This window comes from Paenibacillus sp. EB106-04-04-XG159, from assembly GCF_058791835.1.
On the sequence record NZ_JBYTDY010000022.1, the window covers coordinates 1 to 57,671 of the forward strand.

Consider the following 57,671-nt stretch of genomic DNA (forward strand, 5'->3'; position numbering starts at 1 on the left):
GAGCTTAACGGAAAGATATAATCTCTTGCGGAATATACCATGAACCGCCGTATACCGAACGGTACGTACGGTGGTGTAAGAGGACGGGGGCTAGTCGCCCCCTCCTACTCGATTGCGGTACTAGGATGATGTCTGCGTCTTAGACCTTGTGCGCAGCTTCTTGAAGAAATCCTTTAACAGCGCGGCGCACTCCTCCTGCAGGACACCTTCCACAATCTCGGTGCGATGATTGAAGCGGTCTTCTTGCAGCAGGTTCATGAGTGTGCCAGCGCAGCCTGCCTTAGGGTCGCCTGTACCGAACACAACCTGCGGCACGCGGGATTGCACGATAGCTCCTGCGCACATAGGGCAGGGTTCCAATGTGACGTATAGCGTGCAATCTAACAGCCTCCACGCTTGCAGGTGCTGGCTCGCTTCACGGATAGCGATCATCTCCGCGTGAGCGGTTGAATCTAATGTGGTTTCTCGCAGATTATAGCCTCGGCCGATAATTTCACCTTTGTGGACAACTACAGCGCCGATCGGAACCTCGCCTATGGCCTCGGCTTTCTTCGCTTCTTCGATGGCTTGTCGCATCCAATGAGCATGTATGAGCAATGGATTGAGCTCATTGCGGCCCGAAAGTTCTTCGTTCATGCGGCACTCCTTCCAGATTATTTCCTGTATTTATTCCCCGAACAAATATTCGTTGTTAACATACTGTGAACAACAATGTGGATAAGTAAGGGGTTATACACAGACTTATACACATATTATCCATATCTGCACACATGTTGTGCATAAGTTGTTGATAACTATATATTGTAGGTTTAATATGCAGTAAAATCAACTGTTTTATGACATGCCCCGTCCCTTTATTCTAGTAAGATGGGTTACAGTTGAATAGGGAATGGACAATTCTATGGGAAGTAGCTATGATCAAAACAAGGCTCCATCATAAACCAACATCAAGATGTAGAAGAGGAGTATAATGGATGCGTTTATCGATCAAAAGTAAAGTCTCTTTATCCATTTCATGCACAGTACTACTCGTCTTTTTTGCTTATATCGTACTTAATTATTATATGACCAAGAGCAAGCTTGTATATGAAATGGAAGAACGGATGAAGGTTATTACCCAGCAGATCTCCATCACCATGCAGCAATCTCATCATGTGGATGAAGCCATTGAGAATATGCTTACGGAATGGCTGTATAATGCCTCTATGGAAGCTGCGAAGAGACTGCCGCTCGAGTATGAACAGATTACGGATCAAGATCTTGTCGATCTAACCCATGAGCTTGGCATAACCCATATCGCTCTACTTCAATATACTGCGAATAAAGAGGATATTATCGTTGGTCGTTCAACAGATAAGAGCATAGAAGGATTATCGACTAAAGAGTGGGGCATATGGCACAAGGCTCTTAGACAGCTAATGGACTCCGGTGAAGTGACTATGCCGCAGGGAGTGAAGAAGGATAACTTCTGGTTAGGACCATTCGATAGGTCAGCGTCCAACCCTGGTTATATGGACAAATGGGGATACTATTATGATGACCAACGAGATTACATCATTAGCATTTGCCTTCAGGACAGAATGGTCCTGGATATGTTTTTTACGACGACGCCTGACCAGATGGTCGAAGAAACACTGCAGCTGCAGCCAACGGTTCTGGAAATTACAGCTTTCAACCCTCTTATAGTGGACTATTTTGATGTGCTTCCGACCAGCCCAACTATAAATAAGGTTGAATTCCAAACCAACCAGCCTATTCTGTTTGGCTCCTATCAATATCAAGTGGATCAGGATAAGGATCATATCAGGCAAGCCTACGAAACAGGACTTCCGGTATTTACGGAATGCCAGTCCCAAGATAAGGATCTGTTGAAGAGCTTTATACCGATCCGAGATGAAAAGAGTACTTATGTGTTAAGTGTGGTCGTGGATGCGGAGCCGTTGAAGGCGACGCTTAAAGACCAGCTGCTATCGAATATAGTTATTGGGTTAGTGACGCTTGATATTGTATTTATGATCAGCTATATGCTGGCTGGATGGTTTTTCAGACCAATTCAGAATATATTGCAGAAGGTTAATATGTTGGCGGTTGGTCAATTCAATACACCTTTGATCGTAACGCGTAATGATGAATTGGGGAGGCTTGCAGAACGGATTAATCTGATGGGTGACAGCTTGAACGAATCCACCACACAGCTTCGCAACTTATATGAAGAGAACCGCTCGATGAAGGATCAGCTGGAATCATTTATTAACCAATCCACGGATGCTATTCATGTAACGGACTTGCAGGGAAGAGTAGAGCGGGTCAATCAAGCGTTCAGCGGTATGTTCGGATGGACGGAAGATGAGATTAAGGGGAAGCAGCTGCCGATTATTCCTTCTGACTTAAGTAAAGATATTCAGGAGATCGAGGATTTGCTGCAAAGCGGCAAGGCAGGAGGCGCGCTGGAAACGATACGGCTAACGAAGGATAACCGGCTGCTTGATGTCAGCGTGAGCACCTCGCCCATCATGGACGATTCGGGCAAGCCTTCTGCTTGGGCCAGCATCACGCGTGATATCACGAACCGCAAGCAAATGGAAGAATTGCTGCGCCGTTCCGAGAAGTTGACGACAGTAGGGCAATTAGCGGCGGGGGTTGCTCATGAGATTCGCAATCCGTTGACCACCTTGAAGGGATTCATTCAGCTTCAGCAGCGGACTGGCACCCATAATCCTATGCATACCTCCCTCATGCTGTCTGAGTTGGATCGCATTAATTTAATCGTCGGTGAGTTTTTGGTGTTGTCCAAGCCTCATGCGGCTCGCTTTCAAGAGAAGGATATTCGTCAAGTGCTGCAAGAGGTACTCACACTAATGGATAGCTTGGCACAGCCGGATGGGATCTTCTGTGTGACTCATTTTGCGGATGAAGTGCCGTCTGTGATGTGCGAAGAGAATCAGTTGAAGCAAGTGTTCATTAATATTATCAAAAATGCGATCGAAGCGCTGCCGCAAGGTGGTACTATCGAACTGACTGTAGATACATTGGATGAGGGCAGGGTGAGAGTTCAAGTCCAGGATAATGGGGTGGGTATATCACCTAACGACCTTTCCAAGATCGGAGATCCCTTCTATACGAATAAGGAGAAAGGAACGGGCCTTGGACTTATGGTATCCCAGCGTATCATATACAACCATAAGGGGACCATGGATATCCAGAGCCAGCTGAGCGAGGGCACTCTGATTACGATTACTTTGCCTGCTATGGAGAAGGCGGCTTCCGATCAGAATGATATCGATACGAGAATAGTCGTACGATAATAGAATAATAGATAAAAGGGCTGTCGAACGTGAATAGGTATTCTGCGAAGAGTACCATTCATCGTATCGACAGCCCTTGTCGTTTAAGGCGCGATGGTTGTTTCAGGTGTGTTAACCGCGTACTTGCGCAGTATAGATACTTCTACACGACGGTTCTGCGCTCTGCCTTCTGGTGTATCATTCGTTGCGACAGGGTGGTATTCTCCCATTCCAACTGCTTGGAAATTCTTTGGATCCAGTCCCGATTGTTCCAGTACGACCTTCATAAATGTCAGTGCCCGTGCTGAGCTAAGATCCCAGTTGGACTCGAACTTAGAATTCTTGATCGGCATGTTATCGGTGTGACCACTGATGACAATCTGGTAGCCCTGATAGTTCTTGATCATATCTCCAATGGTTAGGGCAAGCTTCTCAGCTTCTGGTTTAAGTGAAGCTACCCCAGAGCCAAACAAGGCGCTGTCTTTAATCGTTATCTTCAACTCAGAGTGGTTCAGCTTCGTACTTAACTGGTCCGACAGTCCATTCTGCTTAATGTACTGTTGTACGTTCTCCTGCAATTCCTCCAGCTTCTGCTGTTCTTGCTGAGCTTGCATGGTATAAGGATCCTGAGTTTCCTTATCGGCAGTCTTCTCCTTGCTCTCAAACGCTTCGCTTAACGTATCAGGCTGGCTTCCGCCCTTAGGCATGAGGGAATTCTGATCCAGAATACTATCACCTGCACCGCCGTTGCTGCTAAAAGCAATGCTGAAGGCATCGCGCATCTGTTCGAATTTCTGCGAGTCAATCGCAGACATTGCGTACATAACGATGAACAACGCCAGTAGGAGCGTAAGCAGGTCAGAGTATGGAAGCAGCCAAGATTCGTCGGCATGTTCCTCGTGATGCTCTGAACGCTTCTTCTTATTCACCGCTCGCATCCTCCTTCTCATTCAAACGAGTGCGTTCCGCAGGCGTTAAGAAGACAGAAAGCTTCTGGTTAATCGCGATTGTGGATACACCGGATTGAATGGATAAGAGTCCTTCCACCATCATTAATCGAATCTGCATCTCACTGCTAGACAAGCGTTTCAGCTTGGTTGAGATCGGGTGCCACAAGACATAACCTGTAAATATACCAAGGAGCGTAGCGATAAATGCAGCCGCGATCGCATGAGTCAAGGCTCCCATATCGGACATATCCGCGAGAGCGGCAATCAGACCGATAACCGCGCCCAATACCCCTAGCGTTGGCGCATACATACCAGCCTGCGAGAAGATCAAGGCGCCAGCGCGGTGCCGTTCTTCCGTAGCGTGGATATCTTCCAATAGGACATCACGCACGAACTCTTGCTCGTTGCCGTCAATAATCATGCGCATTCCGCCGCGCAGGAAATCATCTTCGATCTCATCAATGCGGGACTCAAGCGCGAGTAACCCTTCACGACGAGTAATCGACGCCCACTCCATAAATAGTTTAATTAATTGAACTCGATCCACTAATTGCTGTTTCACGAACAGCATCTTGAACAGCTGCGGCAGCTTCTTCAGCTCTTTGAGCGGGAAGGCAACAAACAGGGAAGCAGCTGTACCTCCAAAAATAATAATATAGGCTGCAGGGTTATTTACTAAGTTGATCAACGGCGCTCCCTTAAAATACATCCCTAGCAAAAGGGACGCTAACCCCAGCACTATGCCGATTAATGTTGATTTTTCCATGTCGAACATCCACCTCATCCATGAGTATAATGTTGCTTCCGTGCGTCATCCAATGACTAGTGGCCGCTATCGGCAAATAGCGACGCTTCATCCTATTTATCGGTATGAAATATGCTAAATGTTAGATGTAAATGAAATACGGGTTGTCCCAATTGCGATCATAGCGCATTGGTGAAGCGATAGGGTTGTGCTACAATACGAGTAACTTGAATATTTACTGTAAGCATTAGAGGGAGTGGATCGTTGAGATGGCTGTAAGATTTACGAGACCTTATAAAGAGATATTGTTGGATATGGCTAGTGCGCTGGGCCGAATTGAGGATAGCTACACTTTCTTAGACATTGAAGCGGGTGATTGGGAACAGATGACGCCGGAAGATCGTCACGAAGTGCTGGAAGCGCTTGCGGATGACCTGTTCTACGGTCTGGGACAAGAGAATATCTTGTTTGTGGGAAGCGGAAGCATCCGATATGATCGCGAGTTTCATAACTTTGAAGTGTCGAACGAGCATGAGGCTGTAGGCGTTATCGCATTGCTGGATGCTTAGAGCAGTATGGAGATGCATAGGGCAGCATAGGGATGCTTATAATTGCAGCGTAATCTCTATTGATGCTTCTTGTGGTGTGGGCAGTGAGATCCGAGATGCTATTGGCTGCTAGACATAAGTCACTTGGAAGCATAGGCGAGAAAAGGGAGAGATACAGGATGGTTAACCGTAACACGTTCACTGTAGTCATGACACCGGACGAGCTTGCAGCGCGATTGAAACATGCAGCGGAAGGCGATGGGAGCGTAGTAGCGGCAGACTGTCGTTATTGGCTTACTGAGCCGCAGCGCGGAAGAGAAGCATACCTAGAAGGTCATATTCCTGGAGCCGTGTACTTCGATATGAATCAGGATCTATCATCAGCTGTTAAAGAGCATGGCGGACGGCATCCGCTGCCTGACCCTGCGCGACTGGCAGACAAGCTGACGGAAGCGGGCATTACTCGCACGAGCACAATCGTCGCCTATGATGAGCAGGGAGGCTCTGGTGCCAGCCGCTTGTGGTGGCTGCTGCAGTGGATGGGCCATGAAGGCGATGTGCTGCTGCTCGATGGCGGTTGGGTGGCTTGGCAGGCGGCAGGCTTGCCTGTGGAGAAGGGAGTGGCAGCGGCGGCTGGCGTGGATGGAATGCGTTATGAGCCTAACGTGCAAGTGCAGTTGGTACTCGGTATGGAAGATGTGAAGGCTAGGCTGGGCCGTAGCGATGTCGTGCTCATTGACTCGCGCGACGGGCAGCGCTATCGCGGCGAGGTGGAGCCGATGGACCGCGTGGCGGGACATATCCCAGGCGCGGTGAATCAGCCATGGCAGCGGAACTTGGACGCTGCAGGCGCGTGGCTTGCGACGGACGACCAGCGGGAGCGTTGGTCGGAAGTGGTGGGCGATGCCGCAGAGATCATCGTGTACTGCGGCTCCGGTGTTACCGCGTGCCCGAACATTCGCGGCTTGTGGCAGGCGGGCTACCGCCAGGCGAAGCTGTATGCGGGCAGTTGGAGCGACTGGAGCTCGTACGAGGAGAATCCAGTTGCGGTGGGGGACGAGGAGAAGGCTTGATCGATATAATAGTATGCGACTTGAAGTACATCGCTCATGTAGCGATGTACTTCTTTGGTTTGTGCCCAGGATCGCTGAGGTCAACACGGAGTCAACAAAATGGTGATCTAAGATGATTACAGCGGAAGTCAATTGTTCGCGTGTTGCTGTTGCCGTTCGCATACGAATCACTACTCTAAAGAATGATTTCAAAAAGGCCGTCAAAACTATGGCGGCGATGATCGGGCGGCAACGCGATTGTCCTTGAAAAAGCTACGCTACATCAAAAATTTGACCACCCGAATACCGGCCTCAAAATCTTGCGAATCCAATAAGCCATTACCGTCGTTGCGGTCCATGAGCTGCGCTTCTGTTGGATGTATTGATCGTTGATAATATAAGTCCGTGTGGAAGTAGGGCTCTTCAGGCCGAACTTTTCCCACTTCGCCGGATCATTCGAACCTCCGAGCCTTATAAGCATATTTGAAGACTCACTATTTATTTTAGCCGGAATTTGCTCGTATGCTTGGGTGATTTGCGCATGAAATTCGTCGATCGGATTGCGGCTAGCAAGGCTCTCCAAGTGGATGCCTTCGCGAATGTAAGAAACGTATGCCAGATGGTCAGCCCAGAACTGGTCGATATAAAAAAGCCGTACTCGCTGCTCCGAAGGACTCATCGGCTTCTCGCCTCTCAAAATTCCGAGCCGCTCCTCGTATAGAATTCGCCTCTGATCCTCTACCATATCCGAATAACTGTTAAGTTCCTGGCGGATATGGAAGTTTTGGCCCATAATAACGCGCTGAATATGCGTGATTTTGCTACGGAGCACCGACTCTTCGAGAGCCTCATCCTGCCTAGGAGCGCGAATCGCTTGATTGATGCCGAACCGAAGTATTAACTCGTCCTCCAAGCTTACGAAAAATACGGAAGCTCCCGGGTCGCCTTGGCGGCCAGAACGTCCGCGCAGTTGGTCGTCGATCCGCACGCTTTCGTTCACATGTGTACCAATCACGTACAACCCGCCCAGCTTGGCGACAACTTCAGCTTGCATGGGGTTGCCGCCGCCGAGCCGAATGTCGACGCCGCGTCCGGCCATATTCGTAGACACTGTCACGGCCCCGATTTCTCCCGCTTTGGCGATGACCTCGGCTTCTTTTGCGTCGTTCTTCGCATTCAGAACATGGCAAGGTATGTCGGCAACCGCTAGCGCCTCCGCTAGCATGTCAGACTCCTCGACGCTTGACGTACCAATGAGAATTGGACGTCCCGTCGCATGGACTGACGAGATTTTTTGTACAAGCGCCTTAAGTTTGGCTTCTTTATGGCTATAAATCCGATGCGGATGGTCGATCCGTATGTTTGGTCGGTTCGGTGGGATTTGCACGACCTGCAGCTCATAAATATCTTCGAATTCTATTGCGGAAGCGTGCGCGGTAGCCGTCATTCCGCAAATCCTCGGATACAGGTCAATGAAGTGTTGAAGAGTGATCGTCCCGAGAATTTTCCCGCCGGCTGTCGACTGCAGCCCTTCTTTGGCCGCAAGCGCGGCTTGCAGCCCGTCCGGCAGAAACCTGTTCTCCGCCACGCGGCCGGTATATTCTTCGATCAGCTCGATTGTACCGTCCCGGACAATGTAATCGACGTCTTTTTTTAATAACGATTCCACATGCAGCGCGCAATTTAATGACGTTAACAAATGACTATTATGGCTATCGTACAAATTGCCGCATCCCAGCAGCGACTCCGCTTTCGCAGAGCCTGCTTCATTCAAGTAAACGTTCCGCTGAAACTCGTCGAAGTCGTAATGCTCTACTTGCTTGAGCTGCCGAGCCACTTCTGCGAAACGAATGCCGTCGTTGCTGGAAGAGTCCGACTCACCGGTGATGACTAGCGGTACCCGTGCTTCGTCGAGAAGCAGTGAATCCGCTTCGTCGACGATGACGTAGTGGAAAGGACGATGCACGGTATCGGCTTCGTCTAGTGCGATCGTGTCGCGCAAATAATCGAATCCCGCCTCTTTAGCCGTAACATAGGTTATATCCTTGGCGTACGCTTCCCGTTTCTCGAACAGGCTCATGCCCGCTTGAACCGAGTTTACCGTTAACCCGAGGAAACGATAGATCGGGCCCATCCACTCCGCATCTCGATTTGCCAAATAATCGTTAAAAGTCAGCACATGAACGCCTTCGCTGGTCAGCGCATTTAGATAAGCAGGCATAACAGCAGAGAGCGTTTTTCCTTCACCGGTATGCTGCTCGATCAAAAATCCCTCGTGCAGAGCGATGGCAGCCATGATCTGGACATCGTAAGGCTGTAATCCGAGCTTTCTCTTCGCTGCCTCGCAGACTAATGCATAAGCATCGACAAGCAGCTCATCCAAAGGCGTACCCGATTTTGCGTCTTTTTGCAGCCGGAGGGATTCCGCTTGAAGCTGTTGATCGTCCCATGCTTCCAAATTCCGTTTCCTGATGAGCTCGACTTTGTCCTGATAGACTTTCAGCTTATTCTGGGTATCGCAATCTTTGAATTTTTGCATCAACTTGACGGCTATATTCATAGGAATTTGATCTCCCCTCGGTAGAAATACGCTTAGTTTTGAACAAGAATCAGACGCGGCTATACTTCCACATTGTAAGACTATAGACGAGAAATTGGCCCAATCCCAACAATCCGAAAGTGATTAAAGTATAGACAGCATTATCTTTAATAGGTAAAACAAACCCTGTTAACAAGCATAAAAGGGATCCTTTCTAGTTGTTGATTGGGGTTTATTGTAATTTATGGAATGTAAAATGTAAATAATATATTGCATTTTGGAAGCTATCCTAGTCATTGATAAGCAAAAAAAGACGGCAACAGGTTCATCACAGTCTCTCCCCATCGGTGAATTATTCTCGTTTCTTCAAAATATTGATCGTGAATGGACTGGATCGACCGGTTGCGGGTGCTGGTGTGGCAAAGGAAATGTAGACAGAGAAAAGGTCGCCGATGCTCGCTATCTTCTTGCCGTGCACAATCGTGGAGATGGTTTACGATCCAATTACAGAGGATATGGGAAGCATATGGGGGAAGAGTTCGCATTAAAAGATTAGTGCGAAAATGTAATCGTCTTTGGCGGCAGTAACTAGCTGGAACGATTGGATTTCGTACGAGGAGAATCCGGTGGCGACGGGGGAGAGTAGTTGTTGTGATAACTGTCGCAATACATTTTCCCTGGTTGTTGATCTAATGGAGTGATATATTAAGTATAAAATATCCAAAATATTGATCTGAGACTTAAAGGTTCAAAAATATAACGTTATAGGAATTCAGAGTAGATCATTAGTACTTTAATATCGATAAGAGTTACATTTCTAATATGGGGGGGGAGATTTATGAGTGCCAAGCAACCCAACATGAGTCTATTTACACTAATAGTATCTATCATAATTTTGATATACCTTTTCTTCGTAGTTATTCCATATGGTGAACAGTATAATTTTTTTAGTGAAGGAAGTGGACCACAAGAGGATAAGGTTCTATCATTCTTTTTCATGACAACCCCAATATATATTGGATATCTTATCTATATATTCAAATCTTCTGAGAAAGTAACTTATCTATATTGTTTGAATTTCCCTCTAACATTTTTTAATATATATGTGTTCTTATTCATATGTTTTACAGCTGTAACAGGAGGTGCAATATTATGGTTAATGGTTATTACAGCGATATTTCCTATAATATTGATTCCTGTTAGTTTCGCAGTAGGGTTAAAGAAAGATATAAATTATCTGATGAAAAAGAAGTAACGTTTTCACGAGGGCATTAACAAGAAGTCGAAGAAACCGCCAAAGGATAGTCGAAACGGGTATGCTCATATATAATATTTGTAAATTATTACAGATAGGGCGAGGGTAGTTATGATCTTGTGGTTTCGGCATTTGCCGCATAAAAGTTTGGATATGTCAGAATGGACCCCTTTCATACAAAATGATTGGTTTCGAGAGCATTATATAAAATTTGTTTATTTATTGATGGCTATTTTTATATTATCACCCATGTGTTTCGAAGGTAGGTTCACTTTTCTCGCCAATATCGCCCTTATCCCCATTGTTGTTCTTGTTTTTATTTTACATGAAATCAATCACATTCTTGTTGTATACACGAAAGGCGATATTAGCCTAACATTCAAAGGAATATTTTTTTGGCTTAATACAAATGCAACTCTATCCAAAATGAGATTTTGGGTCTTTATGAGTTTGCCATTTATCGTATTATCGGTAGTACCGGGGATTGCTGCGTTTTTTGTCTCAGAAGGTACGATCAAATCGCTACTGTTGTTTATTTGTTGGATAAATTTAATCTTCTCTTCCTCCGATGTTATAAATTCTTTTTTGATTCTAATCAAACCCAATCAATCTGTGTTTTGCAAAGGTTATTACCGAGTAAAATAGTAAGGCTAGGAAGCCGCGTCGGACGCGGGTTGGAGGGCTGTGACAGGTTCGGAGCAGAGCACTCTAGTGGGAAAGTTGGAAGTGTGCATGGGTGAAATAAAAGTAGGGGAGCTATTTTGCTCCCCTTTGTGGTGTTGCCGTATGCTAATGCTGTGTTATGACTAGAGTCTCCACATGGTAGCACAACTGGTAATTCCCGCACCTGTCGACCATATAAAGAACAAGTCACCTTGTACTAATGTACCAGCTTCAATTGCATGATGAAGTGCGAGAAACGGACTGCTTGTGCCTGTGTAGCCGTAAAGATCGCCTGTGTATGGGAATTTATCTACATCTTCCCCTAATGCATCGGCAGTATCTTTAAGTAAACTCTGACGTATTTGACTAATATAATAGTGTTTAACATCACTTTTCTCATATCCATGTCTCTGCAGCAGCATCTCTATATTGGTTACTGCAGTTGGGAAAGCCAATTTGAAGTTATACTCCGGCTTTAGATCGATCATCTTCTCTTCAAGCGTCATATGATCGCCGTACATTTGCGTCATGCCCTTGGCAGGGAATAGCATATCCTTCGCAGTCTGCGTATTCGTGTAGTAAGCAGAATCGATAAGACCATGCTCACCATCCTCCACTCGCTCCAGTAACACCGCACATGCCGCATCTCCGCTAATTCCCTTTGTGGATAAATTCTTATCTTTGTAGAAACGGGAAAGCTGTTCTGACCCAACAAGAAGAGCATATTTCACTTGGGGATTTGTGATCATCGAACGGGCTGCTTGGTCAGCAGCAACAACCATCCCTACGCAGTTCGCATTACTATCATAAATGATACACGTATCTTTGCCCTCTAGAGCTTGATGCACCAAGGCTGCATCAGTAGGTACGCTGTATTCATGTGTGCCGGAGGAGAATACGATCATATCCAGATCGCTTCCTCGGAGGTTATTTTTGGCCAGCAGTGCTTTGGAGGCTTCAATAGCCATATAGACACTGTTCTCTTCATAGGTAGAAGCATAATAACGTTCCTTGCGGCCAAAGTGTGCCCAAAGACCAAGCAGTCTCTCTGCCGATTCTCCGGCATGCTGAGCTAACTCTTCATTGGTTACTTTTAATGATGGGTGGTACACTTCAGTACTTACTATCCTTACGTTAGCCAATATGATCCCTCCTCTGCTAGTGGATTACCATTCATACGGGAGTTCTAAGAGATTCCACGTACAGGTGTATAACTTTGACGTCGTTATTATGTATGCAGGGCAATGTCTGCTCACTTAGTGATTAGACTTGTCCTGATTCATCCTAGGATTTAGCAATTACCCAAGCTTCTTCCACGGTGTCAACAAAGTGTCCTGTGAACCCAGCAGTAGAGGCTACTCTCTGTAATTGGGATCTGGCAACCATTTTCGTAGGGTTAACGAGAACCGCATGCTTAAACCCGTTGTACAACCCATAGCAACGTTCCAGCATAGGCAGGATATCCTGCTTAAATGGCGCCATATCATTGCAGTCAATGATCAAGGACATTTCACGGATAGGTAAAGTTCCAAACATGACCTCGAGTCTATCTACTTGTGCAGCTGTTTCTTCTACGTCTGCAAAGCCATGCAGGCTGACGAACAGTGTGTTGAATTCTGGATGCATCTTAGATTCAGCTATCATTTGTCAAAAACCCCTATTCTGCTTGTTATTTTTGAGCTTACAAGGGTATGTAAATGAATATATATTTAATTATTCATATATATACCGTCTCTATCACTATCGACAATATTCTCCCTAGTTTTGATATTTTAGAGCAAAGTTTTTTATATTTCACTTACTATTAGAGATTCCTAGTCAGATGACCTGTCGTTTCTATACGTTAACCCGATAGCCAATGAAGGAGAACAAACGCAAAAAGCCCGTGTGGGACACGGGCTCCTTTCATTTATGGGACCTGTACAGACTTAGCGCTGCTGATACTGGTTGTTGCTATTATTGCACTGCATTTTGCTGTGTTCAGCGATATTTCCAAAGCTCATCGTAACGAATGGTGTGAATGCCGTTTTGGGCGAAATAACGTTTGAGCCGTTCATCCTGAAACAGTCTACGGTCTGCATCCCTCTCCTTGGCTATTTGCTCGCCTGATATATGGGCGTTCCCGAACGCGCGGATCTCATCGTCCTCAAATGTGGGATGCGTGATTAAGCGATAGATCCCGGGATCGACGGATTCCAGCGCTTGTATGACGCCCAATACGGGTTCATCCTCCATGCCCGGCCCGGTGTAGCGGATATCAGTGGCCACGTTCCGATAGGACATGAGCTGCTCGTTTTGGCACCACTCGTCGAATAGGGAAGGCAGGCGTTCGTCGATTCTTTCGAAGCCCATATGCGTATCGGCGTAAAATGGCTTAAAACCAAGGCTCCTGGCCGCTTCCAACTGAGCCTGAACTTCGGCCATCACTTCTTGAACATTGACACCTGATGTTAACCAATCTTGAGGGGACCGATGCAGTGTGCCGTCTTCCAGCACTAGGCTGGGTACTTGTTTCGGGGGTAATACTGGACCCCAGCGGACGCGGTCCCATTCGGCATGGAGCGTACAGTGAAGGCCGATACAGCATCCATCCTCGCGTGCCAGCAGCTTCGCCGCATCTCGTGCTGCGATACCATTAACCATGAACGAAGCATTGCGCAGCTCCCCGTATTTCCATGCTTCGAAGATAGCTCGATTGGCAGAATAGCTTCCACCCAAGTCGTCGCCTTGCGTAATCAGATAAATTTCTCGTTTCGCCAATATAGACAACCTCCATTTATTTGACAGTATGAATACCCACAAACAGGAGTCGTAAAAAAATATTGCAAACGCATACAATAAATGGTAAGTTCATTTTAGCATTACCAAAACGTTTTGGAAAGTACGAGGTTTTCTAATGACAACTACCATTAAAGATGTTGCGAAGGCGGCGGGGGTGTCCATCACGACCGTGTCTCGCGCACTAAACGGATATTCTGATGTTAATGAAAAAACGAGAAGTCGAATCAAGAAGCTGGCGGAGCAGATGTCATACCGGCCAAACTCGCAGGCGCAAAGCTTGGTATTGAAAAAAACGAATACAATCGGCGTCATTATTTCAGAGCTCACGCGAGCCAGCGCTAAATCCTCATTCTCGTCTGAAGTGCTATGCGGTATAAGCGACCGAGCAAGCGAGCTTAATTATGATATCATCCTGTTCAGCACGAATCCCAGCAAGCAAATGAATAAGACGTATTCCGACCTTTGCCGGGAACGCAATGTAGACGGGGTTATCCTTCAGGGCTTAACGACAACTGATCCCTATTTGCGGGAGGTTATCGATCAAAACACGTTCCCTTCAGTATTAATCGATATTCCTGTCGAAGGCGAGCGGGCGGGACACGTCACGACCGATAATGTAAGCGGAATCAGGAACGCCGTTCGGCATCTGATCGAGCTGGGACACCGGAATATCGCATTTATTAACGGTTACAAAGAGGCGTCGATCAGCGCGGATCGCTTGGCTGGCTACGTGCTGGGGCTGCAGGAGGAGGACATTTCTTACGATTCCAGCAGGGTTGAAGACGGCCGCTTTTCGGAAGAAGGGGGAGCGGAAGCAATCGGTTCCCTGCTATCTCGCCATCCAGACACAACAGCCGTTGTCTGTTCCAGCGATCTTATGGCGCTTGGCGCCTTGCAGAAACTTGAACAGATGGGCAGATCGGTACCCGATACCCTGTCAATCATCGGTTACGATGATATTTCGATCGCTGCCTACTGCACGCCCAAGCTGACAACCGTGCGCCAGGATAAGTATGAGATGGGGTATCAAGCGGCGCAAATGCTTATCGATATGATGGAAGGCCGAAACGTCAATCATAAGATTGTACTGAATAACCAATTAGTGATTCGTGAAAGTACAAAAAGCGTATGAGAAGGCTTCGAGCCTTTTTTCGACCAAAATCCAAAACGTTTCGGAAAAATCGAGCTTTTGAGTTGGTTTAACAATTCCTTCGGGAATTATTAAATAATTGTTCTCAGAAAGAAGGGAGAAGGAAAATGACAAAACAACTTAAACTCACATGGATGATTTGTCTGGCAATCGTTTTGATTTTTACGGGATGCAGCTCCAAGAGCAATGAAGAGAAAAGTCCAAGTACGTCGAACTCGTCGGGAACAAACACCGACAAACAAGAAGGATCTGCTAAGCAAGAGAAGGTCGTGCTTCGCATCCCGCATTACAAAACCGGCCAGAACGTTGGAGGTAAATTCTTCCTTCCACAAGTGGAGCGATTCAATGCAAAGTATGAGGGCAAGTATGAGATTCAAGTCGAAGAAGTGCCGAATGATGACTATAATGACAAGATCAAGCTGCTCGGGCAACAAGGTAAGCTGCCTGCGCTCGTTGAAAGCGGGGCCAGAGAGTTCGTTGAGAGTCTAATTGAAAAAGACGAGATTTACGACCTGAAGCCTTTCCTGGATTCGAAGCCGGAGCTGAAGAAGCTCCTTATCGAGGATTCCATTGCTTATAACACGAGGAACGGCAAAATTTACACCATGCCGCAAGCCGTAGTTCGACCTATCGGACTGTTCTACAACAAGGAAATGTTCGAGCAAGCCGGCATTACAAAGCCGATTGCCCAGATGAATTTCGAGGAATTCGGGCAAGCGCTGCAAACACTTAAGGACAAGGGCTATACGCCGCTTGCCTTGATGACAGGGGAGAACGCCTGGACGACGATGCTGCTTGCTTCCGCCTTCATGGCAAACGAGCCGGGAGCGGCAGAAGTGCTGAAGAGCAACCGCGCCGAGAAGGAATATGACTATTCGAACCCGATGTGGGTCAAGGCATTTGCCGAGGTGCAGAAGTGGATGCAGAACTATACGACGGACAATGCCATCGGAGCTGCTTACGCTGATGCTGCCAACAACTTCTTAAACGAAAGAGCGGCGATTATCGCGAACGGCACTTGGATGGTCGGCGATTTCTCGGATACATCAAAAGCGACAGAAGGCTTTGATAAAAAGGTAGGCGCTTCCCTGTACCCAGGAGGCGTAGGATTGGCGACAACAGCTCAATTTTCTTGGTGGATTCCCAAAGGATTAAAGCAGGAAGAAACGGACGCGGCGCTTGCCTTCATCGAATTCATCCGTTCACCAGAGGAGATCGAGGCGTATATGGTTGCTGAAGGCGGTCAAGCACCGAATGTTCAGACTTCCGCTGAATTCGAATCTAAGCTGAATCCGATACTGGCTGACATGAACAAGTCGGTGACCAGTGATATGAAGCTGATTGCGCAATCTATGGCGGATATCTGGCCGGATCAGATTGCCTCCAAAGATTTTAGTGCCAATCTGCCGCTTCTGGTGCAAGGTAAATTGACGCCAGAGCAACTCGCCGAGCAATTAACGAAGAAAGCGCAGCAATTCAAACCATAAGACGTGACCGATGAGCCCTCCATTGGAAGCAGGAGGGCTCGTCTCATCATAAAGGGGTGAGGATATGAAGATCAGAGGGTTGAACTTGTGGATTGCGGCGTTTTTGGCACCCACGATTCTTGTACTTGCCTTATTCTATATCGTTCCCATTGGGACAGTGCTCGCAACGGGTTTCATGGAATGGGACGGATTAAGGACACCCGTATTTAGTGGTTTGGATAATTATATTCGTCTCATAACCTATGATAATACTTTCTTCATCGCCTTGCGCAATATCTTGTTATGGTCGATTATTGCGGCTACGCTGCACGTCGGATTCGGTACGCTGGTCGCGTTCGTTCTATATAAGAAGCCTTTCGGATGGAGATTTGTCCGGGGAGTATTCATGATACCGATGGTCATCTCTGCCGCCGCTTGGGCGATCATTTATAAGCTTTTCTTCAATGATGAAATCGGAGTTCTGAATCATATGATTCGAAGCATCGGTTTTACCGATTTTCATGTCAATTGGTTTTTTGAGTCGCCAGCCGCTTTTTTTGCAATTACACTCACTTGGTTGTTCTATGCCGTATATGTCACGTTGATCGTCTACAACGATTTGATGGCCATTCCTAAAGAGGTGCATGAGGCTGCGCTGCTGGATGGAGCGAGCGAGTGGCAGATCGTTCGATATATTAATTTGCCGCTCGTCAAGAAAGCGGTCGCGACCGGTATTATATTATCGGTTACCTCGCGAATCGCAGGCTTCGAGGAAGTTGCGCTCACTACCAGAGGTGGACCGGGCAACGATACTTATAACATTACGCTGATGCTATATGACGGCATCGTCAATTACGATTACGGCTATGCCAATGCGGCAGCGACCGTCATGATTCTTCTCGGAATTCTTGTTCTCCTGGTGATTAACAGGGTGTTCAAGATGAATGAGAGCACGTATTAAGATAAGGAGGTGTCATGCCGATGCATATTAACATTCGAAAGTGGCTTGAAAGCATATTCTCCTACAGTGTGATGGCGTTTACGGTAGTGGTCTCCATTTTCCCGATTCTATGGATTCTTCTATCTTCTTTTAAATCCAATAAAGCGATTTTAAACGATCCTTTTTCATTGCCCACAGAGATCGATTTCCAAGCTTATAAAGACGTTTTTACGCAATATAATTTTTTGGGCTACTTCACGAATTCCATGTTAATCGCGATAACCTCGACGTTAATTGCCTTGTTTATTTATGCGCTTGCCGGCTATATTTTCGGAAAATTCAACTTTTGGGGAAAAACGTTTCTATTTATTCTTTGCACCATTACGCTGCTTGTACCGGGATACGCCCGCGTGCAGCCGATCTTCACCATCATCATGAAGCTGGATCTTTACGATACGAAAGCGGGCTTGATCTTGGTGTATTCATCGTTCGGCATGGCTCTTTCATTATTTATACTACGCTTGACGTTCATGGCGATTCCGAAAGATTTGGACGAGTCGGCTCTAATCGATGGGGCGGGCTTTTGGCGAATATTCTGGAGCGTAAACCTACCGTTGGCGAAATCGGGTATTTCTACGGCAGGAGTGCTGATGTTCTTGAATCACTGGAATGAATACTTCTATGCGTTAATATTAACGACCAGCGAAGCCAACAGGACGCTGCCGGTAGCGCTGCAGTTCTTTAATGAAGCGTTCTCCTACAATTATACGAGAATGTTCGCTGCGCTGATTATGGTCATCATTCCGGGTATATTGATTTATCTTCTCGTTCAGGAGCAGGTGCAGCAAAGCGTGGCTTCCTCCGGGGTTAAAGGATAGTCGATGAATATGAACGGGGTGCTAATTAAGGGGCTCTCTATTCAGATGTTGAATAGAGAGCCCTTCAAATCAATTTTATGTTCTTGTTTGAACAGCTAACCCACTAAACGATATAGGCCCGACAACATCGGCTCTTGTATTTGCAGTGCGGTTTTCTGCTGTGACTGTGTAAATGTGAGTACCCGTTCTTACATTTCTATCTTCTGCCTGGAACGTAACAGCATAATTTTGTTCAGAACCAGCAGACTCGATACCTTGTTGTGTATTGAAAATTTCTCTTCCATCGCGGAAGATTCTAAAGAGAACCTGTGCAATGCCAGTGACACCTCGAACGCCCACGGTTGCTACCAAATCTACCCGATTAGGTTGAGAATTCGCTGGAATCCGTATAGTGATTGTTGCAAGGGTAGTTCTTGATGGTGAACGTCGGATCGTAACTGAATTTGCCAAGTTGAATCTACTGCGCGGCTGGACGGCAGCTTTATCGAGAATACGTGCCAAAATATCAACTCCTCTAGATTGATATCCCTAACATATTCCGGGCAAACAAAGAAAGATTGGGCAATTGACCAATTTGCTTTGATTTAGGCAAATACAATGTGTTTAATGGTAAAGAGCAAATTATAGATTAACAGACATGACGCGGTCTTTTTGTTGGATAGATTGTGTCCCATACGCCTGTATGGGAATAAAGACTTATCAAAGTAGGACAAAGGTATCTTTTACCATCAGATAGAGGTCAAAAGGTTGATTGTAGACTTTCTGTGATCGTATACTAATATCAATCAGGCTATAGAATCCCTTCCTTCTTTTCCAACTACCAATGGAAAATAGGGGCTCTAATCTCCTGATTTTTTGTTTTTTACAATGGAATTGATAGAAGTAGATAGGCAATGATCATTGGAGGGAGAATAAATGAACGAGGAAGTTGTTACAACCGGATGGGATGCCATTGAAGAGCAAATGGTCAAGATTTACGGTGCGCAGGAGCCTAAACACTATGGGACGATGATCTCTTATATGCTGGGAGGCACTGATCCGCTGGATGGCATCAGCGCTTACAAGGCGGAGAAGCCGCTCCCTCACTGGCATTTAGTCACCTTTGGATTCTCGGAGCTTTATGAAAAAGAATCGGAAAATACCGATTACAGCGGTTATGGATTCGAACTTACTTTTCGGCTCGCACGCGAGGAAGACGAGGAGGAGCCCCCGGCGTGGGCACTGAACCTGCTTCAGAACATGGGGAGATATGTATTTAATAGTGGGAATATTTTTGCTTCCGGCGATTATTTGGATGCCAATGGTCCGATCTGTCTCGAGTCCGACACGAAGTTGACCGCGCTTGCCTTCTTAGAAGATCCGCAGCTCCCTGCCGTACACACACCGAACGGACGAGTTGAATTTTTACAGATGGTTGGTATTACTGAGGATGAGCTGGAAGCTATGAAGACCTGGAATACGCTGGGGGTGCTGGAAGCCTGCCAAGAGATGCTGCCAGGGTATATCACTAATTTGTCACGGGACTCCATGCTGGAAGTTTCAGCTATCTCTGATGCCGTCCAGAGAGGTATAGAGTGTGACGGTTCAAACACCGGATTTTTATATGTAGATCAACTATCATGGGAGCCGGGCAAGAACCGTTTACTTAGCAAGACGCCGGCAGTGCTCACCTTGGGGGCCAAGCAGGCCGGAACGGTGTGCAAGCTGCTTCGTGGCCGCCTTCTGAAAGGGAAGAATCTGACTCTGGCAACCCAAGACTTGCGAGTCGTTCTAGAGCTGGGAGAGGAAACCAGCTATGAGATGGGAGAGAACGAAGTGAGGTTGAAGCTGGATGCAGCGGCTACCACTGAGCTCATGCAAAAAATGCAGCCGAAGGAAGAAGAGATCAGGCTTTCTTCTTATAAAGGAATGACCATTCAAATTGTGAAAACCCATATCAAGGATCAGGACGGACATGTCGTATCCACGATAGGATGAAGATGTAATCAGGAGGCGGGGCTTCATTGATAACAGCGAGTGAATTATTATCGATCATCCGTAATGATAGCTTTTTCGAAAATGTATTCAATAAAGATGTTGATTGGGACGCTGAAATAGACGACAGGGATGCTGCCCAATTTGATACGGCATGGAATTCTAGTTACGTAAAAGTGAATGAAATGGCCCCCTCTGAAAATAACGTAATCAGCGATATTAGGGAGTTTGCGTTCAAGCAGATTTTTCGGATAACTCAGAATTCTGAACTGGCGGGGTATGTGTCGGATGACTTTGGCCTCATTTCCAAGGCGTTTGAAAACAAGATTGATATTGAATTTATAGATAACCTATGGGATTCCTACCTGCAGGGAACGTTCCCAAAATGAATCTGGGAATGGAGATTACATCCACCGGAATGGGAGGAGAAACCGTTGAATCAGGCTGTAGAAGCTTTTCTGAACGAGGTATGGCAGGAAGTCACGGCGATTTACGCAAAAGAAAGCAAGAGGATCAATGAGTTTAAGGATCATAGCAGGTTGCAGGCAGGAGTCATGAACTACCTTCGAGTAGCATGGCGAAAAGGCAAGTTTGATTGGGCAAATGGGAAAATCCATATCGATGTCTACGAGCCATTCTCTTGGAGCAACAGCTCGTATAAATTTGAAGCGGATACTTACATCACGGAGTTGACCGATGAACTTTTGACCGAACAGTTTTTTCCCGCCTTGTGCGAACGTGTAGATCACTTGTTCCGCTCAGAGGAACTTGGTTCTCGTTTTTTTGATTACCGGTTTGAAATCGTATTTGAGTTTGAGCGGGAGAAGTCGATATTAACCCTTAACCAGCAGCTGTTTAATGAGCCTAAGTTGATTCAACTCCAAAAGTCGCTGGATCAATTTATTCAAACTAAGATTCTCCCTGATCCGCCCGTGTTGCCAAATGAAAAGGATATGTTCTTCTTCGCCTACCATCTGGTCAATCCTGATCTGATGAAACAGGAAACGGAAGAGATCGAGCCTCTGATCCGCCGCCTCTCTGACAAGCTAAATAAGAACCAAGAGCGCAAAAACGAGTGGATCAGACGTTATACTTCGGCCTTCAACAGTTGGGTGAGAGATCACTTTTTACCTCAGCATTTTACCCGATCCGGTTATTTTGGAAACGAGTGGGTTTTGAAGGAGGAGCCGGTACATCCTTCCGTAGATGCTGGAGAAATGGATTTCTTTCTTTATGCAGCTCTGCAGATCGGCTTCACCGAGCCGGATACTCGGCAGGAGTACCTGGAACTTGCGGTGCAATTGGGTTCCAAGCGAGCAGCGGATTATTTGAAAATAGGCAGCGGAAAATTTGAGAGTACCTATCGTGGAGAGCGGGTGGAGGCCCGAAACAATGACGTGACGCAGACGATCGAAATCCGAATCCTCTCTGAAGAAGAGGCGGCTTACGGGGAGGCGCTCGATTATATCATCCATCTTTTGCGACAGGATTTCCCGAAAGGCTACAATCTAAAGCTGAAAAGCAGCCAAAAGCATTTTCTTCCGTTTAAAAAACTGGCGAAGTCCAAGCTGCATCAGTTTTTTGCCAATGCACTCAGCTACCCGACGTTGTTCCCAAAAATTGCAGAATATGCGGATACAGCGATGGAGGAGTTCGCGTGGTACAGCGATGTGGAGCCGAGCGAGAAATCGGTTATGCCGGGCACCTATGCCGTACTAGGTCTCGGTTTGTACAACGAAGCCTATTTTCCGTTGGTTTGCCGTTATATGAAGCTGGTGGATACGGAGCACCAAATGGTGCAGGATGGCTATGCGCAGGCATTTATTGAGGCGCATGGCGTAAAGGCGGAGCATATGCCCGTGATCGTATCGATTTTGCTGGGAGGGAATGATGAAGGAAGACAGGTCAAGAATCTAACCATCGACCGTCCTGAGCTTGCCGAGGCGCTTGTCGAGGCGCTGAAAGGCAAAGAGATTCATGAAAGCGAACTGGTTCTGTGTCGGACCTTCGGGAGCGTAAAGAAACTGGAAGGAGCTGCCCGAAAAGCACAACCGCCGCTAAAAGAAGGACTGGAGCAGCTGTTGGCGCTGAATGGCGGATGAACCGGTAGAACAGTTGCCCTATACAGCCGCCGCACTGGGGAGCCACGGAATATCTGGTCTCAATAGATATAAAAAGAAGATGAGCCCGCGTCGAACGTGGGCTCTTGTCGTTGCTCGCCCACCTTTTAATAAAAGTTGGGGTTACATCGACGTCAGCCACGCGGCGCTGCCGCCCGCGATCGTTAATATTACTCCGGCCGAAATTCCCCAGATATGTTTTTTATCTAATATAAGATCTCCAAATATACTAGGCAGCAGCCATTTAAAAGCAAAGAGCGAGAAAGCACCTTGTGCGGTCCCTAGAAGTACTAGCTTCTTGGCCTGACTCATGTAGGTATCGATTGGAACAGAACGGGAGAACGCCAATGTTCCCCCAATGCGCGCGCTCCAGTATGTAATAGCCATATAAATAATCAAAGTTAGCAAAGTTAAAAAGACCGTGAATATAAATTTGATCAGGGTGGGTGATAACCATGTTTTCGAGGACTTGGATGTAGGGAATCCGATCAGGGAGAACAAAACGCCTACAATAACCACGCCCCCCGCGATGGCACATAAAGCGACATTCACGACGGCTCCTGCCATCAGAAGCATAAATATCATACATTCCTCCGTAGTTTGGTTAACGATTGGTATCTTCTACCTTTATAAATAGTAACATCGATAAATGGTTGTGTACATGAATAAGAGAGTGATCTCGGAGAATAAGCCATTTAAGATTTAGAAGAATTAATCTATCTTTCCTTATGTTACAATTTAATTGCATTTATTTATGACAATCCAGAATTTCGTTTAGATAATATACCCAGATAACAAGGAAGGTGGAGGCAATGTTAAGCGAGAACCATAAGAAACAGCTTGAGCTCATTGTTCGGGAACATCAGTTTGAACACGTAATGGATTATTTGAAGGAGTCTGTGCGTCAAGGCATTCGCTTGTCCAAGCAAGAGATGGAGAATTACAAGGATACATGCTCTTCCCGCATAGGGGGCGATCCAGATCTGCTTCCTAACGTGGAATGGCCTTTGGATTCCAACGGGACCCCAATGACGTTCCTGGCTCAGTTGCGTCTACGTGAATTGGCGCCTCATGATGTGTCTTCCCTGCTTCCAGCGGGAGGCATGCTTTATTTCTTCGTTGGGGTGGATGAACCTGCTTATCATATTGAACACAAGGTGCTGTATCTACAAGAGGAGAAGCTGCAGGAAGCCCAGCGTCGCCCTTCGCCCGAAGTGACCGCTCTCGAGGAGGAGTTTATCGGTTACCGGGTGACTGCCAGAGCCACGGTTGAGCCGCCCAATTACGGCTATGTGGATGATGAGCAGGTAGAGGATGGTGAGCATGATTACGAGCAATACGAAAATTTATGCTTCGAGTTGACTGGAGACAACTCAAGCGACCTTGCGGTCATGTTCGGTTATCCGGCAACGCAGCATGGAGATTGCGAATACAAAGCAGCGCTTCGACTGTTGACCGGTAAGGAATACAACTATTCCGTGAAGACGGCCATGGAGCAGATAACGGCGCATTTGAACGGCGATTCTGACAAGGCGGAGCGGGAAGTCCGCGATACGCTTTTGCTGCTGGCGCTGGATTCGGATCAGGAGGTTGGGTTCTGCTGGTGGGATGCTGGTGAACTGCAATTTTATATTCGGAAGGAAGATCTGCTGGCGGGGAACTTTGCACACACCTATTGCTCCCTGTATTCTAGTTAGTCATCACAAATGACTTTCATACATCAAGGGGGAGTACAATTTGAGTGAGATTGATATAAGTGACATATGGTTCGATTATGCCGGAGCCTTTGTAGATAAAAAGAATGCTTCGGGCTGGGACAAACTGACCCCGCAAGAACAAGAGATTGTCGCCTTATGGCTGCATCGAGCATTTATCAGAAGACAACCGCCTCACTCAGCTCTGGGATATTCCAAAGTTTCTTACTGATGAAGAGTTAGATAGGATGGATGAGCTTGATACGAGATTCTGGGAAGACCAGGATCGCATTGCAGAAAATGCACATCGATATTACGCGCAGCAGCTGGGAATAACCGCTCTTTCATAAGGTGAAAGGGTGGCCAATGCCAAGAGGATATGAGGAGGGATGAGTATCGTCTCTCCTTATTAAATATAGTTGTTTTTTTCATTACCATACTGATAACCTTGTTCTTGAATCATTTTCATCGGTTATATATTCAACATCTTCAAATCCACAATCGAGTGTATTTTTGTATAATAATTCGATTGCCTCCTGATTTTTGCAATATATGGTGACATAACAGCAATCAATCACTAATAGAACCAGTTCGCAATCACTTTCAATAAACTCTTCATAGGTCTCAATATGGGAAATTTCATCTTTTGAAAATGCTTGTAAATCAGCGAAAATAACATAATACTTATTGGTTTCAAATAGATTCTTAAGTTCTGCACCCTCAATAATATCTCTATCTTCCGAGAAAAGTTCTTTATCTAATTGGTCATTAACTACCATATATGACTCGCCACTGCCAATTCGCCAATTAAAAGCAGTAATATCAATAGGCTTTAGCACTTCTCCAAGCAAACTTCCATATTCGTTTGGAATTTCAAAGCTGATTCCTCTCCTCATAAAACCGCCCCCTCATTTTACTTACCTTTTTCAGAGTATAAAATGACAGCAGGAAGAGTACAAAGTAAGATATTAGCAATTATTATCAGGACAAACTTCGATCAGATCCGTATCATTCTTAATAAGAGGTGATATATGGGATATTACAAATACATTCGGGACACTGTCGATTATATCGAAGAGCATCTATGCGAGTATCTGTCACTGGATCTTATTGCAGGCAGACTATCATTTTCATCGTATCACTTCCATAGAGTGTTCCACTATATAACCGGTATAACGGTCATGGAGTATGTCAGGAAGAGGCGATTATCGTTGTCAGCGGAACTTTTGACGGAATCGAAGTTGAGCATTACTGAAATTGCTCTAAAGCTCCAGTACCAATCACCTGAGGCATACACAAGGTCATTCAAACGGTATTTCGGGTTAAGTCCTAGTGAACTCAGAGCGAAGAGGGCGAATTTGACTACATTCGAAAGATTGGGGGAACACCAATTGACGGCAATGGAGTACAAAGGAGATATAGAGTTACAGCCCACTATTAAATTTAAGAGTGAATTTAAAGTGATTGGTTATGAGCTCGATACTTCTACAAGTAATATGACCATCCCTGAGTTCTGGAACACCTACCTTAATAATGATTGGCCTAGTACAATTCCAAACTGGATAGACCCCAACAGATGGGTAGACTTAGGAATCTGTTACGATTGGAGAGAAGATGGGAGTTTTAAATACCTTCTTGGAATGGAGGTAACGAGCTTTGACAATGTGCCAATAAACAGTATTTGCAGAGTATTCCCTTCCTTAACCTACGCCGTTTTTACAACACCAATAGTCCCTCGGGATGTATTTGTATCATCGATCGGCAAATCGTGGGATTACATCTTTAAAGTGTGGCTGCATCAGTCAGATTATGAAATAGCCGAAGGTCCACAGTTTGAGCTGTATGATGAGCGCTGCCAGGCACATATCGATAGTCAAATTGATATTTATATACCTATCAAAAATAAAACCAGTTGTAACCATTGATAAAGAGGGCCGTGTGGAACAATGAAAAAACTAATCATAATAAATGGAACTATGGGGATTGGGAAAACAACGACCTGCAATGAGCTGCTGAAAATAACACCCAACAGCGTGTTCTTAGACGGTGATTGGTGTTGGAACATGAATCCGTTTATTGTAACGGAGGAAACAAAGGAAATGGTTGTAGATAACATTACACACATCATTAGAAACTATTTAAGGTGCTCCGTCTTCCAAACGGTTATTTTCTGCTGGGTCATGCATCAGAGCAATATAATAGACGAAATCTTGAATGGTTTATCCGATTGTGAATATGAGTTACATCTGTTTACCTTGGTTTCTTCACAAGAAGCTCTAGAAACAAGGCTAGTGCGTGATATTGAAGCGGGTATTCGAACCATTGATGTTCTGGAGCGCAGCTTATCTCGATTGAGCTTATATGATGATATGGATACTGTGAAAATTGATGTAACGCACATGAATGCAAATCAAGCCGCACAACAAATTGTGAAATGTATAGTGTTTGACAAAGGTAGAATGGTGCAGGAGCAGGTTAATGGGGGCTTCTGATAATGGGATGGGGGGATATTTTACACCTTATTTGTTTTAGTGGTTTTTGGATAAGGCTATAGCACTTCCACTCCCCGACTATGGATTGATTTTGGACGATACGATTAATGTTTGCTCAGAGAACAGGCAGATTAGTTAATTGGATAATAAAGGAAAAGAAGAGGGGGTGTGTCGAAGTTATAAATGTATCATAATTTTTTATTTTGAAAGGAATATGAGAATGAGTATAAAGGTTGAACCGTTAGATTTGCAAAAGGCGGATATATCAGGGTCTAAGTGGCAGGAGGTTAGAGCTGAGCAACTTGATATTGATAATGTTAGCTTGGCAAAGACGAAAATAAATAATGTAAACATGAGTGGAATGACTTTGAATGATGTTAATATGGGTGGAATTAAAATCTCGAACGCAAACTTGTCGGATGTAGGCATACAGCATGCAAATTTTAGCCACGCTATTATTGACCACGTCCATCTATTTGGAACAGAATTTCATAATGTGGTTCTTCCTATGGAGGGGGACGGAAATTACAATCCCGATGGGCAATATAAACCAGTAAGTTTTCATAACTGTAATCTGTCCAATGGGCATTTAAGAAATTGTGATTTATCAAATGTTGAGATAACCGATTGTGACATTACTGGACTGAAAATAAACGGTATCTTGATTTCGGATTTAATTAAGAACAAATAACTAAAGGGCAAGTAATTGGGCTTAAGCCCAACGCTAGTTCAATAAAAGAGAAGTTCTATAAAGAAACCACTCCATTGAACGCAGGAGTGGCTCTTTATCTTTATATACTGATGTAAAGCTGGTAATTAGTTTCGAAGACATGAAAAAAGTGATGTCCACGCTCCCCGAATCATGGATGAACAATGATAAATTGAGATGCGACGTCCTTTATTTATGGGGAGATATCAATGACGCTTCCGTTCTCGATAAGCTGATCTTCAAACCGGAGATCGAAACGGTGAAATATGCTCCAGGCGCGATTATATGGGCGATTGATAAAATAAACGTGACCAAAGGCAGCATTACAAAGTTGATTGGTACGGAATTGTATCGACAGATGACGATCAGGAATTTGAATACGACACGAAAAATTTATCAACTTATGCTGGCGGCAGACGAAGACGAAAAATGATTTCACCTGCGCAGAACCGTATCATAAGTAAATGAGGTTTTAATAAATGACAAAAAAAGTGTAGGACTATATGGAATCGTAGTCCTACACTTTTTTTATTAAACTGTGAGGGCTAATTATAATATGAAACATTATTCGCATTAGGAAGAATGCGAAACATATGGTATCGGATTAAATGTGATAATGTATGTAAATGAATTAACTTTGATAAATGAGGGATAATCATGTCAGTAGTGAACCTGTTAGCTTCTCAACTAAGTCGAAATGATGAAGTGCCAAATATTGAGCTGGCACGTCAATTAGCTAATGAAGAAAATCATACAGGAATAGAAGAGATAATTGAAAGCCTATCTAGCAATGATAAAAAGATTCAACACGATTGTATTAAAGTAGCGTACGAAATTGGACAAGTTAAACCAGAACTCATCAGTAAGTATGCTCAGACTTTTATAGAGTTGCTAAAAAGCCGTAATAATCGTTTGGTCTGGGGCGGGATGACGGCATTAGCAACGATTGCTGAGGTAGCATCAGAAACCATTATGGCTCATCTTGATACATTAAAAAGTGCCATGAAAATAGGTTCAGTTATCACAATTGATAAAGATGTCTTAACTCTTGCGAAGCTAGCAGCCGTCAGTAAGGAAAACAATGATGTGATCTTTCCATACTTACTCCATCACCTTGAGAATTGCAGGCCAAAGGAAATTCCCCAGCACTCGGAAAGCGTGCTTTTAGCCGTAACAGATGAAAATAAAGAGGCGTTTTTGAATGTGTTACGAAAAAGAGAAAAATCCCTAACAGCTCCTCAACTAAAAAGAGTCAAAAAAATCTATAAACCATTAGAAGCTTAATTGAAGGACATTTTGAGGTGGTTGTATGAAAGAATATAAAAAATGCCAAAGTTGTGCCATGCCATTAAAAAAGATTGAAGATCTAGGAAAAGAACGGCCCTTCCACCGTGTGTTCGGCAGAAGGGCCGTTCTTTTTCAGATTTTTCTGGAATGAATCGTAGAGCCAACCAGGGAAGGGAAGCTCATTCGAAATATAGCTCCACTCTGATCTCCGTTATGAGCGGATATCGTTCCATTGGACCGTTCAATAATTGCTCGTGAAATGGCGAGTCCAAGCCCTGTTTCTCCATTCTTACCTTTGATAAAACGCTGAAATAGCTGAGGCAGTAAATGATCAGCAATGCCTTCACCATCATCAATGACTTCTATCCGTACTTGCCCATCCTGCTCCGAGATTTGTAGGTAAACGGCTAGTGATGCGTGTCTAACCGCATTGCTTAAAATATTTAGTACCGCTTGTAAGAGCTTTTTCGAATCTCCCTCAATATGAAGTTTGCCAGGCTCGTCGACCTCGTACTTTACCTTGATTTCAACATTCTCATTTATTGCTAACGGACGTATTCGATCGACGGTTTGATTGATTAATTGTTCAACGGACACTTCTTCTTGATTCAAAATACCATCTTCACTCTCAAGCTTGGCTAATAAGATCATCTCTGTGACAATCTCCTTGAGTCGCTCACATTCGCTAGTGATCACTTTGAGACCATTGTCTGCACGATCCCCTGTGAAAATACCATCTCGAATTCCCTCAGCATAACCTTGAATCGTCATTAGCGGAGTCTTAAGCTCATGAGAAGCATTCTGGAAGAATTGCTTTTGAGCATGATGATATTGCTTAAGTTCCCCAGCAAGATGATGGACGCTTTGGGCTACCTCACCAATTTCTCCGCCAGTTTGAATCAACTGTACTTCATCAAAATGACGGTTTTCAACTTTTTTAAGCTCAAGCTTTAATTTCTCCAGAGGCGTAACAAGGCGTTTGGTAATAAAGAAGCTTAGGCTAAAGGCAAGAATTCCGCCAATCACCATAATGAACATCATTCTTGTAAACAGCTCTGTTTGATACGATTTCACTTTGCTTAGCGGCGTGGACAAGACAAGTGTAGCTGGGGCTACACTACTAGCTGAATCAATCATCCGTGGATCAGAAGTTAAGGTCTCAACAATATATTTCTCCTGTCCATCTTCCCATAAGCCTTGCTGGTTGTGAGTTAAGTTCTGTTCAATGAGCGGTAACCATGTTTTTGATTGGGCGTCTGTCATTGTACTAAACAATATATTATGATTCGGCTCTATGAGTAACGCATCTACTGATCCATTAATCTCATTTGCTAGCTGTACGACAGCCGCTGCTGATGATTGAGTAGGAGATAGGTCTTGAACAGGTAACGAATTGACCAATTCCATCATCGCATTACCTTGTGATCGTAGTTCGTTTCTTTGATTATCGATTAGCGTGTCCAATAGCAGGGGATAAACGAATGCAGCTGTAAGCAAGAGTACGCACACAAGCAATATTCCAAATGATAAATGAAGCTTATAGATTAGTTTCATGCTAGAACTCCACTCCATCCACTCGCATTCGATAACCATATCCCCAAACCGTTTCAAGAGGCAGGTCTTTCATTTTACGACGAAGTCTTTTGACCAAATCATCAATCGCTCGGTCACTACCGAAATAATCATCCCCCCACACTAATGTTAATAACTCATTGCGCGAAAAAGCACGATTCGGCTGCGCTGCTAAGGTATGAAGCAAGGAAAATTCTTTCACTGTCATTTCAATCTCTTGAGATTTCCAGTAAACCAAGCGACTATCTAATACTAGACGAAGCTCATCAATGATGAGGTCGTTTGATTTTGATAAACCCATATTCTGTTCTGACTTTGCAGTAAGTGAGTTAAAACGGTGGAATAAACGATTCACTCGTGCTACTAGCTCACGCGGGCTGAAAGGCTTAGTTAAATAATCATCGCTTCCAAGCTCAAGTCCAAGTATCTTATCCACTTCCTCATCACGAGCGGAGATCATAATAATGGGAACCTCAGCTTCCTTACGAATTTGTTTGCAGAATTCATAGCCGTTCATACCAGGAAGCATAATATCCAGAACCCACATATCCGGGCGCTCTGTGCTCCATAGCGTGAGCGCTTCTTCTGCAGAACCTAACGAGATGGTTCTGTAGCCTTCCTTCTGTAAATAAGCCTCAACTATATCTCTTATATGATTATCATCGTCAACTATAGCGATTTGGTAGCTTTTCATCAACAAACCTCCTATCCTTTACACCGTCTATTTTAACAAAGTTGCTCTCACAAGTGGATATTTCCATACTTTTTCCACAATTACTCCAAATGAATGCCTAAGCTGATCTATAGAATAATTACTTGTACGATATACATGTTTTAATCTGCTTGTATTAAACAAGCTCGATTGGAGGGTGATGCTGTGAGAATATCAAAATTGGCTCGCAAGGAGGTTCTTGTGGCTTTCTGCTTTCTTGCTCCGAGCTTGATTGGTTTTGCTCTATTTTATTTAATTCCGTTTGGTCAAAGTATTGTATTTTCTTTTAAGAATCCAAGCGGAGAGGCAGGTTTGTCGCTTTCCAATTATCAAAGCCTAATAGCCAGTTCGTCCTTTCAAAAGGCAGCGGGGAATACATTCTGGTTCACTATTATTGGCGTTCCAATCCTTATTATATTGTCACTTGGTCTTGCCATGCTGCTTAACAAACGAGTCTTCTTTCGAAACTGGCTGCGCACCTCTTATGTGCTGCCGCTGGTTGTTCCAGTAGCTTCAATTGTGCTCGTATGGCAGATTCTATTTGATTGGAATGGCTTTTTTAATCATGTATTGGAGTGGCTTGGAATCGATCGGATCGATTGGATGAAATCAGAGTGGGCGCAGGGTGTCATTATAGTTATCTATGTATGGAAAAACATTGGCTATAACGTGATTCTGTTCTTGGCCGGGTTGCAAAATATCCCTGATCAATATTATGAGATAGCAAACCTAGAAGGAGCAAGCTGGGCTCGTAAGCTCCAGATTACCTTGATTTATTTAATACCGACAGGATTTTTAGTTATGCTGATGTCGATTCTGAACTCATTCAAGGTATTTAGGGAAATCTATTTAGTTGCAGGTGACTATCCACATGACAGCATCTATATGCTTCAGCATTATATGAACAATATGTTCCTATCGCTCGATATTCAGAAGCTGTCGGCTGCAGCATGCTTGATGGTGCTCTGCATTCTAGTCATTGTGCTGATGCTCTTCCGAGTTGAACAAAAGTTCCGTTCATTTATGGAGTAAAGGGAGGTGTGTAGATGAACAAGAAACAGATAGGAACACTGCTACTCACTATCTTCTTAACTGTAATCGCGCTTGTCATGCTGTTTCCTGTTGTACTGACAATGGTAAGCTCCGTAATGACGGAGAAGGAAATTATGCTGAATTACGGCATGTTGGGTGATACGCAGACGAACGATTTTGTGAATTTGAAGCTGATTCCAGATTGGGTTTCGTTTGAGCAATTTTCTAAGGTACTTATTTCAACCTCGCAATTTCTTCATATGTTCTGGAATTCCGTATTTATGGTGGTTCCAATCATTATAGGACAGGTCGTGGTGGCAACATTAGCGGCATTTGCATTTGCCAAGCTGCGATTTCCGGGCAGAGAGCCCTTATTTATTGTGTATCTGATAACGATGCTTATGCCGTTTCAGGTCACACTTGTACCGAATTACATTATGTCTGATCGATTGGGGCTTATTAATAGTCCGAGCTCCATTATTTTGCCAGGAATATTTGCGGCGTTTGGTGTGTTCCTGCTCAGACAATTTATGCTCCAGATTCCAACTGCTTATATGGAGGCTGCCCAAATGGACGGGGCGGGCTATTTCCGTTCCTTTGTCACGATCGTCCTGCCTATGGTGAAACCTGGAATGGCAGCGCTTGTTGTTCTGCTGTTTGCAGATTACTGGAATATGGTGGAGCAGCCACTGATCTTTCTGCAGGATGCCGCTTTGCAGCCCTTGTCCATTTTTCTATCTCGCTTGCAGGAAGATGCGCTTGGGGTATCCTTTGCTGCTGCGGTCTTGTATATGACGCCTATGCTTCTCTTGTTTCTTCTTGCAGAACGGTATTTTATTGAGGGCATAGAGCTTTCTGGAATTAAAGGATAGGGGGCATGAGATGACAAGCACATCTAAGCGACAACGTTTAACGGCTGCTTTGTTTATATTGTTCTTTGTGATATTGGCTGGGCTGACTTTCTTTAGCAGCACACTCGAAACGATGATGTTGCCCAAAGTGATTACGGAGAAGCTTGTTTCCAAATCATTAGTTCATCATGTTAAAGGGAGTGGAGTCTTAACGCCTCGAAAGCAGGTAGATTTGGTGAATGAGAGTGGCTCTAAAATTTTGAAGGTTCATGTAAAAGAGAATGATGAGGTTAAGAAGGGTCAAACGCTTGTGACATTCGACAGTTCTGATTTGGATGAGCAGCTATATCAAGAGGAAATGGCGCTTAAGAAGCACAAGATGAATCGGGAGGTGTTGAAGGAGAACTTAGTGAATGCGATGCGAGGCGGTGATGAGCAAGTGATAGTCAAGGCCAAGCAAGATCTTGAACTGGATAATATGGATCTTGAAATCGCACAAAGAAAATTAAATAAGCTGCGTAAAGAAAAAGCGGACAAACAAACGCTGACTGCCCCCTTTGATGGCAAGATTACAAAGATTACAGCAGAGGATAGCATGAATGTCTCACAAGGTGGGACCATTATGACACTAATGGATAGTGGCAAGGGCTTCGAATTTATATTCGCTGTCGAGTCGGGGAATACGGCATTATTCGAGATTGGATCTAAGGTTTCTGTTCGATTGGTGAAAGACAATCAATTGGTTGACGGTAAAATTGAAGAGATTAAAGCTGTATCAAAAGAGAAGGGTGAAGATTCATCCGACGAATCCAGTTATCAGGTTGTCGTTTCCGTCTCCGATGATGGTCTTCAAGGCGGCGAACAAGTCAGTCTAGATATAAAGAAGGAGTCAAATGAAAAGGGTTTTGTGTTACCAAAAAAATGGGTTCATAAAGATGCAACAGGAAGCTATGTCTATGTAGTTGAGGAGAAGAAAAGCTCACTCGGCAATACGTTTAATGCACGCAAGGCTTATATTATAACAGGTGATTCAACCGAGGATGAGGTTGTAGCTGTGAGCGGGTTGAGTCCTGATGATGAGATCATTATTGAATCAAGTGAACCATTGCAGGAAGGTAATCGAATCCGAATATATTGAAGGGGATGAATGAATTTGAATAAAAGATGGGTATTGGCTTTATTAGCGATGATAGTCGTATTATCGGGATGCTCTAGCAGCAGCGTGGGATCAGGTGGAGGAGGATCATCTGATGAACATTCAGGTCAAGATGGCAAAACGATTGAGATTGCAACCATGACGGTACATCCTTATTTAGAGGAGGCAATTAAGCAATATAACAAGCTTCGTCCAGATATTCATATTGAAGTTAAAGAGTATCTAGCTAGACCTCAAACAGATGAAAATAAATCGAGTGAAGCAATGTCAAAGGGCGATGTTGAGAAATATGTACAAACGGTCAGCACACAGATGATGTCTGGCAAAGGTGCAGACATCATCGTCATGAACGATCTGCCGCAGGACAAATATGTCGCCAAGAACATGCTGACTAATTTCTATGATCTGATGGACCAGGATTCTGACTTTGATCGAAATCAGTACTATCAGAATATATTTGAAGGCTCCCAGAATGGAGATGGTTTGTATGCAATGCCATTCTCATTTGTCCTTGACGCGTTAACTGGGAATAAAGAGTTGTTAGAGCAAGCTAATATTGAAATTGATGATCAAACGTGGACATGGGATGAGTTTAAAGGTATTTCTAAGAAGCTAAAGGAACAAGTTGGTGAGGATTATGTGGCATTTGTTAATCTATTCCCGATTCAACTGTTAGCGGAGTATATAGAGGCTAATTATGATAAGCTCGTTGATCAAGGTCAAGCGAATTTCGATTCCGATCTGTTTCGAGATATGATGAAGCAAATCAAATCGATGTATGATGAAGGTGTGCTTAAAGCCGAATTTACGTACGACTATTCCAAAACTTTGTTTAACAATGCTAATCTTCTCGATCCAATAACAGGCCTGGCTCAAGTCCTTGATCCAAAGATTAATATATATCAAAAGCCAACAGTAAATGGACAATATAGCGGAACTGGATTTAAGTCGTATTTCACTTTAGGCATTAACAGCAAATCGAAGGTTCAAGATGAAGCTTGGAACTTTATTAAGTTCATGCTTTCCGAGGACATGCAATCTTCACAAGCGCTACCGGGCTTTGCGATGCATAAGGGAGTTGTGGAGAAACAGCTCAATGATGCCAAGCAGCAGGCAGTAGCGGGTACTATGCCTCTTCTAGAACAGAAGTTTGATGCTGAGACAGTCGAAAGCAAGATCCAAGAATTGCATCAGCTCATAGAAGGAGCGAGTAAGAATTTATCTAGTGACCAAAAGGTCGTTTCAATTGCGATTGAAGAATTTGATTCTTATATGAGCGGCCAGAAATCAGTTGAAGATGTCAGCAAGCTGATTCAAAACCGAGTCAACACTTACATTAACGAGTAAATAGAACGTCCTAATAGAGCTATCTAATACGTAACATTCTATGTATCCGGATATGTAAGAGAGATTGAATACGAATAGACAGACCCCCTTTTGCGAGAAAGTGATGAAAACACCTTGCAAGTTTAAGCAACCAGTCGTCGGAATAGAACCGGCGACTGGTTATTTTGTTTTGCCTTCGTTCTATCGTTATGGATCATGAGACATAATATTTAGCTATAGGGGACCGTACTGCAGGATCAACTTGAACTGAACTTATCTTGCTTACCCTTCGCTATCCTGCAGCCACTGTTCCAGCTTCTTCGCGACGCCATCCTCGTCGTTACTCGCCGTCGTATCCGTCGCAATGGAAGCCAGCTCAGGTATGGCGTTGTGCATAGCAACCGAATGACCGCAATATTGGAACATCGCCAAGTCGTTATAGTCATCGCCGAACGCTCCGATGTCCCCGCTGGATAATCCATGCCTAAGCGCGATTCCTTCAACGCCGGACGCCTTGCTGATCGATCTTGGAGCCATCTCCACACAAGGCGCGCTGGACAGCCTATATACATTCAGCTCGTCTTGGAAGGTTTCGGACAAATTATCCACATCATAGACGCGAGGTAGAAGCATCTTAGACGGCTGCAGCTCCCGGATGGACTGTTCTGATAAAATAATGGGGTCCAATTGATCAGCGGGACCTAGAAAATAAGCTTTTTCCTCCTCGTAGAGCGGACGGTTGGCATGCCAGCGGTCAGCCACCTCCCATATACAAATGCCATCCGCATGATGGTTCAGCACATGCTGATGGAGCTGATACGCCGTATGGTTAGAGATGGGCCGCTCTACACGCCAGTCGCCCACGCTATTGACCACAACTGCACCATTGTTATAGATGAAATAGTTCGCTACCGCCAATTGCGGATATAACGGGAGCACCAGCCGCGGCGGTCTTCCAGTCGCTACGATGATGATACCGCCGCTATCGTTGTATGCTTGAAGCGCCCGCTCGGTGCGCGCCGACAAGGTTCCGTCCGAACGCAGCAGCGTCCCATCCATATCAAAGGCCGCCGCCTTGGGCTTGCCCCTCGTTGTGCGAATCGACATCCACATTCCCTCCTATAATCTCCCAGTTTGACGTATGATCGATCCGCAGCATGCGCTGTGAGCCGGCGTTACTCTCCAACAGCCGAGCAAGCGGCTCCTCAATCCCGTACAGCCTCTTCATTCCACGAAGCATGGGATACTGGGAAGCCTGCCCGGCCAAGTAGTCGGTCATCACAATCGTAAAGGAATCGGTATGCCGCACCGCTTGTCCCCGATAGTGACATGCCCGAAGACGCGATCCAATGGGCCGCGACAAATCGATCGTGTACTGCACGCCTTCAAACATGATGAACTGGTACAGCAGAAGCTGCGGCTTAAGCCAATCGGCTCGCGGCTCCTGCGATTTTTCATCATACCAAGAGGCGCTGACTTCCAGAGCGGCCAACAGCTCCGCGCCCTTTATTTGAAACACGCTGAGAGAATCCATATACGGAAATATCCGCTGGATGTCCCCTCGCGTCAATTGTCCCGATGAAAGCTTCAACTGCTTCTCGCCCGCATAGGCTACAGCAGACAGCTGCGCGCGGCTCTCCTTAAGCTGCACCCGGTGCATCCACTCCACAATGGGGTGCTCGCTGCGCGTCAAGTCGTGCCAATCATGGAGCTGCAAGCGCGAATCGCACAGACATAACACCTTGCCAAGCCCCGCTTCCGCTCTGTTGCGGATCTTTAGCGCTTCTGCCACTAACTCCGCAGATTCCTCTTGCCCGGTTATATCTACAATCCGTCCTTCCGACACCATCTCTTCCGAATCTTCTCCAGTCAAAAATGTAAGCGTAACTTCCCCTATGCCGGTACCGTGCGAGCCAGGCTGCAGCATCAGCGTCTTCCCCTCCCGCCGAACAAAGCGGTCATGCTGATGGCCCGTCAGCAGCACATCGATTCCTTCCACTTCGCGCGCCATGCGAAGCGCGGCATTCTCTTGATCCGGCGCGCCTTCCCGCTCTATTCCGCCGTGATAGCATACAACGACAACATCAACGTTGGAACGAAGATGGTCTATGATCGCCTTGACCGTCGCTACCTCGTCATGCCACTCCCAGCCCTCCAGCCGATCCGGGTATTGCCATGCCGGGATGCGCGTCGTAACGCCGATGAAAGCGATCCGCCTAGCTCCGAATTCCGCGATATGATAAGACTCCGCGAGCCTTTTCCCCGAACGATGGCGAACATTGGCGGCCAACCACACGCAGGAGGATGACGCGATAACACTCCTCAAATAAGGAATGCCGTAGTCAAAATCATGATTGCCGGGCACCGCCATTTCCACTCCGCTTGCCCGAAGCAGATCGCCAATCATCTCCGCTCCGCATTCTCCTTCGTCCAGAGCGACATGACTCGCAAGCGGCGTGCCTTGCAGCAAGTCGCCATTGTCGATCATCCACACATGCTTACGCGTATTCCTAATGTGCGCGGCATATTGGGCGGCGCAAGCGAGTGACCCGCCCGACTGCCCGTCAGCGCGCGTCCAATGCCCATGCGTATCGCTGGTGTACAGCAATGTAATGGTATTATCGTTATGGGGCATGGTGTTTCATCTCCAGCATCTTCCATTCAATCGACCAGAGCTCCGATTGGCTGGTCGACACCGCGCAGGCGCCCGCTTGATATAGATTCCCGACTTCCTCCGGCAACGTAATGAGTCCGCTCGCGATGATGGGCACATCGTATTGTTCGGACAGCTCGCGGACGTTCTTAGGCAAGTTGCCTGGGGCGATATTGATGGCGTCCGGCTGCAAATCGTTAATCACCTTGCCGCTTAGTTCAAGGGAATAGCTGTCGAGCAGGAACATCGTCAATATGCCGAACACGCCGAGTCTCTTCGCTTCTTTGACCACATGAGCCTTGTTGCTCACAATTCCACAGACGGCGACCTCATTCAGCAGAAATTGAACGGCTTCCTTATCCTGCGACAATCCGCGGATCATATCGAAATAGACGAATAAGCGCATGCCGCTTTTTTCAGCTTGCTTGCTGTACACCTTTAATTCGCTCAACGATGATCGAACCAGAAACACATTACGCACGCCCATGCGCTCGGCTCTCGCCATATCCAGAGACGTCTTGACCGCCGCAATAACCGTAAACGGGCTAAACAGATGATGTAATTTCATTGGCCACTCTCCTGTCGATAGATCGAATATGCAGCACCCCGAACAATGCCGCAGTAAATACAAGAAACAAACTCGGTACCACCATAATGGCGTTGCTGAACGAGGAGGACTGCTGCAGCGCGCCGATTAGCCAGGTGGAGCAAGCTCCTCCCGCGAAGCCGCAAGCAAAAAACAATCCCATGCGCGAAGCCGCAAGCGCTCCCCAATAATGAACAGCTAGCGCGGTCATGGTAGGGAAAATCATCGCAATCGCCATTAGAAACGCAGCGTATCCGAAAGCACCAAGCACGCCTGGGGCAAAGCTTGCCCATATCAGGCATAGGTTGGCAAGCGCCGCGCATCGGATGAGAGTGCCACTGTAGCCCCATCGCTTTACACTGCGGCTGACGCCAAGCCGCAGTGCCGTAAAGCCGGCAAACGCGACCGAGTACAGCAGCGTTGCAAGGGAGGGCTCCAAGCCATATTGCTGGAGGAGCAAGGGGCGATACCACACCGTAAGGCCAACCTCCGCTCCAACATAAAAAAAGTAGAGAAGTCCGAAGCAGACAAGCGGTAGAACGGAACCTCTATTAATCCGTTGTACAGGCGGCGCCTCGCCCTTAGTCTTCCCTGCGAGCTCGTTCCTCCCCGGCTTGCTCACCACGCTTGGCCAGACAAGCCTGCTCCCGGCAAAGGCGAGCAGCGTCCCGAATACGGCAAAAGCGAACAGGATCAGCGGCCACGTCACAGCAGCCTGCGCAGTGGACTTCCCGCCTACGGTCAACTCAAGCGCAAGCGGTCCAATCATAAAGCCGCAGCCCATCATAAAGTGCAGCCGTCCCAGCAATTGTCCCGCTCGCTCCGGTGAAGCGAGCGGCATCGCTACGTTGCACACCATACCGACGATTCCGTTGGCGTAACCCACCATAAGGAACAGTCCGCACCATACTGCCGCGGAAGAAGCGGACAGCAGCGCCAATAGGGCCATGCCTGCCGCAAAGATCACTTGATGTATACTAAAGGCTCTCTGCCATCCCCATAATGCCGTTACACGGCCGGCAAGCACATTGGCTCCCAGCAATCCAGCGGAGCTAAACGCAAAGATTAGCCCGCTTGTTTGCGCGTCAAACTGGTATTCGTGCAGAAAGAAGTCCGGCAAAAAACCTTTCATGGACTCCATCATTCCAGTAACCAGCATCGACAAGCCTGTTAGAAGAGGCAGCGCCCAACCAATCGCAGCTGGACGCTTCACCTGTTACCACCCCAGTATCTTTTCGATTTCGGCGGCGGCCTTATCGAGCGCTTCATCGCCATTCATGTCGCCGGAGAAAGAGCCCTGAATATGATCAAGCAAGGTCCGCGTCGCGCGTGTGCCCGCGTCGCCCGGCCAGTTGAACCATGGAACAATATCTTGCGCTTGCTTATAAGTAGCGGCCGCCATCGGATTTTCCTTCAAATAATCGGCCATCAGCTCTTCGCGAGCGCTGTCGCGCACTGTCATATACCCCATCTTCTGCGCCAGCAGAGACGAGCTTTCCGGCGAAGTCGCGTACTTCACGAAGTCCCATGCCGCGGCTTCCTTCTCTTCGCTGCCTTGGAACACATACAGTCCTGCTCCGCCAGCCGGCAAGCGGCGAGGCGTTTGTTCACCCTCCCAAGTCGGAAGCAGCATAATGCCCAGATTAAAGGAAGAGTTCTTCGACAAATTCGCTAGATTGCCCGTAGTAGCTACCAGCATAGATAGGTCGCCGCTTTGGAAAGCTTCCGCCGCTTGCGTGCCGTTCATCATCGGAATCGACTTATCCTTTTGCATCATATCCAACCAGTAACGAAGAACTTCTTTGCCGGTCTCGTCATTGAACTGAACATCCTTATCCTTAACGGATGCGTAGCTTCCGCCTTTGGTTTCAAGAAGCGTCTGGAACATCCATGTATCAAAGTCCATCTGGAAGTAGATTCCGCCGCGGTCTGGTGCCGCCGCTGCAAGCTGCTTCGCCCAGCCGCGCACCTGCTCCCAGCTTTCAGGCTGCTCCACAACCGGAATGCCCGCTTTCTCAAAGTGATCCAGGTTGACATAAATCAAAGGCGTACTGACGAGAAACGGCAGAGACTGCTGTTTGCCTTCCGCGTCTTGTCCTAGCTTAAGCATCTGAGCTGTGTAGTCTTCGGTCGAATACCCTTCTTTGTCAATAAAGGTATGCATCGGGCGGATTGGCATCCGGGTGGACATAAACTCCCCGTTTGCGTAGCTGCCAATCGCGACCTCTGGAAGCTGCTTGGACACCGCCAGCGTTTGAAGCTTCTCCAGCAGTCCGTCATAGAAGCCCTGCGCCTGCTCGGCCTTTACAATGACCTTGTTCTGGGAAGCGTTATAACGATCCACCATCTCTTGAATCGCCTCGCCCTGCGTTCCGCCAAATACATGCATAAATTTAATCTCTACCGCTTTCTCCGTCTTGTCCTCTTTATTAGAAGAGGCTTCTGTTCCTGTCGGCGAAGCCGAAGGGGCCGCAATGTTCCCGGAATCGGCGTTCCCTTGTCCGCAGCCAACCAAAAGCAACATTAACGCTACTACCATCATTACATTCAAGCCGATACGTTTTTTCATTCCTATTCCTCCTGTAGTTCTTATTTAATCCCGCTTTGCAATGAACTTTCTGTAAAGTAGCGCTGCGCCAGTGCGTATATTCCGATAATAGGCAGCACAGTCAAAGTGGCAGCCGCCATCGTCGGCACCCATTCGATATAGCTGTCGTTGCGGAATTGGACGATAGCCACCGGCAGCGTCATTTTCATTTCATCGCTCAAAATGAGAAACGGCCAATAATAATCATTCCAGTTGCTAACAATTTGGATGAGTCCGACACCAAACAAGGTAGGCGCCGAGGCCCTTAAATAAATGTGATACAAGGTTTGGACGGAATGACAGCCGTCCACTCTCGAAGCCTCCTCGAGTTCTCGTGGAATAGCCATAAAAAATTGGCGGAGTACAAAAATGACGTACGCGCTTGCGATATGAGGTATGATCACCCCCTTATATGAATTGACCCAATCAAACGAGTTGACGACCAAATATACCGGCAGCATAATAGCCTGCGGGGGAATCATCATCGTGCACAAGACGAAGAAAAATAAGGTTTCGCGTCCTCTGAATCGGTATCTGGCGAAGGCGTACGCGGCCAATACGCCGAGCATCAGCTGACCCGCCGTCAATACGCTCGTCAACAGCATGCTGTTCATAAACCAGCGGGCTATCGGCGCCTGCTGGAATACCTGCAGGTAACCCTCAAGACTAAAGCTTGTCGGAATGAGAAACGCTACGCGCCGAAACGGATCGGAGCTTGGGGACAAGGATACCGTCAGCATCCAGATGAACGGCATCAGCACCACTAGTACGGATAACAGCAGAAATACATTCAACAACAGATGATTTCGTAACTTCAAGTTGCCAATCCCCCCTATACCCATTGCGTGCGCTTCTGCATCCAGCGCACCTGAATAACGGTCAATCCCAGCACAATGACAAACAAGATCGTCGCCGCCGCGCTGGCCACGCCCGTGTTGAAAAATTGAAACGCCTCCTGCCATATATAGAAAGCCCAGACGTTCGTCGAATTGTTGGGACCCCCGAGCGTCATAATTTGAACCGTAGCGAACACCTGCAAGGAATGAAGCAGCGTGATCGTCCAGACGAACATATGCACCGGCATAAGCATCGGGAACGTCATATGGCGGAAGGACTGCCAGCCGCTCGCGCCATCAATCGCCGCCGCTTCCTTCACCTCGTTATCCAATTGCTTCAAGCCGGAAATGTATAAGATGACGTTGTAGCCAAAGGACATCCACACCCCTACAATAGCCAGCGCGTACATTGCCAGTTGTGTGTCCTGAAGCCATGCCTTCTTACCGATTCCGAATAGGCCAAGCCATTCGTTTATCAATCCGTTCTGAGGTGAGAACATGAGCGAGAACACTAGACCCGCCACCGAGACGCTGACAACCACCGGAACAAAAAACAATACCCGGTACAAGGACCGCAGCTTGCCTGCCCGCTCAATCGCCAGCGCGTATACCAATCCGAGCGCTGCGGACAGCGGCACCGTTAACGCCATGTACTGCAGCGTATTGCCGATCACCTTCCAGAACAACGGATTGCCAAACACCTCTTTATAGTTGCTCAAGCCGACAAACTGTTTTTTATCCAGCAGCAGATCCCACTCCATAAAGCTGATATAGAGGGAGAAAAAAAACGGGAAAACAAAAAATATCGCGTAAAGCACTAACACGGGAGATAAATACAAATAGGGCTGCCATGGTATTCGTCTCATCCTACGCCTCCTCTAAGCCAAAATGAACGCAACAAAGCCCGTGACTCCCCGGATGGTTCCATCAAAGATGGAGAAGGGAATCACGGGCATTCTCTGCAATTAAGCCCATTGCTATCAGATATTCAATTGCTTGTTGACTCTACTTTAACCCGGCAATGTTAACAGAGTGTTTGCTTCATATTTATAATTAGTAAATGTTACTAGTCTGTCGGATTAAGTAGAGTTCAAACAAAATACGAATGTTTAATAAAGGTAAACGGAACAGCAGAAGAGAAATATTATCCATATTCATAACGTTTGAAAGGGGGAGTAAGAACGTGCAGGAATTGAAGGTTGTACATTTCCATGATGCAAACTCAAGGGAAACTTATTTCTCTATCCACAACGTGAAGGCGGCACATCAGTTTAGTAAGGGCAAAAACGTTAAAATCGGTATTATGGATCATAAGTTTGGGGCGGGAAATCACCCGAATTTTTATGCTGGTGTTATGGACTTCAAGGAGGATCAGGAATCCTTATTTGAGGTGGATGGGCATGGTTTTTGGATGGCATCTGTTTTGAAGGAAATCGCACCGGAGTGTGAGGTCTATGCACTAAATGCACTATTCTATGATGATGAGGCAGATGATCAGGGAGAAGCGAAAAAGGTTGATGGAATGGTGCGAGCCATTCATTGGGCCATTGAGAATCGTCTGAACATCCTGACTTATTCTTCAGCCCCTATCTCTTCCGTCAACCGGAAGCGTCTGGATGAAGCAGTAGAGAAAGCCTCCGCCCATGGAATTGCAACGACATTTATTCATTACGACCATCCTCAAAATATATGGCCTCACGGGTTGTGCGGAATCGAATCCAGATTATTTACACGTGCACCGGATCTCAACATTTTTCATTATGATTATAACACCCTGTTTCTCGACCAGTGGATTAAGTTTTCGAAGGCGAAAGAGTATCCTGAAAGTGGAAATGATATTCCCTTTTTTTCATTTTCGTCCATGTCGCCGGTAACGGCCGGTTTTGTTGCTATCCTGATGAACCTAAAAGGTGGCTTAACAGCATCAGATTATAAAAAGATTTTAATAGAGACGAGTTATCAGCATCATTTTATAGAGAAGGCGAGGTTCGAAGACATAATTTGTCCAAGAGTTGTTGATATCGGGAAAGCTGCAGCATTTTTAGCTGGATTAAACTAAATTGTCTTTTCTACAAAGTAAGCGTCCTTGTTTTTTATATTCCTAGGGTTTTGTGGACAGTTACTTATTTTTTTACTGCATCATTATGTAATCATTGTAATTTAACGTCTTTTAAATAGTATATAACTGTCATATAATAGTAGATATATTAATCTTTAAATAATATGAGAGCGTTAACAGGCAGGAGCGCCTACATCTTTTCTTCAAATACTAGCGCATAAGGACGGTAAACATGAGCGACAGACAAACCGAAACAGACGTTATCTTAATTGGTGCCGGAATCATGAGTGCGACTTTGGGGACTTTGCTGAAAGAATTAGTGCCGGACTGGAAGATTACAGTGTTTGAGAAGCTAGCAAGCGCAGGAGAGGAAAGCTCTAACGAATGGAATAATGCGGGTACAGGGCATGCTGCACTGTGCGAGCTTAACTACACAACCGAGAAACCGGACGGGTCCGTAGATATTAGTAAAGCAATAAAAGTTAATGAACAGTTTCAAGTTTCTATGCAGTTTTGGTCGTATCTTGTAAACAGCAATCTGATTCGTAACCCGCAAGATTTTATTATGCCATTGTCTCATATGAGTTTAGTAGAAGGGGAAGCAAATGTAGCGTTTTTGAAAAAACGTTATGAAGCGCTATCAAACAATCCTCTGTTTCAAGGGATGGAATATTCCGATGACCCGAAAAAGCTGATGGAATGGATTCCGCTTATTATGAAAGACCGGGTATTGAATGAACCGATCGCGGCAACTAAGATTGACTCGGGCACAGATGTAAACTTCGGTGCTCTAACGCGCATATTGTTCGACCACTTAAAGACAAAAAATGTCGGTGTTCATTACAAACATCAAGTGGATGATATTAAACGTACCAGCGATGGCTCGTGGGAATTGAAAGTACGGAATAACAGCGGTAATGTCGAACGCCATACGGCTAAATTCGTCTTTATCGGCGGCGGGGGAGGAAGTCTTCCGTTGCTCCAAAAATCGGGTATTCCTGAAGGGAAACATATTGGAGGATTCCCGATAAGCGGACTATTTATGGTGTGCAACAATCCGGAAGTTGTAGCACAGCATCATGCCAAAGTATACGGCAAGGCTAAGGTCGGTGCGCCTCCAATGTCTGTACCGCATCTTGATACAAGATTTATCGATAATAAGAAATCGCTGCTCTTCGGACCATTTGCCGGTTTCACACCAAAGTTCTTAAAAACCGGTTCCATGTTTGATTTGATAGGTTCAGTTAAACCGAATAATGTGATAACGATGTTGGCGGCAGGCGCCAAGAACCTTTCATTGACCAAATACCTGATCCAGCAAGTGATGCTATCGAAAGAAAAGCGCATGGAAGAGCTGCGAGAGTTTATCCCGAACGCCAAAAATGAGGATTGGGATCTACTAGTAGCGGGCCAACGTGTGCAAGTTATCAAAGATACTACTGCTGGCGGTAAAGGAACGCTTCAATTCGGTACGGAGGTTGTTAGTGCCGCTGATGGATCGATAGCCGCATTGCTCGGCGCTTCTCCGGGGGCTTCTACCGCCGTTTCCGTCATGCTGGAGGTAATCGAAAAATGCTTCCCGCAACATATTAAGGCATGGGAACCGAAAATAAAAGAAATGATCCCTTCTTATGGTGTGTCGCTATTGAAAAATCCAGAGCTCATCCACGAGCTTCATGCATCAATAGCGCATACGCTTGGTCTAAACAGTGAACTGCACCCCGTGCAATAAATAAATATGAGTTAAGCGGCCTTCGTCCTGAATTCCACGGGACTGAGGCCGTTTTGCTTTGCATGGAAAGTAAACTGTCGTTATAGTTTAACGATTACTAAACATCAGAAAAGGCGACAGCTGTTAGCCGTCGCCTTCAGATCAACGTTTATTTATTTTACATAGTAATGAAGTGGGTATGTGCGGTATTGGGAAGGAGCCATCTTCTCCGATGTGTAGAAGCCAGCCGGTGCCTGAAGCAGATCAGGAATACGGTTGACGACTGTCGCACAAGTAAGCTCTACCGTTGCCGGGCAAGCGATGTTAACCTCTGTCTTCGGCTCGCCTTTAATAACCCAGTCGTTGTGATCCACTTCGTCTTCGGCGTACACTTTACCGATACATTCCGTTACGATGACCGGCCCTTGATGGGTAACTGTCGTAACGACTGCGGACATGCCTGTCGCATCTCCGGCAGGAATCGTCTTGCCGAGTGTAGTGGAGTGTAGATCTTTATCATGCGTCATCGGAATCAGTTGTTGATCCATCGACTTAATCGTCCATCCGTACTGCGAACACAGCCATTCGTTGGCGTTTCTCATAAAGGATGGAAGGTCGTTGTTGCTGGCAATCTTCTCATCGAATTCCTTAAGCGTCAAGCCTGCTCCGTGAACTTCCGCAAGTGCGATGCCGTACTCTTCGACGTTGTAGCTGGACATGCCTTCAATTCTAGTAATCTGATGCGTAGCGCCTGCTAGTACCGTAATCAGATTGCCCCAGAACACATCTTGATACCCTGATCCGGTTAAGGTGCAATTGTTCTCTTTCGCGAGTCGATCCAGACGGTTAGTCAGCGCTGGAGAGGTTGTCCAAGGATAGAACGCTTCTTCACATGTGCTAATCGCGTTCACACCGTGACGAGCAGCCAATTCAAAGGCGTTATAAGTGTCCGTCAACAAGCTTGTCGTCGCAATGATACACACATGTGCGTCACATTCCTTGAATACTTGCTCGGCGTCAGAGCGAACAGGTATATTCAACTTCATGCCTAAGCCTGCTACTTCGCCTATATCTTTGCCGACGACGTTCGGATTGAGATCAATCGCCCCTACGATTTCTGCACCTTTTTCATGCAAATATCTGAGAAAAACCTGACCCATCTTACCGCAACCATATTGAATGACTCTAATTCTTTCTTTCATGTGGACAACCTCCTACATTGTTATTATTTTCACATACTATGGTACAAATAATATTGGAGCTCCTATGCCCTTATCATAAAGTCTATAGTAGCTATAGAGTCAACCCTTTTTGATCGGAATTTGAAGCTTCATAAACATATTCCGCTCGTCATGATGGAATACCGGCAGTTCCACGACTACTTCACATATGTAATCGCCAACCACCTCATAGCCGTGTTCCTTCACATAATCGAACAATTTGCCCGCATAATCCCGCTCATGAAAGAAGCTGTCGCAGTATATGCACAAGTAGTCGTGCTCAGGGATAATCTCCACACCTGTCTGCATCTCAAAGTCATGATCTACAAATAGAAACACTTCCGTCGACACAAACAGCCCCTGTTCAATCGTATCCTGCCGGATAATAGAGCCGACATTGCAGAAGTAAGCCATGGGCAGATGGTTAACGATCGCCTGGGCGCGCAGTTCCCGCAATATATATTCGTACGTTTCGAGCGTGTTTTCATAGATATTGACGCTGCTGTCGTAACAATAGATTTTGCGCGCGGGAATATGCTGCAGAACGATATGTCCGTTCCCAGGAGCGCTCATATATGTATCGTAATTGTTAATGCTGACCTGTACCGCTTTTTTCATCAAATCCAGCTCTTTCATCTTATGATCAATGAGGAACGCTTGCTGCCGCAGCATATCGGGAATGGACTCTACATTTTCGGTATCAAACCAAGTCTTAATATTGTCCAGTGACATGCCTAAATATTTCATATAGTTGATCATATCTAGTCTGGCGCATTGCTTGATACTGTAATAGCGGTAACCGGTGTCCTCATCCACATACTCAGGTTGTAACAGCCCCAGCTTGGCATAATAGCGCAGCGTCTGCACAGAGGTGTGATTCAATTCGGCCATGCGGCCGATCGATAGTTTTTCCATAACGGTTGTGCCCTCTCCATCATGTTATTGTCATAATGACCAAACAGGCTCCCACTTGTCCGGTCATTATTATTTTACAACGTTTGTCCACTATCTATAGTAATGATTTGTCCTGTCATCGCTTCTTGTTCCAAGGCCGCACAGATCAATTGCGCTATATCTTCGGGTGTTGAAATACGCTGCAACAAAAGATTTGGAGCTAATCGCTTCATTTGTTCTTCCCTTCCATCCCACCATCTTGTCGCGACGGCTCCCGGCACAACGCAGTTGACCCTGATATTTGGAGCTAGAGCACGTGCTAACGATTTAGTGAGACCATGAACTGCAGCTTTGGATACAGCGTATGGAAGTGAGGAGCCTAACCCTGTTTGTCCTGCTATGCTGCCAATATTGACGATGGCTCCTTGATTATTTTTCTTCATGAAAGGGGCAACGGCTCTCGCGCAGAAAAACATTCCTTTGACATTCACATCATAAAGCTCATCCCATACTTCCTCCGTTGCCGCATCTAAATCATCAAACGAAATATGCCGTGTAATACTGGCGTTATTTACGAGCAAATCAACAGTTCCGAACCGTTTAACAATGGTATCGACCATATCCCTTACTTCCTTGTCTTGAGAAATATCGGCTCGAACGGCTAGAGCGCGCCCACCTTCGGAATTGATGATTTGGGCTGTTTCCTCCGCATCCGCTTTGGAACGCGAGTAGTTCACTGCTACGGCTGAACCACGCTTAGCCAGTGCGAGGCATGTTGCTTTGCCGATCCCGGTGCCACCGCCAGTAACAATCACAACTTTTTCATTTAAATCCATATCAATCATCTCCTTCTGCTGTGCCACAATCTAAAAAAATTGTATATGAACCTTCTTGATTTGTATAATTGAATCAATTGAAGTCTTTGTTCAAAATTATTGAACTATGGAACTGAGGTATTAAAATGGAACTTAAAACATTAAAAACGTTTCATCTGATAGCGAACTACGGGAGCTTTATCCGTGCAGCCGAAGAAATGAATTATGCTCAATCCACAGTCACGATGCAAATTCAGAAACTTGAATCCGACTTGGGTGTTCAGTTGATTGAACGTGGGAAGAAAATTCGGTTAACAGAAGCAGGTAGAATGTTTTATGAGCAAAGTCTGCAAATCGTTAAAAGTATGGAGCAATTGCAGACGCATTTATCTGATTTACAATTGGGTGAGGCGGGAAGTATTCGTTTAGGGGTTACGGAGCCAACTGCCAGCCATCGATTACCTGATATTTTGAAAAGGTTTCTATCCCATTATCCGAACATCCGTATCTCCGTAGACATTACAAATACACCAACGCTCTGTGAACGAATTCGCCAGGGGGACCTTGATTTAGCTCTTTGCTCGGCGCCCGATCTAGGTTCTGATCTTTATTTTGAACCGTTGTTTAAGGAGGAGTTTGTGGTCTTAATGCCGGAGGACCATCCGCTTTCGGAAAAAGCGACAATTGCTCCGGATGATTTTCGTGGACATCGTCTGCTCATTACTTCAGCAGCCTGTCCGTACCGCAAAAAACTTGAGATGGTGCTGCAGGAAACAGGGAATATTTCATTAGACACGATGGAGATAGGGAGTATGACAGCTTTGAAGTATTATGTCGAAAGTGGATTAGGTATTGCTCTTGTGCCGAGGATTGTATTGAGAAAAGTCCCAGTAGGAGTTACGGTACGGAATATTAGCGGCAGTCTTATCGATATGACTTTCGGCATCCTCTGCAAAACGTCAGAATATCCATTGAAGTTGGCAAGCTCAAAGCTTTATCAATTTTTCAAGCAGGAGCTTTCAAACCGATCATCCAGGAAATAGGAGGGGCATGGCGAAAACCAAAATGCCCCTAGTTTGAAAGCGGTTCGAAAAAACCGTTGACAGAGGAACACTAGGAACTTATATTAGTTACGTAAACGTTTAACCAGTGTGGTTAATGTTGTTCTTACGTTAGTTATAAATATTTAGAAAACGTTTACGTAAGAGAGGTGGTCTGATGGCAGCTACAATTAAGGACATAGCAAGAGTTTCCGGTGTCTCAACCGCGACTGTATCGAGAGTAATGAATAATCTTGGCGGGTACAATGAGGAAACCGAGAAGAAGGTTATCGCTGTTGCCAAAGAATTAGGATATCGAAAAAACGAAAATGCTAGAAGCCTAGTGCAGAAGTCAACCAACACCATAGGCGTCATTATGCCGGATGTTGCAACATCATTTTATGGCGACATTATAAGAGGAATAGAAGATGTTGCTTATGAACATGGGTACAGCGTGATATTAACTCATGCCGGCAGCAACGGTTCCCGAATCCATGAAAGCCTGAATCTGATGGGTGAGCGGAGAGTAGATGGGCTTATTATAGTTTCCATTAGACTGCAAGAGGCCGCAATAGACTCTTTGTCATCGCTCGGCATTCCCTTCATCCTGCTCTCTACCCAAACGAATCGAGAAGATACGCCTTATATAAAAGTTGATGATTTCAGCGCGGCGTATACGGCAGTCGAGCATCTGATTGAGAACAACCATCGAGTAATTGGGATGGCAGGGGCCAATCCCGATGATCCGATATCCGGTGCTCCGAGAATTAATGGTTACACGCAAGCGCTGCGCGATCATGGTATCAAGGTAGACTTGAACCTGATTAAGCCCGGGGATTTTAGCTTTGATTCAGGAAAGCAAGCGATGCAGGCGTTTATTGAAGATCAGGCCAATATTACGGCAGTGTTCTGCGCAAGCGATGAAGCTGCATTAGGGATCATGTCGACTTGTTTTGAACATGGAATGGGGGTACCAACGGATATTTCCGTGGTCGGCTACGATAATTCCAAGGTTTCACGTATGTCTATACCTCCCCTTACGACAGTAGCACAGCCCTTGTACGACATGGGGAGAGAAGGCTGCTTGAAAGTGATTGACTCTGTTCAGCATAGAATCAAGATTGAGTCCCAAGTGATTCCGCATGAATTAGTGGTACGCAAGTCGGTACAAAAATTACTGTAAAAGGTTATTCAAAAGTCTGATTTTGAGCATGTGTGCAGAATCAGAACCTTTTTACGCACTACGTAAACGTTTACGTAGAGCTTATAGAGCTTCACCATTCAACCTGAAAGGATATGAATCTGATGAATGAAACCATGACACAAGAAAAAGAAGTAAAGTGGTGGCAGACCGCCGTTATCTATCAAATCTACCCGCGAAGTTTCCAGGATAGCGATGGAGACGGAATCGGCGACCTGAGAGGAATCATTAATCGGATTGACTACTTGAAGCTGTTAGGGATTACAGCGATCTGGCTGTCGCCAGTCTATAAATCCCCGAATGATGACAATGGTTATGACATTAGCGATTACCAAGACATTATGGATGAATTCGGCACAATGGATGATATGGAAGAATTGATAGCGAAGGCGAATGAGGCCGGCATCAAGATCATTATGGACCTTGTCGTCAATCATACTTCCGATGAGCACAAATGGTTTATAGAAGCGAAAAAGAGCAAGGATAATGAATATCGAGATTACTATATATGGCGCGATCCGGTGAACGGGGGCGTTCCGAATGGCTTGTGCTCCACATTTAGCGGCCCTGCTTGGGAATGGGATGAAGCAAGCGGCCAGTATTTCCTGCATCTATTCAGTAAGCGCCAACCAGACCTGAACTGGGAGAATCCTAAGGTTCGCCAAGAAGTCTACGACATGATGAATTTTTGGCTGGATAAAGGTGTAGGCGGCTTCCGTATGGATGTCATCGATTTGGTGGGAAAGATTCCGGATCAAGGAATTACGGGTAACGGACCGAAGCTGCATGAATATTTGCAGGAAATGAATCAACAAACATTTGGCTCCCATGATGTCCTTACTGTAGGCGAGACTTGGGGAGCGACACCGGAAATCGCGAAGCTTTATTCGGATCCGGCACGACATGAGCTGTCTATGGTGTTCCAATTTGAACATGTGTGCTTAGACCAGCAAGAAGGCAAGGATAAGTGGGATCTAAAGCCTCTGGATATAGCGGATTTAAAAAGAGTGCTGGCGAAGTGGCAAACATCGCTAGGCGATCAAGGGTGGAACAGCTTATTCTGGAATAACCATGACTTGCCGCGAATTGTGTCCCGATGGGGTAACGATAAGGAACTCCATGATAAGAGCGCGAAAATGTTCGCCGTTCTCTTGCACATGATGAAAGGTACGCCTTACATTTATCAGGGCGAAGAGATTGGCATGACCAACCGTCCTATCTTGAGCATCGACGAAGTAGAGGATATCGAATCCGTCAATATGTATCATGATCGCTTGGCTAAAGGGTACGCTCCAGAAGACATCATCGCATCGATCAATGCTAAGGGAAGAGATAACGCCCGTACGCCGATGCAATGGGACGACAGCGCCAATGCAGGCTTTACTGCCGGTACGCCTTGGCTGCACGTGAATGACAACTATACGACCATTAATGTGAAACAGAATCTCGATAATCCGGATTCGATCTTCTATACGTATCAGCGATTAATCAAGCTGCGCCATGACAACCCGATTGTCGTATGGGGCGACTTTGAACTGATCGTTAATACGCCGGAAGAGGTATTTGCTTACCACCGCATATATGAAGGAGACAAATGGCTCGTTGTTGCCAATATTTCTGAGCGGAAACATGGTTTTGCTGCAGATGAGAACGTGTCCGAGATCATTATGAGCAACTACAATCGTTCAGAGATCGATGTTAAACAGCTAACGTTAAAACCGTATGAAGTATTTGCGGTAAGGGTATAAATGTTCAAGGTCACAGCTCACACGCTCTATGTGTGAGTTTTTTTTTACTTTTAGGGGTGATTTCTTACAATAGTTTTACATTAACGTAATTTAGATGTAACTAAATCTTATTTGAGCAGGACTATAATGACATTGCAAACATTAATCAACAGCAAAAAGAGAGAAGGAATCAGCATGAATTTCAAAAAAATCCTTACAAGTACTATGATCGCATCGCTAGCACTCAGCGGAACCGCATTGGCCGCTAGTAACGACAGCTTCAAGCTGCCTTCCAATATGTACAAGCTGGAGCAAAAGCAAGTCGACGTAACCGGCGACAAGAAACCCGACGTCATCACGCTCTATGGTCAGAAGGAAAAGGCAAGCGATACATATAACGATGAGCTGCTGCTTACTATAAAAGATTCGAAGACGAAGAAAACGATCTCTGTTCCGTTGCATGACGGAGGGTATTCTCCTAAGCTAATGGTTCCGGATCTTACTAAAGATAAAGTGGCTGACATCATGGTTACGGCAGATACAGGTGGCAGCGGCGGTTATACTACCAGCCATATTTACACTCTGAAAAACAGCAAGCCTGTAGAACTTCCGCTGCCAGGAATTCAAAAAGGGAAGGAAGGTCTACAGGGGGTAGGCTTCATGAAGCTGACACCAATCGATCTGAACCATAAAAACTCTTACGCGCTGCAGGGTGTTGAGCGGGTTGGAACTACCGCTTCGGATACAACCTCTTACATTACTTCTACCTGGAAATGGAACAAGGACAAATGGGATCTGATCGGTAAAAAAGTGACAGAGCCGAAGAAAGATCAGAGCCCATCTGAGGATCAAGCGAAAAGAACGCTGTACAAAAATGCCGAAGCAAACTTCAGCCTAGAAATACCTGCTTCCTGGAATGGTCATTATACGGTACGCGATGAAAAGTCCGACAGCATGTTTCCTTCGGCTAAGCATGTAGTTCACTTTGATTACACAACGAAGGACAAGAAGGATTCCCAAACGCTAATGACAATCTCTGTGTTCGCACAGAACGATTGGAATAAGTTCTCGGAGGAAGACAAGAGTCAAATCGGAGGTATCATTGCTGAGGCAAACGGTATGGTATATGTAGTTACAGGACCTCAATCCAACCCGTTTGATTCTGCATCGGCCGATGGCAAAAAGTTTGATCAACTGTACAAGGACTTGAACCTAAATAAAGCTTTTTCGATTCTAAAGAAATAGCCTTACAACTATGAAGTCACCCCAACAACCATTGACGGCTTTCGATGCCGTCGATGGTTTTGTTTTATTGGAGTAGATTTGTCCATTCATCTAATACATCCATTGCCTGTAATCGGAGAAGCCATGTTTGCTCCATAATGTCCAACATATTACGGCTTCCTGGGCGATCAGGGAACTGAGCGGCATGCCATGCTTCCCGAGGCAATCGATACAAGGCAGAAATCAATTGGCGTTCGGTCCGGTCTAAAGGATGGAGTTCTTCGTACCCTTTTAACAGCGAATGTATGAAAACAGGATCGAAGCAAGTCGTGTTCATGAGGGCGGTTGCTACGTCAACATAGATGGATCCCGCCTTAATGCGGTCCCAATCAATGATGAAGAGTTGGCCGTTATCGGAAATAATGACGTTCTGTGAAGTAATATCACTGTGTATCAATGCGGGACGGATCATTTCCTTACCTAAGAGGTCTACAATCTCAGGGCGCATTAGTTCGGTCCAGGTCCGATCCGAAAGTTCGTGACAGGAATCTCCGAACCTTTTGTACCATCCGCGCGTCCATTTTTTCGTTCGGTTTGCTGTTGACATTCGTTTACGAAAGAGACGGTCTTGGTTCTGCCAGAAGCGGATATGATCGTGAAAGGGGCTGTTAATGGGAAGGGAAAGACTGGTTGTTGTATGCAGGGAGGCAAGGGCCCGACCAAGCTTTTCGAAATCTTCTTGATTCTCCAACTTCCTTCCATTTATCCATGTGGTTACGTAGAAGGGCCTTCCTTGGTTTACAGTCCATAGCTTTCCGGAATTGCTCGTGAGCCATGTAGGCATGTTACTGAAGCCGCTATTCATTAAGAGTTGAATATAATCTGCAGTTGTTTTCATTTGACCAATTGTACCCGCGCGGAATAGAATACTCCGAAAAAAGGGCTTCATAGCATAGGTTCCACTTTCCGTTTGTACTCGGACGATGGCGTTTTTGCGGTAAAAGGACGCGATCGAGTCTGAACTCAACGGGACCAGGCCAAAGCGGCGGACAATCTTGCGTATTCGGCTTTTGGTATAGGAATTTGCCATGGGCAACCTCGCTTCTTTCAAGATGGGAGAAAGAACAATATCGAGAGCAAAGCTATTAACTAGGTTATTCATCGATAGGGGGAGCGTGTATGGCCTAGTGCCTAGAGAATCATTAAAAACTAGCCGTTTACGAGGGTTTGTTGTGATTTTACATGGATGTTGATCTAAAATAAGTACGGATGCTGACGATTCATAAAAGAACAACATTTTTGTATTGCCTAAATTATCCCGACATGTGCTAGAATGGAAATAAAAAAGTTGGGGAGGCAATTAATGTGATAGGTCGTAGCGGAAATCCGACGCTCAACGAAAAGACATTTGAAAAGAACGGATATTACAATGACCGAGAGACGATGACGATCGGCGGAACGGTGAATAAATCGTTCATGATGCTAGCGCTTCTAGTAGGGGCGGCTGTCATATCCTGGGCTATGTTCTTCAATGGGTACGATACATCCCCATATATGATCGGAGGTGCGATTGGCGGTTTTGTGTTGGCGCTGATCATCAGCTTTAAGCCAACGGCAGCACCGTATCTGGCGCCGATCTATGCGATTGCAGAGGGTCTATTTCTAGGAGCTCTATCGGCTGCTTACGAATACGTATATTACGGTATTACCCTGCAGGCAGTCCTGCTGACCATGTGCGTATTCATGGCTATGCTGATCGTTTACAAAACGGGTCTAATCAAAGCGACTGAAGGCTTCAAGCGAGGCGTCTTCGCAGCTACGTTAGGAATTGCGCTTGTATATCTGTTGAGTTTTGTGCTTGGTTTGTTCGGTGTGACAGTGCCGTATTTGCATGACAGCACTCCGCTCGGGATCGGGATTTCGATTATCATCGTTATTATTGCTGCCCTGAATTTCGTGCTGGACTTTAACTTCATCGAAGAAGGAGCTCGGCGGGGCGCACCGAAATATATGGAGTGGTACGGCTCTTTCGGTTTGATGGTTACCCTCGTATGGCTGTACATCGAGATTATCCGTCTGCTTTCGAAGCTGGCAAGCCGGGATTAATCCCAACCCTTGCAGCATAAAGAAGGCTTTCAAGAATGTGAACTGCCCCCCAATTGTTTAGATACAACGAACAATGGGGGGCAGTTTTTTTGTGGGGATCTTCACTAAGAGAAAAATCGAAATAGCATTGCGTGAGGGGAGACGGAATGACATGAGGCTTTTCCCTTCAAACATCTCATTTCGCCATTCGTGGTGTTCCTACCAAAAAAGAATATTGGACGAGCTGGATCATCATTTAGAAAACCGTCATCTCCATCTTGTCGCCCCTCCGGGTTTCGGCAAAACCGTGCTCGGGCTGGAAGTGATGCTTCGGGTGAACGGGCCGACGTTTATTGTGGCGCCGACGCTGACGATTAAGAAGAGAATACCACGCGCTGCCGGATGTTATTGATCGGAAGAAGGAGGACGCGGAGCGGTTTGCCGCTTTATGGCAGAAACACATCGGTCCCGCTGAGCTCGTATACACTCGAACTACGGAGGGGAGAAAGGTACTGCTATCTGCGAGAACGAAAGCCATGTCGGCCCGTTTTGTCGATAAATCCGAACGGATCAGCGCATGGAGATAAGACCATCCTTGGAAGTTAGGGGCTGAATTTATGCAAGGCTATAATGTTATCATGGTCTACAACAAGAACTTAGATAAGCTGTTGATGTGCAAGAGATTAAAAGATCCGTATAAAGGATTAAGCAATCTAGTAGGCGGTAAGATTGAAGATGACGAAACAGGAATAGACAGTGCTTACAGAGAATTAGTTGAGGAAACAAGCATCACCCAAGAGGATATAACCTTGCATCATTTGATGGATTTTACATATTACGTTCAGAATTGTTATGTCGAAGTATACGTTGGGAAATTAAAACACGACGTCCTTGCTTACGGCGATGAAAATAAACTGTACTGGTCGGATTTATCGCCTGATTTCTTTGATATGTCTTTGTATGCTGGCGAAGGAAATATAGGGCATATGGTGGCGCAGGTTAATATGTGCAAGGATGCAGTTTTAAGCTAGAGAGGGGGAGAGGGACTTGGATTGGAAAAGAGAAAGCACCATGTTTGACCAAACAGCAGAGTATTATGATCGATACAGACCAAGCTATCCGCAACATATTATTGATACCTTAGTAAGCAGTGCAGATATAACCGATAAGTCGAATGTACTTGAAATAGGTCCAGGCAGCGGAAAAGCAACAGAATTACTCCTTCCATACCATTGCAATATACTGTGTGTGGAGCCTGGCTCTAATCTGATCAGAGAGGGGAGAAAGAAATTCTCTGACTATCCCTCTGTCAGGTTCGAGGAAGCACGATTTGAAGAATATGCGGTCACAGAAGCTGCATACGACGTCGTATTCTCAGCGCAAGCCTTCCATTGGGTTCCACAGCCGATCGGGTTCCAAAAATGTGCAGCTGCACTTAAGGAAGGCGGATATCTCGCGTTATTATGGAACATGTATATTACGTATGACAATGAACTAGATAATGAACTCGTAGCATTGTCGAATAAATATGGCGGCTTTGCAGACTTTCTGTCAGAGGCTGGTTGTGAACATCGAATTGCTTCCATCAGCTCACAGATCGAAGAGTCAGGCCTTTTCACCAAGCCGCAGACTCATCGCTGCTTATGGAGTCAGAGGTATTCAGTTGATGACTATTATGGATTTATGTTAACCACTAATATCTTCGTGCAAAAGTCTAAGGAAGAGAAAGAAAAAGCGTATCAAGATCTAGTGGTCTTTGCTGGCAAACACAATGGTGTTATTGAGCGGCCTTATCTATCCGTGCTGTATCTAGCACAGAAGAAGTAAGTTCATAAGTAGCAATCGATAGCTATCTAC

At 45.7% G+C, this 57,671-nt stretch carries 55 protein-coding genes; 32 read left to right on the forward strand and 23 right to left on the reverse strand.

Annotated elements, in window-relative coordinates:
- Positions 1–120: 120 nt before the first annotated feature.
- The gene (gene tadA / locus AC3WTP_RS20440) at positions 121–636 is read right to left on the reverse strand and encodes a tRNA adenosine(34) deaminase TadA (protein ID WP_492396484.1); all 516 of its coding nucleotides are present in this window, start codon (positions 634–636) and stop codon (positions 121–123) included.
- A 338-nt stretch (positions 637–974) separates the two neighbouring features.
- Between tadA and AC3WTP_RS20445 the strand changes: the two genes are divergently transcribed.
- Positions 975–3,305, forward strand: a complete 2,331-nt coding sequence (locus AC3WTP_RS20445; RefSeq protein ID WP_492396485.1) for an ATP-binding protein — start codon at positions 975–977, stop codon at positions 3,303–3,305.
- An 83-nt stretch (positions 3,306–3,388) separates the two neighbouring features.
- Here the strand turns inward: AC3WTP_RS20445 and AC3WTP_RS20450 are convergent, their stop codons facing one another.
- Both AC3WTP_RS20450 and motA read right to left on the reverse strand, forming a co-directional pair.
- Positions 3,389–4,213: a flagellar motor protein MotB gene (locus AC3WTP_RS20450; RefSeq protein ID WP_492396486.1), complete on the reverse strand. Its 825-nt coding sequence runs from the start codon at positions 4,211–4,213 to the stop codon at positions 3,389–3,391.
- Complete coding sequence (motA, locus tag AC3WTP_RS20455) at positions 4,206–5,000, reverse strand: flagellar motor stator protein MotA (RefSeq protein WP_492396487.1); 795 nt, start codon at positions 4,998–5,000, stop codon at positions 4,206–4,208. Before motA ends, AC3WTP_RS20450 begins: the two co-directional genes overlap by 8 nt.
- Before the next feature lie 248 nt (positions 5,001–5,248).
- Between motA and AC3WTP_RS20460 the strand changes: the two genes are divergently transcribed.
- A complete protein-coding gene (locus tag AC3WTP_RS20460; RefSeq protein ID WP_492396488.1) occupies positions 5,249–5,548 on the forward strand; it encodes a hypothetical protein in 300 nt (99 codons plus the stop codon).
- Positions 5,549–5,706: 158 nt separating this feature from the next.
- The gene (locus AC3WTP_RS20465; protein WP_492396489.1) at positions 5,707–6,600 is read left to right on the forward strand and encodes a sulfurtransferase; all 894 of its coding nucleotides are present in this window, start codon (positions 5,707–5,709) and stop codon (positions 6,598–6,600) included.
- A gap of 262 nt (positions 6,601–6,862) precedes the next feature.
- Here the strand turns inward: AC3WTP_RS20465 and AC3WTP_RS20470 are convergent, their stop codons facing one another.
- A complete protein-coding gene (locus AC3WTP_RS20470) occupies positions 6,863–9,139 on the reverse strand; it encodes a preprotein translocase subunit SecA (RefSeq protein ID WP_492396490.1) in 2,277 nt (758 codons plus the stop codon).
- 1,345 nt (positions 9,140–10,484) lie between these two features.
- Here AC3WTP_RS20470 and AC3WTP_RS20475 point away from each other — a divergent pair.
- A complete protein-coding gene (locus tag AC3WTP_RS20475; protein ID WP_492396491.1) occupies positions 10,485–11,018 on the forward strand; it encodes a DUF3267 domain-containing protein in 534 nt (177 codons plus the stop codon).
- A 161-nt stretch (positions 11,019–11,179) separates the two neighbouring features.
- Here the strand turns inward: AC3WTP_RS20475 and AC3WTP_RS20480 are convergent, their stop codons facing one another.
- The 3 genes from AC3WTP_RS20480 to AC3WTP_RS20490 all read right to left on the reverse strand — a co-directional run bounded on the left by AC3WTP_RS20480 (position 11,180) and on the right by AC3WTP_RS20490 (position 13,796).
- Positions 11,180–12,178: a ketoacyl-ACP synthase III gene (locus AC3WTP_RS20480; RefSeq protein WP_492396492.1), complete on the reverse strand. Its 999-nt coding sequence runs from the start codon at positions 12,176–12,178 to the stop codon at positions 11,180–11,182.
- A 142-nt stretch (positions 12,179–12,320) separates the two neighbouring features.
- Positions 12,321–12,680 carry a hypothetical protein gene (locus tag AC3WTP_RS20485; RefSeq protein WP_492396493.1) on the reverse strand — a complete coding sequence of 120 codons (360 nt, stop codon included), beginning with the start codon at positions 12,678–12,680 and terminating at the stop codon, positions 12,321–12,323.
- Positions 12,681–13,016: 336 nt separating this feature from the next.
- Positions 13,017–13,796 (reverse strand): ChbG/HpnK family deacetylase, encoded by a 780-nt coding sequence (locus AC3WTP_RS20490; RefSeq protein WP_492396494.1) that lies wholly within the window; start codon positions 13,794–13,796, stop codon positions 13,017–13,019.
- 136 nt (positions 13,797–13,932) lie between these two features.
- Between AC3WTP_RS20490 and AC3WTP_RS20495 the strand changes: the two genes are divergently transcribed.
- From AC3WTP_RS20495 to AC3WTP_RS20510, 4 genes are all read left to right on the forward strand, one after another.
- Positions 13,933–14,949 (forward strand): LacI family DNA-binding transcriptional regulator, encoded by a 1,017-nt coding sequence (locus AC3WTP_RS20495; RefSeq protein ID WP_492396495.1) that lies wholly within the window; start codon positions 13,933–13,935, stop codon positions 14,947–14,949.
- A gap of 125 nt (positions 14,950–15,074) precedes the next feature.
- Positions 15,075–16,454 (forward strand): ABC transporter substrate-binding protein, encoded by a 1,380-nt coding sequence (locus AC3WTP_RS20500; RefSeq protein WP_492396496.1) that lies wholly within the window; start codon positions 15,075–15,077, stop codon positions 16,452–16,454.
- Between the two features lie 64 nt (positions 16,455–16,518).
- Positions 16,519–17,394: a carbohydrate ABC transporter permease gene (locus AC3WTP_RS20505; protein ID WP_492396497.1), complete on the forward strand. Its 876-nt coding sequence runs from the start codon at positions 16,519–16,521 to the stop codon at positions 17,392–17,394.
- Between the two features lie 20 nt (positions 17,395–17,414).
- Positions 17,415–18,251 (forward strand): carbohydrate ABC transporter permease, encoded by an 837-nt coding sequence (locus AC3WTP_RS20510; RefSeq protein ID WP_492396498.1) that lies wholly within the window; start codon positions 17,415–17,417, stop codon positions 18,249–18,251.
- Positions 18,252–18,326: 75 nt separating this feature from the next.
- On the opposite strand, the gene AC3WTP_RS20515 is transcribed toward AC3WTP_RS20510, so the two are convergent.
- Positions 18,327–18,752 (reverse strand): exosporium protein C, encoded by a 426-nt coding sequence (locus AC3WTP_RS20515; protein WP_492396499.1) that lies wholly within the window; start codon positions 18,750–18,752, stop codon positions 18,327–18,329.
- A 414-nt stretch (positions 18,753–19,166) separates the two neighbouring features.
- Here AC3WTP_RS20515 and AC3WTP_RS20520 point away from each other — a divergent pair, with 414 nt between their 5' ends.
- From AC3WTP_RS20520 to AC3WTP_RS20530, 3 genes are read left to right on the forward strand one after another with little or no spacing between them, the layout of a single operon-like run.
- Positions 19,167–20,228, forward strand: a complete 1,062-nt coding sequence (locus AC3WTP_RS20520; protein ID WP_492396500.1) for a suppressor of fused domain protein — start codon at positions 19,167–19,169, stop codon at positions 20,226–20,228.
- 26 nt (positions 20,229–20,254) lie between these two features.
- Complete coding sequence (locus AC3WTP_RS20525; RefSeq protein ID WP_492396501.1) at positions 20,255–20,614, forward strand: immunity protein PIM1 family protein; 360 nt, start codon at positions 20,255–20,257, stop codon at positions 20,612–20,614.
- A 45-nt stretch (positions 20,615–20,659) separates the two neighbouring features.
- Positions 20,660–22,327, forward strand: coding sequence for a DUF6138 family protein (locus tag AC3WTP_RS20530; protein WP_492396502.1), 1,668 nt, complete (start codon positions 20,660–20,662; stop codon positions 22,325–22,327).
- A 141-nt stretch (positions 22,328–22,468) separates the two neighbouring features.
- Here the strand turns inward: AC3WTP_RS20530 and AC3WTP_RS20535 are convergent, their stop codons facing one another.
- The gene (locus tag AC3WTP_RS20535; RefSeq protein ID WP_492396503.1) at positions 22,469–22,930 is read right to left on the reverse strand and encodes a hypothetical protein; all 462 of its coding nucleotides are present in this window, start codon (positions 22,928–22,930) and stop codon (positions 22,469–22,471) included.
- A gap of 227 nt (positions 22,931–23,157) precedes the next feature.
- Between AC3WTP_RS20535 and AC3WTP_RS20540 the strand changes: the two genes are divergently transcribed.
- Positions 23,158–24,042, forward strand: coding sequence for a YwqG family protein (locus tag AC3WTP_RS20540; RefSeq protein ID WP_492396504.1), 885 nt, complete (start codon positions 23,158–23,160; stop codon positions 24,040–24,042).
- 40 nt (positions 24,043–24,082) lie between these two features.
- On the forward strand, positions 24,083–24,271 hold the full coding sequence (locus tag AC3WTP_RS20545; protein WP_492396505.1) for a hypothetical protein: 189 nt from the start codon (positions 24,083–24,085) through the stop codon (positions 24,269–24,271).
- 199 nt (positions 24,272–24,470) lie between these two features.
- On the opposite strand, the gene AC3WTP_RS20550 is transcribed toward AC3WTP_RS20545, so the two are convergent.
- Complete coding sequence (locus AC3WTP_RS20550; RefSeq protein WP_492396506.1) at positions 24,471–24,935, reverse strand: DUF2691 family protein; 465 nt, start codon at positions 24,933–24,935, stop codon at positions 24,471–24,473.
- 135 nt (positions 24,936–25,070) lie between these two features.
- Between AC3WTP_RS20550 and AC3WTP_RS20555 the strand changes: the two genes are divergently transcribed.
- The 5 genes from AC3WTP_RS20555 (at position 25,071) to AC3WTP_RS20575 (ending at position 28,524) form a co-directional block, all read left to right on the forward strand.
- A complete protein-coding gene (locus AC3WTP_RS20555; RefSeq protein WP_492396507.1) occupies positions 25,071–25,964 on the forward strand; it encodes an AraC family transcriptional regulator in 894 nt (297 codons plus the stop codon).
- A gap of 21 nt (positions 25,965–25,985) precedes the next feature.
- Positions 25,986–26,531, forward strand: a complete 546-nt coding sequence (locus AC3WTP_RS20560; protein ID WP_492396508.1) for an AAA family ATPase — start codon at positions 25,986–25,988, stop codon at positions 26,529–26,531.
- Between the two features lie 220 nt (positions 26,532–26,751).
- On the forward strand, positions 26,752–27,222 hold the full coding sequence (locus AC3WTP_RS20565; protein ID WP_492396509.1) for a pentapeptide repeat-containing protein: 471 nt from the start codon (positions 26,752–26,754) through the stop codon (positions 27,220–27,222).
- A 139-nt stretch (positions 27,223–27,361) separates the two neighbouring features.
- Positions 27,362–27,673 (forward strand): hypothetical protein, encoded by a 312-nt coding sequence (locus tag AC3WTP_RS20570; protein ID WP_492396510.1) that lies wholly within the window; start codon positions 27,362–27,364, stop codon positions 27,671–27,673.
- 224 nt (positions 27,674–27,897) lie between these two features.
- Complete coding sequence (locus tag AC3WTP_RS20575; protein ID WP_492396511.1) at positions 27,898–28,524, forward strand: hypothetical protein; 627 nt, start codon at positions 27,898–27,900, stop codon at positions 28,522–28,524.
- A gap of 135 nt (positions 28,525–28,659) precedes the next feature.
- On the opposite strand, the gene AC3WTP_RS20580 is transcribed toward AC3WTP_RS20575, so the two are convergent.
- Positions 28,660–29,937 (reverse strand): sensor histidine kinase, encoded by a 1,278-nt coding sequence (locus tag AC3WTP_RS20580; protein WP_492396512.1) that lies wholly within the window; start codon positions 29,935–29,937, stop codon positions 28,660–28,662.
- 145 nt (positions 29,938–30,082) lie between these two features.
- Positions 30,083–30,793, reverse strand: a complete 711-nt coding sequence (locus tag AC3WTP_RS20585; RefSeq protein WP_492396513.1) for a response regulator transcription factor — start codon at positions 30,791–30,793, stop codon at positions 30,083–30,085.
- 189 nt (positions 30,794–30,982) lie between these two features.
- Here AC3WTP_RS20585 and AC3WTP_RS20590 point away from each other — a divergent pair, with 189 nt between their 5' ends.
- The 4 genes from AC3WTP_RS20590 to AC3WTP_RS20605 are packed head-to-tail and all read left to right on the forward strand — an operon-like array spanning position 30,983 to position 35,197.
- Positions 30,983–31,843 (forward strand): carbohydrate ABC transporter permease, encoded by an 861-nt coding sequence (locus AC3WTP_RS20590; protein ID WP_492396551.1) that lies wholly within the window; start codon positions 30,983–30,985, stop codon positions 31,841–31,843.
- A gap of 14 nt (positions 31,844–31,857) precedes the next feature.
- Positions 31,858–32,715 carry a carbohydrate ABC transporter permease gene (locus AC3WTP_RS20595; RefSeq protein ID WP_492396514.1) on the forward strand — a complete coding sequence of 286 codons (858 nt, stop codon included), beginning with the start codon at positions 31,858–31,860 and terminating at the stop codon, positions 32,713–32,715.
- Between the two features lie 10 nt (positions 32,716–32,725).
- Positions 32,726–33,832, forward strand: a complete 1,107-nt coding sequence (locus tag AC3WTP_RS20600; protein WP_492396515.1) for an efflux RND transporter periplasmic adaptor subunit — start codon at positions 32,726–32,728, stop codon at positions 33,830–33,832.
- Between the two features lie 15 nt (positions 33,833–33,847).
- Positions 33,848–35,197 (forward strand): ABC transporter substrate-binding protein, encoded by a 1,350-nt coding sequence (locus AC3WTP_RS20605; RefSeq protein ID WP_492396516.1) that lies wholly within the window; start codon positions 33,848–33,850, stop codon positions 35,195–35,197.
- A gap of 261 nt (positions 35,198–35,458) precedes the next feature.
- On the opposite strand, the gene AC3WTP_RS20610 is transcribed toward AC3WTP_RS20605, so the two are convergent.
- From AC3WTP_RS20610 to AC3WTP_RS20640, 7 genes are read right to left on the reverse strand one after another with little or no spacing between them, the layout of a single operon-like run.
- Positions 35,459–36,283 carry an HAD family hydrolase gene (locus tag AC3WTP_RS20610; protein WP_492396517.1) on the reverse strand — a complete coding sequence of 275 codons (825 nt, stop codon included), beginning with the start codon at positions 36,281–36,283 and terminating at the stop codon, positions 35,459–35,461.
- Complete coding sequence (locus AC3WTP_RS20615) at positions 36,237–37,811, reverse strand: bifunctional metallophosphatase/5'-nucleotidase (RefSeq protein WP_492396518.1); 1,575 nt, start codon at positions 37,809–37,811, stop codon at positions 36,237–36,239. The genes AC3WTP_RS20610 and AC3WTP_RS20615 overlap by 47 nt, the downstream gene beginning before the upstream one ends.
- Positions 37,801–38,397: a glycerol-3-phosphate responsive antiterminator gene (locus AC3WTP_RS20620; RefSeq protein ID WP_492396519.1), complete on the reverse strand. Its 597-nt coding sequence runs from the start codon at positions 38,395–38,397 to the stop codon at positions 37,801–37,803. Before AC3WTP_RS20620 ends, AC3WTP_RS20615 begins: the two co-directional genes overlap by 11 nt.
- A complete protein-coding gene (locus AC3WTP_RS20625) occupies positions 38,375–39,628 on the reverse strand; it encodes an MFS transporter (protein WP_492396520.1) in 1,254 nt (417 codons plus the stop codon). The genes AC3WTP_RS20620 and AC3WTP_RS20625 overlap by 23 nt, the downstream gene beginning before the upstream one ends.
- A gap of 3 nt (positions 39,629–39,631) precedes the next feature.
- Positions 39,632–40,984 carry an ABC transporter substrate-binding protein gene (locus AC3WTP_RS20630; RefSeq protein ID WP_492396521.1) on the reverse strand — a complete coding sequence of 451 codons (1,353 nt, stop codon included), beginning with the start codon at positions 40,982–40,984 and terminating at the stop codon, positions 39,632–39,634.
- 20 nt (positions 40,985–41,004) lie between these two features.
- Positions 41,005–41,820, reverse strand: a complete 816-nt coding sequence (locus AC3WTP_RS20635) for a carbohydrate ABC transporter permease (protein WP_492396522.1) — start codon at positions 41,818–41,820, stop codon at positions 41,005–41,007.
- A 14-nt stretch (positions 41,821–41,834) separates the two neighbouring features.
- Entirely contained in the window at positions 41,835–42,704 is an 870-nt protein-coding gene (locus AC3WTP_RS20640) for a carbohydrate ABC transporter permease (RefSeq protein ID WP_492396523.1), read from the reverse strand.
- A gap of 317 nt (positions 42,705–43,021) precedes the next feature.
- On the opposite strand from AC3WTP_RS20640, the gene AC3WTP_RS20645 reads away from it, so the two are divergent.
- Positions 43,022–43,897, forward strand: coding sequence for a S8/S53 family peptidase (locus tag AC3WTP_RS20645; RefSeq protein ID WP_492396524.1), 876 nt, complete (start codon positions 43,022–43,024; stop codon positions 43,895–43,897).
- Between the two features lie 232 nt (positions 43,898–44,129).
- Positions 44,130–45,629: a malate:quinone oxidoreductase gene (locus AC3WTP_RS20650; protein ID WP_492396525.1), complete on the forward strand. Its 1,500-nt coding sequence runs from the start codon at positions 44,130–44,132 to the stop codon at positions 45,627–45,629.
- A gap of 152 nt (positions 45,630–45,781) precedes the next feature.
- Here AC3WTP_RS20650 and AC3WTP_RS20655 read toward each other — a convergent pair whose 3' ends face one another.
- From AC3WTP_RS20655 to AC3WTP_RS20665, 3 genes are all read right to left on the reverse strand, one after another.
- Positions 45,782–46,810 carry an NAD(P)H-dependent amine dehydrogenase family protein gene (locus AC3WTP_RS20655; protein ID WP_492396526.1) on the reverse strand — a complete coding sequence of 343 codons (1,029 nt, stop codon included), beginning with the start codon at positions 46,808–46,810 and terminating at the stop codon, positions 45,782–45,784.
- 99 nt (positions 46,811–46,909) lie between these two features.
- Positions 46,910–47,743, reverse strand: coding sequence for a MerR family transcriptional regulator (locus tag AC3WTP_RS20660; protein WP_492396527.1), 834 nt, complete (start codon positions 47,741–47,743; stop codon positions 46,910–46,912).
- Between the two features lie 74 nt (positions 47,744–47,817).
- A complete protein-coding gene (locus AC3WTP_RS20665) occupies positions 47,818–48,558 on the reverse strand; it encodes an SDR family NAD(P)-dependent oxidoreductase (RefSeq protein ID WP_492396528.1) in 741 nt (246 codons plus the stop codon).
- Between the two features lie 125 nt (positions 48,559–48,683).
- Between AC3WTP_RS20665 and AC3WTP_RS20670 the strand changes: the two genes are divergently transcribed.
- The 4 genes from AC3WTP_RS20670 (at position 48,684) to AC3WTP_RS20685 (ending at position 53,750) form a co-directional block, all read left to right on the forward strand.
- Complete coding sequence (locus tag AC3WTP_RS20670) at positions 48,684–49,580, forward strand: LysR family transcriptional regulator (RefSeq protein ID WP_492396529.1); 897 nt, start codon at positions 48,684–48,686, stop codon at positions 49,578–49,580.
- Between the two features lie 175 nt (positions 49,581–49,755).
- Entirely contained in the window at positions 49,756–50,760 is a 1,005-nt protein-coding gene (locus AC3WTP_RS20675) for a LacI family DNA-binding transcriptional regulator (protein WP_492396530.1), read from the forward strand.
- Positions 50,761–50,882: 122 nt separating this feature from the next.
- On the forward strand, positions 50,883–52,526 hold the full coding sequence (locus tag AC3WTP_RS20680; RefSeq protein ID WP_492396531.1) for a glycoside hydrolase family 13 protein: 1,644 nt from the start codon (positions 50,883–50,885) through the stop codon (positions 52,524–52,526).
- A gap of 174 nt (positions 52,527–52,700) precedes the next feature.
- On the forward strand, positions 52,701–53,750 hold the full coding sequence (locus tag AC3WTP_RS20685; protein ID WP_492396532.1) for a YybI family spore inner coat protein: 1,050 nt from the start codon (positions 52,701–52,703) through the stop codon (positions 53,748–53,750).
- A 64-nt stretch (positions 53,751–53,814) separates the two neighbouring features.
- On the opposite strand, the gene AC3WTP_RS20690 is transcribed toward AC3WTP_RS20685, so the two are convergent.
- Complete coding sequence (locus AC3WTP_RS20690; RefSeq protein WP_492396533.1) at positions 53,815–54,819, reverse strand: phosphotransferase; 1,005 nt, start codon at positions 54,817–54,819, stop codon at positions 53,815–53,817.
- A gap of 275 nt (positions 54,820–55,094) precedes the next feature.
- Between AC3WTP_RS20690 and AC3WTP_RS20695 the strand changes: the two genes are divergently transcribed.
- From AC3WTP_RS20695 to AC3WTP_RS20710, 4 genes are all read left to right on the forward strand, one after another.
- Entirely contained in the window at positions 55,095–55,835 is a 741-nt protein-coding gene (locus AC3WTP_RS20695) for a Bax inhibitor-1/YccA family protein (RefSeq protein ID WP_492396534.1), read from the forward strand.
- Between the two features lie 91 nt (positions 55,836–55,926).
- Complete coding sequence (locus AC3WTP_RS20700) at positions 55,927–56,226, forward strand: DEAD/DEAH box helicase family protein (protein WP_492396535.1); 300 nt, start codon at positions 55,927–55,929, stop codon at positions 56,224–56,226.
- Positions 56,227–56,431: 205 nt separating this feature from the next.
- Positions 56,432–56,845, forward strand: a complete 414-nt coding sequence (locus AC3WTP_RS20705) for an NUDIX hydrolase (RefSeq protein WP_492396536.1) — start codon at positions 56,432–56,434, stop codon at positions 56,843–56,845.
- A gap of 16 nt (positions 56,846–56,861) precedes the next feature.
- Complete coding sequence (locus AC3WTP_RS20710) at positions 56,862–57,641, forward strand: class I SAM-dependent methyltransferase (protein WP_492396537.1); 780 nt, start codon at positions 56,862–56,864, stop codon at positions 57,639–57,641.
- The last annotated feature ends 30 nt before the right edge of the window (positions 57,642–57,671 follow it).

Bases quoted from the DNA above. Each gene is read 5' to 3' on its own strand.
- AC3WTP_RS20505 (WP_492396497.1), top strand. From the start codon at position 16,519: ATGAAGATCAGAGGGTTGAACTTGTGGATTGCGGCGTTTTTGGCACCC.
- AC3WTP_RS20655 (WP_492396526.1), bottom strand. From the start codon at position 46,810: ATGAAAGAAAGAATTAGAGTCATTCAATATGGTTGCGGTAAGATGGGT.
- AC3WTP_RS20570 (WP_492396510.1), top strand. From the start codon at position 27,362: ATGAAAAAAGTGATGTCCACGCTCCCCGAATCATGGATGAACAATGAT.
- motA (WP_492396487.1), bottom strand. From the start codon at position 5,000: ATGGAAAAATCAACATTAATCGGCATAGTGCTGGGGTTAGCGTCCCTT.
- AC3WTP_RS20535 (WP_492396503.1), bottom strand. From the start codon at position 22,930: ATGATATTTATGCTTCTGATGGCAGGAGCCGTCGTGAATGTCGCTTTA.
- AC3WTP_RS20580 (WP_492396512.1), bottom strand. From the start codon at position 29,937: ATGATGGAATTGGTCAATTCGTTACCTGTTCAAGACCTATCTCCTACT.
- AC3WTP_RS20650 (WP_492396525.1), top strand. From the start codon at position 44,130: ATGAGCGACAGACAAACCGAAACAGACGTTATCTTAATTGGTGCCGGA.
- AC3WTP_RS20665 (WP_492396528.1), bottom strand. From the start codon at position 48,558: ATGGATTTAAATGAAAAAGTTGTGATTGTTACTGGCGGTGGCACCGGG.
- AC3WTP_RS20460 (WP_492396488.1), top strand. From the start codon at position 5,249: ATGGCTGTAAGATTTACGAGACCTTATAAAGAGATATTGTTGGATATG.
- AC3WTP_RS20485 (WP_492396493.1), bottom strand. From the start codon at position 12,680: ATGATAGCTGAATCTAAGATGCATCCAGAATTCAACACACTGTTCGTC.
- AC3WTP_RS20560 (WP_492396508.1), top strand. From the start codon at position 25,986: ATGAAAAAACTAATCATAATAAATGGAACTATGGGGATTGGGAAAACA.
- AC3WTP_RS20520 (WP_492396500.1), top strand. From the start codon at position 19,167: ATGAACGAGGAAGTTGTTACAACCGGATGGGATGCCATTGAAGAGCAA.
- AC3WTP_RS20630 (WP_492396521.1), bottom strand. From the start codon at position 40,984: ATGAAAAAACGTATCGGCTTGAATGTAATGATGGTAGTAGCGTTAATG.
- AC3WTP_RS20620 (WP_492396519.1), bottom strand. From the start codon at position 38,397: ATGAAATTACATCATCTGTTTAGCCCGTTTACGGTTATTGCGGCGGTC.
- tadA (WP_492396484.1), bottom strand. From the start codon at position 636: ATGAACGAAGAACTTTCGGGCCGCAATGAGCTCAATCCATTGCTCATA.
- AC3WTP_RS20540 (WP_492396504.1), top strand. From the start codon at position 23,158: ATGTTAAGCGAGAACCATAAGAAACAGCTTGAGCTCATTGTTCGGGAA.
- AC3WTP_RS20600 (WP_492396515.1), top strand. From the start codon at position 32,726: ATGACAAGCACATCTAAGCGACAACGTTTAACGGCTGCTTTGTTTATA.
- AC3WTP_RS20615 (WP_492396518.1), bottom strand. From the start codon at position 37,811: ATGCCCCATAACGATAATACCATTACATTGCTGTACACCAGCGATACG.
- AC3WTP_RS20585 (WP_492396513.1), bottom strand. From the start codon at position 30,793: ATGAAAAGCTACCAAATCGCTATAGTTGACGATGATAATCATATAAGA.
- AC3WTP_RS20660 (WP_492396527.1), bottom strand. From the start codon at position 47,743: ATGGAAAAACTATCGATCGGCCGCATGGCCGAATTGAATCACACCTCT.
- AC3WTP_RS20565 (WP_492396509.1), top strand. From the start codon at position 26,752: ATGAGTATAAAGGTTGAACCGTTAGATTTGCAAAAGGCGGATATATCA.
- AC3WTP_RS20555 (WP_492396507.1), top strand. From the start codon at position 25,071: ATGGGATATTACAAATACATTCGGGACACTGTCGATTATATCGAAGAG.
- AC3WTP_RS20465 (WP_492396489.1), top strand. From the start codon at position 5,707: ATGGTTAACCGTAACACGTTCACTGTAGTCATGACACCGGACGAGCTT.
- AC3WTP_RS20705 (WP_492396536.1), top strand. From the start codon at position 56,432: ATGCAAGGCTATAATGTTATCATGGTCTACAACAAGAACTTAGATAAG.
- AC3WTP_RS20575 (WP_492396511.1), top strand. From the start codon at position 27,898: ATGTCAGTAGTGAACCTGTTAGCTTCTCAACTAAGTCGAAATGATGAA.
- AC3WTP_RS20445 (WP_492396485.1), top strand. From the start codon at position 975: ATGCGTTTATCGATCAAAAGTAAAGTCTCTTTATCCATTTCATGCACA.
- AC3WTP_RS20675 (WP_492396530.1), top strand. From the start codon at position 49,756: ATGGCAGCTACAATTAAGGACATAGCAAGAGTTTCCGGTGTCTCAACC.
- AC3WTP_RS20475 (WP_492396491.1), top strand. From the start codon at position 10,485: ATGATCTTGTGGTTTCGGCATTTGCCGCATAAAAGTTTGGATATGTCA.
- AC3WTP_RS20550 (WP_492396506.1), bottom strand. From the start codon at position 24,935: ATGAGGAGAGGAATCAGCTTTGAAATTCCAAACGAATATGGAAGTTTG.
- AC3WTP_RS20500 (WP_492396496.1), top strand. From the start codon at position 15,075: ATGACAAAACAACTTAAACTCACATGGATGATTTGTCTGGCAATCGTT.
- AC3WTP_RS20670 (WP_492396529.1), top strand. From the start codon at position 48,684: ATGGAACTTAAAACATTAAAAACGTTTCATCTGATAGCGAACTACGGG.
- AC3WTP_RS20610 (WP_492396517.1), bottom strand. From the start codon at position 36,283: ATGTCGATTCGCACAACGAGGGGCAAGCCCAAGGCGGCGGCCTTTGAT.
- AC3WTP_RS20470 (WP_492396490.1), bottom strand. From the start codon at position 9,139: ATGAATATAGCCGTCAAGTTGATGCAAAAATTCAAAGATTGCGATACC.
- AC3WTP_RS20510 (WP_492396498.1), top strand. From the start codon at position 17,415: ATGCATATTAACATTCGAAAGTGGCTTGAAAGCATATTCTCCTACAGT.
- AC3WTP_RS20680 (WP_492396531.1), top strand. From the start codon at position 50,883: ATGAATGAAACCATGACACAAGAAAAAGAAGTAAAGTGGTGGCAGACC.
- AC3WTP_RS20690 (WP_492396533.1), bottom strand. From the start codon at position 54,819: ATGGCAAATTCCTATACCAAAAGCCGAATACGCAAGATTGTCCGCCGC.
- AC3WTP_RS20595 (WP_492396514.1), top strand. From the start codon at position 31,858: ATGAACAAGAAACAGATAGGAACACTGCTACTCACTATCTTCTTAACT.
- AC3WTP_RS20495 (WP_492396495.1), top strand. From the start codon at position 13,933: ATGACAACTACCATTAAAGATGTTGCGAAGGCGGCGGGGGTGTCCATC.
- AC3WTP_RS20640 (WP_492396523.1), bottom strand. From the start codon at position 42,704: ATGAGACGAATACCATGGCAGCCCTATTTGTATTTATCTCCCGTGTTA.
- AC3WTP_RS20685 (WP_492396532.1), top strand. From the start codon at position 52,701: ATGAATTTCAAAAAAATCCTTACAAGTACTATGATCGCATCGCTAGCA.